We start from the raw sequence: 53,856 nt of genomic DNA, 5'->3' as shown, positions 1-53,856 counted from the left end.
GGCACCGCGGAGATTTCCGGCTTTGACCTGACGCTGCATGAATCGCGGCGGCGCACGCTCGAACATTCGCTCGGCGACCTTTTTCCGGGCAGCGGCGACATGCGGTCGGCGACCTTCTGGTGCGGGTTGCGGCCGATGACGCCGGACGGGCCGCCGCTGATCGGCCGCACCGAGTTTTCCAACCTCTATCTCAACACCGGCCACGGCACGCTCGGCTGGACGATGGCCTGCGGCTCGGCCAAGGTCCTGGCCGACATCATTTCCAGCCGGGTGCCGGACATCGATGTCCGCGATCTCGGATCGGAGCGATACCAGCGGTAGGATCGGAAGGATTCTTCACGCATTTGAGCGGAGGAACTTGCCGCGTGACTCGGGATCAGTCTCCAGCACACCTCGCCGCGTCAGAGAAAATATCGTCAGACGAACAGGCTCCGCTCCCGTTCCACCGCCCTGGTGATGAAGCTCGCGACGATCTGGACGCGGCGCAGCGGCCTGACCGATTCGTGATAGACCAGCCAGTAGGCGCGGCGAATGGGCGCGACGATGTCGACGGCCACCAGTTCCGGCATCGAGTGGGCGACAAAAGTGTGCAGGATGCCGATGCCGGCGCCGGAGCGCACCGCTTCGGCTTGGCCGAGCGCCGAGGAGATGGCGAAGCTCGTGCGCCAGTCGGCACTGAACTCGGCCGCATAGTCGAGCGAGGGGCTGACGATGAGGTCCGGCACATAGCCGATCAGCGTGTGTCGGCCAAGCTCGGCCGGCGTCTGCGGCAGGCCATGCGCGTCGGCATAGGCGCGGGACGCGAACAGGCCGAGCGTGTAATCGACCAGCTTTCCCGCCACCAGCCTGCCTTCGGTCGGTCGCTCCACGGTGATGGCGATGTCGGCCTCGCGCCTGGACAACGAGAAGGAACGCGGCACCGGCACCAACTGGATGGTGAGTTCGCGGTGAAGCGCCGTCAGTGCGCCGAGTCGTTTGGCCAGGAAGGCAACGCCGAAACCATCAGGCGCGCCGATGCGCACGGTGCCGGAGACGTCGTCGCCTTCGCCCGCCACGGTCGCGCGCGCGGCGATCATGTCGCCTTCCATGCGCTCGGCGATGTCGAGGAAACGCTCGCCCGCCGGCGTCAACTCGCTGCCGGTGGTCAGCCGGCGAAAGAGTTTTGTGCGCAGCGCATCCTCGAGCGCGGCGACGCGGCGCGAGACAGTGGCGTGGTTCAGCTCCAGCCGCTTGGCCGCGCCAAGTATCTGGCCGGCACGCGCCACCGCAAGAAAGATGCGGACGTCATCCCAGTTCATGAGGAGGGTCCGGATGACAATCGTCGACGTTGCGTTCCGTGGCACCCCCCTCTGTCCTGCCCTCCTTGCCAAAACTTGGCATCTCCCCCTCAAGGGGGGAGATTGGCAGCTCCGCTGACAGCTCTTCCTTAACAGCGTCGATGTTTGGCGAAGGCAAAGATGACAGCGCAATCTCCCCCCTAGAGGGGGAGATGTCCGGTAGGACAGAGGGGGGCGCGAAGGAACTCAACCTGTCATTCCTTGAGGTGGCACTATCATTTGCGGGAATTGATGCTCCTCAGTCAAGCGCACTCTATTTGCCGCACAACGGTTGCGTTTCCGCTCACGTTGCCATCGGCGGCGCAAAGGCGGACAATGCCGCATCACAAATACAGGGAGAGAAAACCATGATCGACTACGGTCATTTCATCGGCGGCAAGCGTGTCGCCGGGACCAGCGGCCGCAAGCAAGACCTCATGCAGCCGATGGACGGCACGGTGCGCGGCACCGTGGCGCTGGCTTCGCAGGCGGAGCTGCGCGCAGCCGTGGAGAACGCCAAGGCGGCGCAGCCCGGCTGGGCGGCGACCAATCCGCAGCGGCGCGTGCGCGTCCTGATGAAATTCCTCGAATTGGTCTCCCGGGAATATGATGCGCTGGCCGACATTCTGGCGCGCGAGCACGGCAAGACCATCGCTGACGCCAAGGGCGACATCCAGCGCGGCCTGGAAGTGGTCGAGGTCTGCATCGGCGCGCCGCACATGATGAAGGGCGAGTTCACCGACGGCGCCGGCCCCGGCATCGACGTCTATTCGATGCGCCAGCCGCTCGGCGTCGTTGCCGGCATCACGCCGTTCAATTTTCCGGCGATGATCCCGTTGTGGAAGATCGCGCCGGCTATCGCTTGCGGCAACGCCTTCATCCTGAAGCCTTCGGAGCGCGACCCGGGCGTGCCGATGCGCATCGCCGAACTGTTCATCGAGGCCGGCCTGCCAGCGGGCATTCTCAACGTCGTCAACGGCGACAAGGAGGCGGTCGACGCCATCCTCGACGATCCCGATATCAAGGCCATCGGCTTCGTCGGCTCGACGCCGATCGCCCAGTACATCTATTCGCGCGGCTGCGCGGCTGGCAAGCGCGTGCAGTGCTTCGGCGGCGCCAAGAACCACATGATCATCATGCCCGACGCCGACATGGACCAGACCGTCGACGCGCTGATCGGCGCCGGGTACGGCTCTGCCGGCGAGCGCTGCATGGCGATCTCGGTGGCTGTCCCGGTCGGCAACGATACCGCCAATCGGCTGATGGAAAAGTTGGTGCCGCGCGTCGAAAGCCTGAAGGTCGGCCCATCGACGGATTCGTCCGCCGATTTCGGCCCGCTGGTGACGGCGCAGGCGCTGGAACGGGTCAAGGGCTATGTCGACATCGGCGTCAGGGAAGGCGCCAAGCTGGTCGTCGACGGGCGCGGCTTTTCCATGCAGGGCTATGAGAACGGCTACTATATGGGCGGCTGCCTGTTCGACAACGTGACCGCCGATATGCGCATCTACAAGGAAGAGATTTTTGGGCCGGTGCTCTCGGTAGTGCGTGCGCCGACCTACGAGAACGCGATCAAGCTCGCCAACGATCACGAAATGGGCAACGGCGTCGCCATCTTCACCCGCGACGGCGATGCCGCCCGCGATTTCGCCTCGAGGGTCCAGGTCGGCATGGTCGGTATCAACGTGCCGATCCCGGTGCCGATCGCCTACTATACGTTCGGCGGCTGGAAAGCGTCTTCCTTCGGCGACCTCAACCAGCACGGACCGGACGCATTCCGGTTCTACACCAAGACCAAGACGGTGACCTCGCGCTGGCCGTCAGGTGTGAAGGACGGGGCCGAGTTCGTCATCCCGACGATGAATTAGCCAGTCGACAAACAGCTCCAGATTTTATGATTGAAGACGAAAAAGGCCCGGCCAGAAACCGGGCCTTTTTGCTGACCGGTCGCGGCCGCGTGTATGCCTGAACGCTAATGTGATGGAACCAGGCGGACAGCAGAAGCCTTAACTTGCAATCCTGCCGCAAAGGAGACGCGGCAGATCGACCAACGGCGCTGACGACAGCTTCGGGGGGTACGGCCGGCGCAAGGAGGTGTGAGATGACACGTCTCATGGTGTCGATACTTGGCGCGGCGGCTGCCGCGTTTTCCGCGGCCCCGGCAACAGCGGCCGAACAATGCGCGCCACGAGCCGACATGATCAAGGCGCTCGGCGAGAAGTTCCGGGAAAATCCAGCCGCGATCGGCGTCGTCAATCCGAATGTGATTGTTGAAGTCTTCGTTTCCGATCAGGGCACCTGGACCATTCTCGCCAGTGACACACGCGGTCAAAGCTGCGTGGTTTCGGTGGGTGAAGGCTGGGAGAGCGCGGTGAAGACAGCGGCGCTGCCAGGGACCTGAGCCGCCTAGCGGGTGGCAGCCGCCTTAGCATAGCCGCGCGCAGGCCGCGGTTCTCGGCGACGACCATGAAACGGATCCACAGGCGCCCCAGCGGGCGCCTGCTTGCGCTTTTTTGTTGCCGACACCATATATGGAACATAGTGGGAACATTTTGATTCGTCCCCGCTGATGACAGACCGGAACACGGAAAGGAACGACGCGATGATGATGACGTCGGGACCGGCCTGGATCGTTCCGGCAAAATGAGGGCTCTTCCTTTGCCGGGCGTGATGGCAAAGGAGATGCCCTATGGCGCGCAAATCGCTGTTGGTTGGGTTGAAAACCCTCATTCTTGCTGGCGCATTGGCGGTGGGTACGAACGCCGCAAGCGCCCAATACTGCGTTGAACATCGCGATCTCGTCGCCCACCTGAGCGAGCAGTTCCAGGAAAGACAGTTTGCTTTCGGGCTGATCGGTCAGATGGCGATTATGGAAGTCTATGTCGCCGACAGCGGAAGCTGGACGATCATCGTCACCGACGTCGCCGGCAGAAGCTGCATTGTCGCGGCCGGCGAACATTGGGAAAACGTGGTGATCCCGACCGACCAGGACGCCTGACGAATTGAGCGATGCTCAGCGCCTGTGGGCGGAACTCAAAGAGTCTGCCGAAGCTTGCTGCCGATCTCTATCGCGTAGCGGCCGCCGCGGCATGGCCGCGCAGCAGCGCCATCAGGCGCTTGGCATCCTTGGCGGCGGCGTCCTCGTCGCCGTCGAGGATCGAGCGGATCAGCGCGACATGGTGCTCGGCCGATTCGGCAAGCCCGGTATCGGCCTTGTAGCGGAACCAGAAGCGGCGGCTGTGGGTCTGCAACGGGGCCGCCAGCCGCGCGGCGAAGGGATTGTCGGCCGCCAGCGCCAGCGCCTCGTCGAGCGCCTTGTCGGCCTGAATGAAGGCCAGCACATTGCCCGATATCACCGCCCTCTGCATGGCCAGTGCCGCGTCGTGAAACAGGTCGGCCGCCTCGCGGGTGACGAAGCGGGCGGCCGAGCGGGCAAGAACCACCTCGACGCCACGTCGTGCATCGAGAACGCGCAACCAGTCGCCGGGATGCAGCGGGGCAATGGCGATGCCGGCACGCGGCCGGACATCCAGCAGTCCCTCCCACGCCAGCCGCTGGATCGCCTCGCGCACCGGCGTGCGGCCGAGCCCCAGCCTGTCGATCAGCGCGCCTTCGGTGATGAAGCTTGCAGGCGCCAGTTCGAGCGTCACGATCATGTGCTCGAGCACGCGGTAGGCTTTCGCCGCCACTGGCTCGAATGCCGGGCTTGTTTCATTGAATATCAAAGGCGAGCTCCTGATATATTTTTGGTATATCATAGCGAAATCCGTGTTGACAGTCCGTTTCCTAATAAATATACGACTGATATATCAGATGGAGCACCCGCTATGTGGACCGGAGTTTTCCCCGCCGTCACGACCAAATTCACTGAGGACGACCGCCTCGACCATGCCGAGATGGAACGCTGCTTTGCGCTGCAGATGGAGGCTGGCTGCGACGGCATCATCGTCTGCGGCTCGCTCGGCGAGGGGCCGATGCTCTCGCATGACGAGAAGATCGACGTGCTGAAGACCGCGCAGAAGATCGCCGGCGGCAAGCCGGTTCTGCTGACTGTCAACGAACCCGGCACCCGCGAGGCGGCGGCGATCGCGCGCCGCGCCGCCAGAGAGGGCGCCAACGGGCTGATGGTGGTGCCGAGCCCGATCTATCACACCAATGCGGAGGAGACGGTTGCCGCACTGCGCGCCGTCGCCGAGGCCGGCGACCTGCCGGTGATGATCTACTCCAACCGGCTTGCCTACCGCGTCGACGTCACCGTCGATCAGATGGAGGAACTGGCGAAGGACAAGCGCTTCGTCGCCATCAAGGAATCCTCCGACGACATCCGCCGCTCGACCGAAATCATCAACCGCTTCGGCGACCGCTACGATTTGTTCACCGGCGTCGACAATCTGGCGTTCGAGGCGCTGTCGGTCGGCGCCATCGGCTGGGTGGCGGGGCTGGTCACCGCGTTCCCGCGCGAGACGGTCGCGATCTACCAATTGATGAAGCAGGGCCGCCGCGAGGAGGCGCTGACAATCTACCGCTGGTTCCGGCCGCTGCTCGACCTCGACGTGTCGACCTATCTGGTGCAGAACATCAAGCTCGCCGAAGTCCTGGCGATCAACACCAACGACCGCGTGCGCATGCCGCGCCAGCCGCTGTCGGGCGAGCGCCGCAAGATGGTCGAGAAGATCGTCCGGGATGCGCTGGCGGCGCGGCCGGAGCTGCCGAGGTTTTGAGGCAGGCTCTCTTCTCCCCGTTTACGGGGAGAAGATGGCGGCAGCCAGATGAGGGGCAGCGCCCACGTGCAAGGAATTTCCAAGTCGGCAAAAGCGGGGCGCCGCCCCTCATCCGCCCTTCGGGCACCTTCTCCCCGTGAACGGGGAGAAGGTGAGGACATCGCCATTATCGGCGCCGGCATCATCGGCATCTGTGTCGCCGCCTATCTGGCCGAGGCGGGGCGAAACGTCACGATCTTCGATCGGACGGGGATCTGCGAGGAAACGAGTTCCGGCAATGCCGCCGCCTTGGCCTTTTCCGATGTGCTGCCGCTGGCCCACAAGGGCATGATCAGGCACTTGCCGAAATGGCTTGCCGATCCGCTCGGCCCGCTCAGCATCCCGCCGGCCTATCTGCCGAAGCTGCTGCCCTGGCTTATCCGCTTCTGGCGCGCCGGACGAAGCGACCGCTACGCGGGCAGCCTCGCGGCGCAGGCCGGGATGATGCGGCTCGCCGAGGCCGAATGGGCCGGGCTGTTGGCGCGCTCGGGCACCGGAAATATGCTGCGCGAGGACGGCTCGCTCGAACTTTACGAGAGCGAGGCCGAGTTCAAGGCGTCGCTGCCCGGCTGGGCGGCGAGGCAACGGTTCGGCATCGGCTTCAGCCATGTCGAGGGCGATGCGCTCGCCGCCTTGCAGCCGGGCCTGTCGCCGCGTTTCGTCAAGGGCACTTTCGTGCCGGGATGGAAGACCGTTACGGATCCGAAATTATTTGGCAAAGCGATCTGGGCCTATGCCGAAACCAAGGGCGCGCGTTTCGAAAAGGCTCGGATCGACCACGTCGGGGCGGGACAGGACGGCGCGACATTGACGCTGGCCGACGGCACGGTGCGGCAGGCAAAATGCCTCGTCATCGCCGCCGGCGCCTGGTCGCATCTCCTGGCGAAACATATCGGCGACCGCATCCCGCTCGAGACCGAGCGCGGCTACAACACGACGCTGCCGAAGACCGCCTTCGACGTGAAGCGGCAACTGATCTTCTCCGGCCACGGCTTCGTCGTCACGCCGCTTGAAACCGGCGTGCGCGTCGGCGGCGCGGTCGAGCTCGGCGGCATTGAGCGGCCGCCCAACTACGTCCGCTCGAAAGCGCTGCTCGACAAGGCACAGAAATTCCTGCCGGGGCTTGACCCGGCCGGCGGCCGCGAATGGATGGGATTGCGGCCATCGCTGCCGGATTCGCTGCCGGTGATCGGTGGCGCCAGGCGGGCCGGCACGATAGTCTATGCCTTCGGCCACGGCCATCTCGGCCTCACCCAGGCGGCTGCCACCGGACGCCTGGTTCGCGATCTCATTCTCGGCCAAAATCCGGTGTTTGATCTGTCTCCGTTTTCTCCGAACCGCTTCTGACGGGATCTAGAAATGGCGCGCCACTCCTTCTTCTGCATCGAAGGTCACACCTGCGGCAATCCGGTGCGGCTGGTCGCCGGGGGCGGACCGCTGCTCAACGGCGCGACGATGATGGAGCGGCGCGCGCATTTCCTGGCCGAATATGACTGGATCCGAACAGGGCTGATGTTCGAGCCGCGCGGCCATGACGTGATGTCCGGCTCGATCCTCTATCCGCCGACGCGGCCCGATTGCGATATCGCCATCCTGTTCATCGAAACCTCGGGCTGCCTGCCAATGTGCGGTCACGGCACCATCGGCACGGTGACGATGGCCATCGAGCACGGGCTGGTCAAGCCGAAGACACCGGGCTTGCTCAGGCTGGACACGCCGGCCGGCCTGGTCACCGCCGAGTACAGGCAGGTCGGCGAATATGTCGAGGAGGTGCGCATCACCAACGTGCCGTCCTTCGTCCATGCGGAGGGTCTGACTGTCGAATGTCCGCAGCTCGGCGAGATCAGCGTCGATGTCGCCTATGGCGGCAATTTCTACGCCATCATCGAGCCGCAGAAGACCTATCGCGACATGGCCGACCACTCTGCCGGCGACCTCATCGCCTGGAGCCCGGTGGTGCGGCAGCGGCTCAACGAAAAATACGCCTTCGTGCATCCCGAGAATCCCGGCATCGGCCGGCTGTCGCACATACTGTGGACGGGTGCGCCGACCGACAGCCAGGCGGATGCACGCAACGCCGTCTTCTACGGCGACAAGGCGATCGACCGCTCGCCTTGCGGCACCGGCACCTCGGCGCGGATGGCGCAGCTTCACGCCAAGGGCAAGCTTGGGACCGGCGACGAATTCGTCCACGAATCGATCATCGGCTCGCTGTTCAAGGGCAGGGTCGAGAAGGAAGTCACGGTGGCGGGCAAGCCGGCGATCGTCCCCTCGATCGGCGGCTGGGCGCGCATGACCGGATTGAACACGATCTTCATCGACGATCGCGATCCGTTCGCGCACGGATTCGTCGTCAAATAGAGAGAGAATCCTAACGCAGGGGAATCGAACAGAATGCAAGGATCGATTGCCCAGACGGCGCAACGATCCCGCTCATCAACTTATTTTTACGGCGATTCCTTCGAAGCAGCGTGCATTTTGACGACGAATCGCCAAAGACATTGCGTTAGGCCAATGATAGGGTCGGCGATAGTCCAGAGGCCGGGAAGGGAAGAACGGGCAATCCGATTGCGTGCTTCAAAATCACGCATGCCGATTAAAGAATGACGTTGCAATCCGGGCTCGAAACTTTACGACTAGGGGAAATACGAAAAGGAATGCGTCTGCATGGGCGACATTCCAGGGGAGCCACGACAGCATGCAGTATTTTGTCCAGCAGCTTATCAATGGGCTGACGCTGGGATCGATCTATGGACTGATCGCGATCGGCTACACGATGGTCTACGGCATCATCGGCATGATCAATTTCGCCCATGGCGACATCTTCATGGTCGGCGCCTTCGCCGCCCTCATCGTCTTCCTCATCCTCGGCGCGATGTTCTATTCGGTGCCGGTGGTGATCGCGCTGCTGGTCATGATGATCGTCGCGATGCTGTTGACCAGCCTGTACAACTGGACGATCGAAAAGGTAGCCTACCGGCCGTTGCGCGGGTCGTTCCGGCTGGCGCCGCTGATCACCGCGATCGGCATGTCGATCGCGCTGTCGAACTTCGTCCAGGTGACGCAGGGGCCGCGCAACAAGCCGATCCCGCCGATGGTGTCCAAGGTCTATAATATCGAGGGCGTCAGCGTGTCGCTGAAGCAAATCGTCATCGTCATCGTCACCGCGCTGCTGTTGGCGCTGTTCTGGTACCTGGTCAACAAGACCTCGCTGGGTCGAGCCCAAAGGGCTTGCGAGCAGGACCGCAAGATGGCGGCGTTGCTCGGCATCGACGTCGACCGCACCATCTCGATCACCTTCGTCATGGGTGCGGCCCTCGCCGCCGTCGCCGGCACGCTGTTTCTGATGTATTATGGCGTTATCGCCTTCTCCGACGGTTTCACGCCGGGCGTGAAGGCGTTCACCGCGGCCGTGCTCGGCGGCATCGGCTCGTTGCCCGGCGCCGTGCTCGGCGGGCTCATGATCGGCTTCATCGAAAGCATGTGGTCGGCTTATTTCTCGATCGACTACAAGGACGTCGCGGCCTTTTCCATCCTGGCGATCGTGCTGATCTTCCTGCCTTCCGGCATTCTCGGCCGGCCAGAAGTCGAAAAGGTCTGAGTTCATGGCGGTCACCACGTCTCCGGAGCGCGACATCGTCGCCACTCCCATGCAGCGCGCTACCCGCGAAGCGCTTTATGCCGGCGCCATCGCGCTCGGCCTGTTCGTGCTGTTCATCGGCCTGAGGACCGATCAGAACATCTCCAACGAGCTGATCCTTGTACAGCGCTGGTGGCTTCTTGCAGTCGTGGTCGTGCTGACCATGGCCGGCCGTTTTCTCTATGTCGCCTACGGACAGCCTTTCCTGGCAAATCAGAAGATCGTCGACGTCGCCACCGGCCTGCTGCCGCAGAGCATGGCGGCGCGGTTCTTCCGCCTGCCGTATTTCATCGCTGCCATCGTCACAGTGGCCGTGCTGGTTTTCCTTGCCGGCTCCCTTGACGGATTGCTGGGGCCCGGCCTGGCCGGTTATGCACGGTTCCTGAGAGCGCTGGCGACCATCTACGCCCTCGCCTCGGTGATGTTTTATTTCCGAACCTTCATTCATGCCCATTTCTCGGCGTTGGGCATAACCGCACTGGCGCTCTACCCGATCATCGTTGTGCTGGTGCTTGCTGTGTATGGAGGATCGGTGGCCGCCGGGTTCCAGGGTTCTCTGAAATGGGTCGACAATTACGGCATTCAGATCCTGATCTATGTCATGCTGGCCTGGGGGCTGAACATCGTCGTTGGCCTCGCCGGCCTGCTCGACCTTGGTTATGTCGCCTTCTATGCAGTCGGCGCCTATGCCTATGCGCTGCTCGGCACGCAATACGGCCTGTCGTTCTGGATCCTGCTGCCTGCCGCCGGCGCCATGGCCGCCTTCTGGGGGGTGCTGCTCGGCTTTCCGGTGCTGCGCCTGCGCGGCGACTACCTGGCGATCGTGACGCTGGCCTTCGGCGAGATCATTCGTCTCGTGCTGATCAATTGGCGTGAGGTTACCAACGGCTCGGCCGGTATCTCCGGCATTCCCAAGGTCACGTTTTTCGGACTGATGTCGTTCAACGTCTCGGATCCGAACTATATCGCCAAGGTCTTGGACATCGCCACGTCGAGCGCCTATTACAAGATCTTCCTCTACTACCTGATCCTCGGGCTCTGCCTGCTCACCGCCTTCGTCACCATAAGGCTCAGGCGCATGCCCGTCGGCCGCGCCTGGGAAGCGCTGCGCGAGGACGAGATCGCCTGCCGCTCGCTCGGCATCAACACCACCACCACCAAGCTCACCGCCTTTGCCACCGGCGCCATGTTCGGCGGCTTCGCCGGCTCGTTCTTCGCCGCGCGGCAAGGTTTCGTCAGCCCCGAATCCTTCATCTTCCTGGAATCGGCCATCATCCTCGCCATCGTCGTGCTCGGCGGGATGGGTTCGCTGGTTGGCATCGCCGTCGCCGCCATGGTGATGATCGGTGGCACCGAGGTGCTGCGCGAACTCGATTTCCTGAAGCAGGTCTTCGGTCCCGACTTCACGCCGGAACTCTACCGCATGCTGCTGTTCGGCATGGCCATGGTCATCGTCATGCTGTGGAAGCCGCGCGGCTTCGTCGGCAGTCGTGAACCGACAGCCTTTCTCAAGGAGAGCAGGGCTGTATCCGGCTCCTTCACCAAGGAGGGCCACGGCTGATGAGCGATGCGAACCCATCCGTGAACGATGCCATCCTGCAGGTCGAACATCTGTCGATGAAGTTCGGCGGTCTGGTCGCCATCGGCGACCTGTCCTTCCAGGCCAGGCGCGGCGAGATCACCGCGCTGATCGGGCCGAACGGCGCCGGCAAGACAACCGTGTTCAACTGCATCACCGGCTTCTACAAGCCGTCTGAGGGCATGCTCACGCTCAACCGGCGCGACGGCTCGAGCTATCTGCTCGAACGGCTGCCGAACCATGAGATTCCGGCGCGAGCCAAGGTGGCGCGCACCTTCCAGAACATCCGCCTGTTTTCCGGCATGACGCTGCTGGAGAACCTGCTGGTGGCGCAGCACAACAAGCTGATGAAGGCGTCCGGCTACACTGTCCTCGGCCTGTTTGGCTTCAGCGGCTACCGGACGGCGTCGGCCGAGTCGATCGATCTCGCCAGGCACTGGCTGGAAAAGGCCGACCTCGTCGATCGAGCCGACGATCCGGCCGGCGACTTGCCCTACGGCGCGCAGCGGCGCCTGGAGATCGCGCGGGCCATGTGCACGGGTCCGGAACTGCTCTGCCTCGACGAACCGGCGGCAGGGCTCAATCCGAAGGAATCAATGGCGCTCAACGCGCTCCTTATGGACATCAAGGACAACACCGGCACCTCGATCCTGCTGATCGAGCACGACATGGCGGTAGTCATGCAGATTTCCGACCATGTCGTGGTGCTCGAATACGGGCGCAAGATCTCGGACGGCAGTCCGCATGCGGTGCGAACCGACCCGCGTGTCATCGCCGCCTATCTTGGGGTCGAAGACGAGGACGTCGAGACGGTGCTGATCGAGGTCGGCGACGAAGACGTCATCGAGCAACTCGACACCGGCCCGGATTCGACGCACGGTCCGGACTCGTCGTCCTCGTATTTCGCCGGGCCAGTGATCGACACCGTCGGACACAGTGAGGGCGAACGCGTCACGGTGTCGAAGGGCGCGTCGAAAGCCGGGCAGGTCGATGCAAGGCCGGGCGCGGCGGCAAGGCCCGCATCGCCGGCCGAAGCCGACGCGAAATCCTCCGCGGCAAAGCCGGACGCCAAGGCTCCGGCAAAGCCCAAGACACCGGGCGACTCCAACCGGGGCGGAGGGAATGAATGATGGCCGGCACAACGCTGCTCGACATCAAGGGCGTCCAGACCTACTACGGCAACATCAGGGCGCTGAACGGCGTCGATGTCACCGTCAAGCAGGGCGAGATCGTGGCGCTGATCGGCGCCAATGGCGCCGGCAAGTCGACGCTGATGATGACCATTTTTGGTGCTCCACGGGCGCGGGCCGGCACCATCACCTTCGCCGGCACCGACATCACCCAGTTGCCGACCCATGAGATCGCGCGCATGCGCATCGCCCAGTCTCCGGAGGGCCGGCGCATCTTCCCGCGCATGACGGTGATGGAAAACCTGCAGATGGGCGCCAGCCTCGACAACCTCAACCACTACGACGAGGACGTCGAGAAGGTGTTCACGCTGTTTCCACGCCTGAAGGAACGCATTGCCCAGCGCGGCGGCACGCTGTCGGGCGGCGAGCAGCAGATGCTTTCGATCGGACGTGCGCTGATGGCGCGGCCGAAACTGCTCTTGCTCGACGAGCCGTCGCTAGGCCTGGCGCCGCTGATCGTCAAGCAGATATTCGACGCCATCCGCGAGTTGAACCGCACGCAGGGGCTGACCGTGTTCCTGGTCGAGCAGAACGCCTTCGGCGCGCTGAAGCTCGCCACGCGCGGCTATGTCATGGTCAACGGCAACGTGACGATGAGCGGCACCGGCAAGGAGCTGCTCGCCGATCCGGACGTGCGCGCCGCCTATCTCGAAGGCGGCCATCACTGAGTTCAGGAGTCTTCATCATGCAGGGCATTCTCTATGAGGAACCCTCGGTCTGGCAGTTCTTCTTCGTCACCTGCCTGCTTGGCGGCTGGGCGGCGTGGATGACGGGCAAGGCCTGCGCCCAGACATGGCGCAGCGTTGTCCAATTGTTCGCCTATTTGCTCGGCCTCGGTATAGCCGTAAGGTTCATCCATCACGCGCTGTTCGGCGGCACGATGTTTTCGCTGCACTACTACATCGTCGACACCATCGTCCTGATGATATTGGGCTTCATCGGCTATCAATACACGCGCACCAACCAGATGGTGACACAGTATAGCTGGCTCTACGAAAGAGCATCGCTTTTGAGTTGGAAACCAAAAGGTTGACGTTCATCATTAACGCCTTTTCGCGGATGAATCGGCGTGACAAGTGCCTGAAAATCGGCAAAGTACGCTTTCTGCGAGTAAAGGTGGGCATCGCATGAAAGCATCATCCACGCCCACTCTGTAAATGGGAGCGTTTTACATGAGAAAATCACTTTTGTCCGCCGTCGCCCTGACCGCGCTCGTCGCGTTCAGCGGAAGCGCGTGGGCTGACGTCCTGATCGGAGTTGCCGGTCCGATCACCGGCCCGAATGCCGCCTTCGGCGCGCAGCTGCAGAAGGGCGCCGAACAGGCTGTCGCCGACATCAATGCGGCCGGCGGCATCAACGGCGAGCAGGTCAAGCTCACGGTCGGCGACGACGTCTCCGATCCGAAGCAGGGGATTTCGGTCGCCAACAAGTTCGTCGGCGACGGCGTCAAGTTCGTGGTCGGCCACTTCAACTCGGGCGTTTCGATCCCGGCATCGGAAGTCTACGCGGAGAACGGCATCCTCGAGATCACGCCGGCCGCGACCAACCCGCAGTTCACCGAGCGCGGCCTGTGGAACACGTTCCGTACCTGCGGACGCGACGACCAGCAGGGCAGCATCGCCGGCGCCTATCTCGCGGAGAACTTCAAGGATGCCAAGATCGCGGTCGTCCACGACAAGACGACCTATGGTCAGGGCCTTGCCGACGAGACCAAGAAGGCGATGAACGCTGCCGGCGTGACGGAAGTCATGTATGAAGGCGTAAATATCGGCGACAAGGACTTCTCGGCGTTGATCGCCAAGATGAAACAAGCCGGCGTTTCCATCATCTATTGGGGTGGTCTGCACACCGAAGCCGGACTGATCATCCGCCAGGTGGCTGACCAGGGCCTCGAGGCCACGCTGGTTTCCGGCGACGGCATCGTGTCGAACGAACTGGCCTCAATCGCCGGTGACGCGGTTGCGGGCACGCTGAACACGTTCGGCCCGGATCCGCGTCTGATCCCGGCGAACAAGGAACTGGTCGAGAAGTTCCGCGCGCAGGGCTTCGAGCCGGAGGCCTACACGCTTTATTCCTACGCCGCCATGCAGGCGATCGTGGGAGCCGCCAAAGCCGCCAAGTCGAACGATCCGATGGAAGTTGCCAAGGCTCTCAAGGCCAACGGCCCGTTCAAGACCGTGCTGGGCGATCTTTCCTACGACGAGAAGGGCGATCCGACGCTGCCTGGCTACGTCATGTACGAATGGAAGAAGGGCGACGACGGCAAATACACCTACGTCCAGAAGATGTAAGCCTGTCGACGACGACGACAATTCCGGAATGCCCGGCGCCTCGCGCCGGGCATTTTTCGTGTGTGCCGTTTTACCTTTCGTCGGAGCACCCTTTGCGCATTCGAGGGAACGCGCGGCGCTCTACCCAATGAGTGGATTTAAATCGGTTTAATCGTCGCCGCCCGATTTTGTTTGCGCTGCAGCATTTTCGCGTTAATCATGGCGCAGTCCCCCTTCCGTCAGCGTCCGGAGCCTTGTCCTTGGCAATCACGAAGATCCTTGTCGCCAACCGGTCCGAAATCGCCATCCGCGTCTTCCGCGCGGCCAACGAACTCGGCCTCAAAACCGTGGCGATCTGGGCCGAGGAGGACAAGTACTCGCTGCACCGCTTCAAGGCGGATGAAAGCTATCAGGTCGGGCGCGGGCCGCATCTGACCAGGGATATGGGGCCGATCGAAAGCTATCTGTCGATAGAGGAAGTGATCCGCGTCGCCAGGCTTTCCGGCGCCGATGCCATCCATCCGGGCTATGGGCTGTTGTCGGAAAGCCCTGAATTCGCCGAAGCCTGTGTCAAGGCCGGCATTATTTTCATTGGACCCAAGCCGGATACGATGCGCAGGCTCGGCAACAAGGTCGCCGCACGCAACCTGGCGATCGAGGTCGGCGTGCCGGTAATTCCCGCCACCGATCCCTTGCCGGACGACATCGAGACGGTGAAGGCGCTCGCCAGGACGATCGGCTATCCGGTGATGCTGAAGGCGTCGTGGGGCGGCGGCGGCCGCGGCATGCGCGCCATCCGCTCGGAAGCCGATCTCGCCCGCGAGGTGACGGAGGGCAAGCGCGAAGCGAAAGCTGCCTTCGGCAAGGACGAGGTCTATCTCGAAAAGCTGATCGAGCGCGCCCGCCATGTTGAGGTGCAGGTGCTGGGCGACACACACGGCAACGCCGTGCACCTGTTCGAGCGCGATTGCTCGATCCAGCGCCGCAACCAGAAGGTGGTCGAGCGCGCGCCGGCGCCCTATCTCGAAATGTCGCAGCGCGAAGAGCTTTGCGGCTACGCGCTCAAGATCGCGCGCGAGACGAGCTATATCGGCGCCGGCACGGTCGAGTTCCTGCAGGATGCCGACAGTGGCAAATTCTACTTCATCGAGGTGAATCCGCGCATCCAGGTCGAGCACACGGTCACCGAACAGGTGACCGGCATCGACATCGTCAAGGCGCAGATCCACATCCTCGATGGCTTTGCCATCGGCACGCCGGAATCGGGCGTGCCGGCGCAGAAGGATATCAGGCTCAACGGCCACGCGCTGCAGTGCCGCATCACCACGGAAGATCCCGAACATAATTTCATCCCCGACTATGGCCGCATCACCGCCTATCGCGGCGCCACCGGTTTCGGCATCCGCCTCGATGGCGGCACCGCTTATTCGGGCGCGGTCATCACCCGCTTCTACGATCCGCTGCTGGAGAAGGTGACGGCCTGGGCGCCGACGCCGGCCGAGACCATCGCCCGCATGAACCGGGCGCTGCGCGAGTTCCGTATTCGCGGGGTGGCGACCAACCTCACCTTCCTCGAGGCGATCATCAATCACCCGAGTTTCGCCGAAAATTCCTATACGACCAAGTTCATAGATACGACACCGGAACTGTTCGCGAGCGTGAAGCGGCAGGATCGCGCGACCAAGCTGCTCAACTACCTGGCCGATGTCAGCGTCAACGGTCATCCCGAAACCCGCGGCCGGCCGCAGCCGAAGGCCGATGCGGCGGCGCCCATGGTGCCCTATCTCAACGGCAATGTGCCCGATGGCAGCAAGCAGAAGCTCGACGCGCTTGGGCCGGAGAAATTCGCGGCCTGGATGCGCGCATGCAAAGAAGTGCTGGTCACCGACACGACGATGCGCGACGGACACCAATCCCTGCTGGCGACGCGCGTGCGCACCTATGACATCGCCGGCATTGCCGGCACCTATGCGCGCGCACTGCCGCAGCTTTTGTCGCTCGAATGCTGGGGCGGGGCGACCTTCGACGTCGCCATGCGCTTCCTCACCGAAGACCCGTGGGAGCGGCTGGCGCTGGTGCGCGAGGCAGCGCCCAATCTGTTATTGCAGATGCTTTTGCGCGGCGCCAACGGCGTTGGCTACACCAACTATCCGGACAATGTCGTCCAGCATTTCGTCAAACAGGCAGCAAGTGGCGGCGTCGACCTGTTCCGAGTCTTTGACTGTTTGAACTGGGTCGACAACATGCGCGTCGCCATGGACGCTGTCGGCGCCGAAGGCAAGCTGATCGAAGCAGCGATCTGCTACACCGGCGACATACTCGACCCGGCCCGAGCCAAGTACGACCTCAAATACTACGTCGCGCTGGCCAGGGAGTTGCAGGCGGCTGGCGCCCATATCATCGCGGTCAAGGACATGGCCGGGCTCTTGAAGCCGAACGCCGCCCGCGCTCTGTTCAAGGCGCTGCGCGAGGCGACCGACCTGCCGATCCACTTTCATACGCACGACACGTCAGGCCTGTCGGCGGCGACGGTGCTGGCGGCGGTGGACAGCGGTGTCGACGCCATCGATGCGGCGATGGATGCCCTGTCCGGCAACACCTCGCAGCCTTGCCTGGGCTCCATCGTCGAGGCGCTGAAGGGCACCGAGCGGGATCCGGGCCTCGACCCGCAATGGATCAGGAACATCTCGTTCTACTGGGAGGCGGTGCGCAACCAGTATGCTGCCTTCGAAAGCGACCTGAAGGGGCCGGCCTCGGAAGTCTATTTGCACGAAATGCCGGGTGGGCAGTTCACCAACCTCAAGGAGCAGGCGCGCTCACTCGGGCTGGAAACGCGCTGGCACGAAGTGGCGCAGACCTATCACGACGTCAATCTGATGTTCGGTGACATCGTCAAGGTGACGCCGTCGTCCAAGGTCGTCGGCGACATGGCGCTGATGATGGTGAGCCAGGACCTGACGGTTGCCGATGTCGAAAATCCGGCCAGGGATATCGCCTTCCCCGACTCGGTCGTGTCGATGCTGCGCGGCGACCTCGGCCAGTCGCCCGGCGGCTGGCCGGAGGCGCTGCAGAAGAAGGTGCTGAAAGGCGACAAACCGATCACCGTGCGGCCCGGTTCGCTGCTGAAAGCAGCCAATCTCAAGGCCAGCCGCAAGGAGATCGAGGACAAGCTCGAGCGCAAGCTCAGCGAGTTCGAATTCGCCTCGTGGCTGATGTACCCGAAGGTCTTCTCCGACTTTACCGCAGCGCAGGAAACTTATGGGCCGGTCAGCGTGCTGCCGACGCCGACCTATTTCTACGGCATGAAGCCGGAGGACGAGATCTTTGTCGACATCGAGAAGGGCAAGACGCTGGTGGTGCGCTGCCTGGCCATAGGCGATGTCGACGAGAAGGGCATGGTCACCGTGTTCTTCGAGCTCAACGGCCAGCCGCGCCGGGTCAAAGTGCCGGATCGGGCGCATGGCGCTTCCGCCGCCAAGGCGCGGCGCAAGGCTGAGCCGGGCAACGAGGCGCATGTCGGCGCACCGATGCCGGGCGTCGTCTCGGCGCTCGCGGTTGCCGCCGGCCAGGCGGTCAAGGCCGGCGACGTGCTTTTGTCCATCGAGGCGATGAAGATGGAGACGGCATTGCATGCCGAGCGCGACGGCACAATCGCCGAAGTGCTGGTCAAGGCCGGCGATCAGATCGACGCCAAGGATTTGCTGATCGCCTTCGGATAAGGTGCGTTGATATTCAGGTGATGCCGGCCTGCAAACGCCAGCTTCCTGCGCTTGCTTTCAGCGCCGCGCGCCCCCGGGCGCGCAAAGGACGCTGTAGTATTTGATTTGCGCATGATCCTTTCCGCAACTCGATTCCGATTTCGGGGATCATGCGCGGGCTCACGTACTTTAAGTACGCTCCGCTCGGGTTCTCGGAAGCCGGCGTTCTCGACTCGGCCTGACCTGAATCTCAACACACCTTAGGTCCTGTCCACCCTTCATGCCGCATCGATAACAGCTTGACCGGTCGCCTCCGGTCGGGCATCGAACCGCTGCAAATTCGCCGCGACGGTTCGTGAGTCGCGGCATGGAAAACGACGCGGAGAAAAAATGGCCGACGACATCACCGAGACCAGCCAGACTGTTGCCGCCGGCCAGCTGCGAGCCTTCATCGAGCGCATCGAGCGGCTCGAGGAAGAGAAGAAGACGATCGCCGACGACATCAAGGAAGTGTTCGCCGAGGCCAAGGGCACCGGCTTCGACACCAAGGCGATGCGGTCGATCATCCGGCTGCGCAAGAAGGACCAGGCTGAGCGGCAAGAGGAGGAAACCATCCTCGATCTCTACAAAGCCGCACTCGGCATGGTGTAAGGCTGGTAACAGCCCTGGGCGCCGGTTGCGCCCGCAACGGGTCGAACCATGAGCGAATTCGACTATGGCGGCCGCCGCGCCTCTGAGTTCCGCCAACGCGGCTTCTGGACGCTGTTCGCGGAACGGCATCCGGAAGAAAGGCCTCTGATGGCGCGGCGCGGACCCTTGTTCTGGCAGCGCGGGCTGCCCGACTTCGCATTGGTCCTTTCCATGTATGTCGCGCCGGCGCAGAACCATGTCGGCGTCTTCTTCGGCCGCAACGAGAAGTTCGGTGCCACGCAAGCCTGGTCGCGGTTGAAGCCGTTCCAGCCGGCGATCGAAGACAGGTTGAAGCTCAGGCCGGAACAGAGCTGCGAGGGCCTCGGCATCAATTCGCTGTGGCGCGTGAACTGTTTTGCCGAGGACAATTGGCCGGCCATGGCCGACTGGCTGGTGACGGAAGCATCGCGCTTCGAGCGCGCTGTTTCCGAGGTGCTGGGCGGGGGTGGCGAAGCCGGACCGTGAATTCGCGTCGCAGTGGCTTTAGTTAGTTCGGCTTCGCCGTGTCGCGGCCAATCCGATCGAGATGCTGTTGCAGCGCCAGATGGTCGAGCGCATCCATCCGCAGATTGGTGAACAGCGAGATGCGGTTGTTGAGCATGCGATAGGCATCGGCAAAGGCAAGATGCAGTTCTGCTTCGGTGCCGTCTGCCTTGCCTGGGTCCGGTATCGACCAGAGCGCGGTCATCGGATGACCCGGCCAGATCGGACAGGATTCATTCGCGGTGCTGTCGCAAAGCGTGAAGATGAAATTCATTTCCGGCGCGTCGGGCTCGGCAAACTCGTCCCAGCCTTTCGAACGGGCGAAGTTCGTATCGTAGCCGAGGCTTTCGAGCAGCTGCAGTGCGTAGGGATTGACCTCGCCCTTCGGTTGCGAACCGGCGGAAAACGCCTTGAACCTGCCGCCACCGATCCGGCTGAGAATGGCTTCCGCCATGATCGATCGCGCCGAATTGGCGTTGCAAAGAAACAGCACGTTGTAGACATTATCGCTCATCTCAAGACCTCCCTTGGCAGGCGACTGGATGATGGGGGCGGCAGAGTCCGGCAAGGTGTCTTTGCCGAGACGCCGACAAGGGCGACGTAGAAAGGTTTCACGACCGTTTGATGACAATTTGTCAAATCATACGCTTGCGTGCCGATGATCGATTTGCGTTGACAGGCTTGCTGCTTTGGAAATCTCTGCGGCTGTCGAATGAGAGAAAGCCGTATCGATGAGTGCGCCGGAGACTTTCGAAGGCGAAGACGGCAAGGCAGGCCGTGCGGCGGGTTTCTTCCGCTCGCGCTGGCAAGGCACGGCCCCGCTAGACCGGCTGTTCTGGCGCGATCTTGTCCTTGTCGGCACGGCGATCAACATCGCCGTGTCGGTGCTGGCGCTGATCCTGCTCGGGCTGAAGCTGCCGCTCGCTCTCGTTCTGGCGGTGCATTTCGCGCCGGTGCCGTACAATTTCTTCCTGACTTTTGCGGTGTGGCGGACCGCCGAGAAAACCGGCGGCGTCAAGGCTTCGCTGATGACGCTGGGGGCCGTGCTGTGGCTGTTACTAGTGGTGGTGATCTGACGGGACAGTGCTGCCGTCAAAGGCCGGCGGAAGCCGTCCTTTGACAACGTTGAATTCCAGTCAGGCGGCCGGCTCGAATTTCAGCGCGACCCCGTTGATGCAATAGCGTAGGCCGGTCGGCGGCGGGCCGTCCTCGAAGACGTGGCCGAGATGGCTGCCGCAGCGGGCGCAGTGGCATTCGGTGCGGACCATGCCGTAGCTGCGGTCGACGGTCGTCTCGACCGAACCGGGCACCGGATCGTTGAAGCTTGGCCAGCCGGTGCCACTCTCGAACTTCAGCTTGGATTCGAACAAGGGCTGGTCGCAGCCGGCGCAGAAAAATGTGCCGGCGCGCTTCTCGTGGAGCAGGGCGCAGCTGCCCGGCCGCTCGGTGCTGTGGTTGCGCATCACCGCATATTGCTCCGGCGTCAGCTGGGCGCGCCATTCGGCATCAGTGCGGGTGACAGGGTAGATGTGACTATCCATTTTATGCCTCTTAGCTCATGCCGCTATTGGGCTGCTTCCCAAGTTCGCCTAAAATAGGCTTTTGTTACGGCGTTTGCCGATATTTCCAGTCCTGCCGCGAAGAATTCCTCAGGCGATCGCTGCGAGATACCGCGCAACAGACCTTGCAAATCCCGTCTTTGCATCGCCGATGACGTTCTGGTTCCACCATGCGCCATAGATATGGTCGAATGCGAAAGGCTCCAGTGCCGACGCGATGTGGAGTACCTTCGGCGCATTGAGCGGGATGTAGTTCGGGTAGCTGTACATGAAGCTGACATGGCGGCGGGTTGGCGTCACCTGCAAGATGTCACCGGCCAGGATGGCGTCGTCGCCGTCGCGCTTCCAGTGCAGCACCTGGCCACCGGCAAAGTGACCGCCGCAACGGATAAGTGTCAGCGAGGGGTTGAGGGCGCGCGTCTCGCCCTGCCAACTGACAACCGCCGGATGCGGCCGCATCATCCACTTGCGGTCATCGGCATGCAGATAGATCGGCACGCCGCCAAACGCCTCGCTCCACTCGACCATCGCCGAATAATAATGGCAGTGCGAAATGGCGATCGCGGCCAGACCGCCTCGTCGGTTGATTTCGGCCACCGCCTCGTCGCTGACCATCGAGATGCAGTCCCACAGCACATTGCCGTGCGGCGTCTGTGCCAGCAGCGCCCGCTGACCGATGGCGAAGCGCGGCTCGATGCCGAAGGCGAGCACGCCGGCGTCGTCCTTCATCACGATCCGATGCCCGGCGGCGAGCTCTTGCGGCGTGATCCAGGCCTGGCCCTCCCAGCGCACATATTGCCGCTCGTCCTCGCAGATCGGGCAATGTTGCGGCGGCGTCGCTGCCGCCGCGAACTGGACGCCACATTGCAGGCAGAGGAAACAGGTCGGCCGTCCTGTTTTGCGTGGATCCATTCAGTGCTTCCTTGAAAGCTGCTTCGTCGCGGCCTCGAGCCCGGCGAGCGTCAGCGGAAACATGCGGCCGCCAAAGATGTCGCGGATCATGGCGATCGAATGGGTAAAACCCCAGTGCTTTTCGCTTTCGGGGTTGAGCCATACCGCGTTCGGCCATTGCTGCAGCAGACGGCCGAGCCAGACGACGCCGGCCTCCGGATTCCAGTGCTCGACCGAGCCGCCGGGATGCGCGATCTCATAGAGGCTCATCGAGGCATCGCCGACGACGATCACCTTGTAGTCCGGACCGTATTTGTGGAGCAGGCCGAAAGTCGGAATCACCTCCGCATGGCGGCGGCGATTGTCCTTCCACACGCCCTCGTAGAGGCAGTTGTGGAAGTAAAAATATTCGAGCTGGCGGAATTCGGCGCGAGCGGCCGAAAACAGCTCCTCGACGCTTCTGATGTGATCGTCCATCGAGCCGCCGACATCGAAGAACATCAGCAGCTTCACAGCATTGCGCCGCTCGGGCCGCGTCTGTACGTCGAGATAGCCATGCTCGGCCGTGGCGTGGATGGTGCCGGGCAGGTCGAACTCTTCCTCGGCGCCTTCGCGCACCCAGCGACGCAAGCGCTTCAGCGCGATCTTGATGTTGCGGGTGCCGAGCTCGACGGCATCGTCGAAATTCCTGAATTCACGCTTGTCCCAGACTTTCACCGCACGGCGGTTGCGGCTCTCATGCTGGCCGATGCGAACGCCCTCGGGATTGTAGCCATAGGCGCCGAAGGGTGAGGTGCCGCCGGTGCCGATCCATTTCGACCCGCCCTGATGGCGGCCCTTCTGTTCCTCCAGCCGCTTTTTCAGCGTTTCCATCAGCTTTTCGAAACCGCCCAGAGCCTCGACCAGCTTTTTCTCCTCATCGGTCAGGTGCTTTTCGGCAAGCCGCCGCAGCCATTCCTCCGGGATGTTTTCGACGTCGACGGGGTTTTCGCCAGCCAGCGCTTCGACACCCCTAAAGATGTGCGAAAAGACCTGGTCAAAACGGTCGATGTGGCGCTCGTCCTTCACCAGTGCCGAGCGGGCGAGGTAGTAAAAACCCTCGACGTCATAGTCGACCAGCCCCGCCTCCAGCCCTTCCAGTAGCGACAGATATTCCCGGAGCGAAACCGGAACCCGCGCAGCCTTCAGTTCGAGGAAGAAGGGGATGAACATCGTGCGACTTTTATCTGTGCCCTTCGATCTTCTCGCGAGCGGCGCTGGCGATGAAGGTGGAACGCGTGAGGCCGCGCCGGCTCGCTTCGGCATCGATTGCCGCCAAGAGACCTGCGTCGAGCGACAGATTGGCTCGGACAGGCCGTCCGGAATCGATCAGCACGGGGATCATCACGGCAGATTCGCCGGCGGCGCTATCGATTTCGCCCAGTCGGAGCAGATCTGCCACCGTGCGCGCGCCGGGCAAGGGCAAGTGCTTCGCCATTCGTGCCTCAGCCCATTCGCGAACGGCGGAGGTCGCGTCGGCTATCGCCTCCTCGGGACTTGCGCCACCGCCGTGACATCCGGGAAGATCGGGGACCCGCACTCCCCAGACATCATCTGCGCCGTCAAGAATTCCGACATAGTGCGTCATCATTCCTCCTTAAATCCATCCGGCAAGCCGGGCGATCGACCGTTCATCACATCAGATCATATTCGATGAAGCCGGTCCTGCGCGCCACGTGGTCGTAGAGCTTGCGCGCGGTGGTGTTGGTCTCGTGCGTCATCCAGTAGACGTTCTTGACGCCGATCTTGCCGGCTTCCTGCTTGACCGCTTCGATCAGGGCGGCGCCGACGCCTTTGCCGCGCACATCCGGGTCGGCGAACAGGTCCTGCAGATAGCAGTCGTTTTTTTCGGACCAGCAGGAGCGATGGTAGAGGTAATGGGTGAGGCCGACCGCCTTGCCGTCGAGGGTGGCGATGAACCCCTTTGGTTCGAACTCCCCCGCCGTGAAAAGCCGCTTCCAGGTGACCGCGTAGACGTCTTCCGGCAGTTTGGTTTCGTAGAAGGCGAGGTAAGCAGTCCACAGACGCTGCCAGTCGGCGTGGTCGGATTGTGCCAGTGGGCGGACGGTGATCTCGGTCATTTCATTTCCTTCCGAAGCTTCGGGCCCAGGCTGCCCCGGTGCCCGGCCGGTGGCAACGGTCCAGCAAAGGGAAAGCGCTGTCCGATCCGCATGCCCGGCCCTGCGCTATGGCTTCGGGCGTTCGTCGCTCGCAAAGCCAATCGTTGGCTTTTCGTCGGCCTTTGGCCGACCGCTCCTCACCCCTGCCTTCTCGCCATAAAGGCCAGCCGCTCGAACAGATGCACGTCCTGTTCGTTCTTCAACAGCGCGCCGTGCAGCTTGGGCAGTGCGTTTTTCGGGTCGCCGCGCAAATCCTCGGGCGCGATATCGTCGGTCACGAGCAGGCGGATCCAGTCCAGTGCCTCGGAGGTCGACGGCTTCTTCTTCAGGCCCGGCACGTCGCGGATTTCGTAGAACTGGGTGAGTGCGGCGCGCACCAGGTTCTGCTTGATGCCGGGATAGTGCACGTCGACGATCCGATGCAGCGTCTCGACGTCGGGAAAGCGGATATAGTGGAAGAAGCAGCGGCGCAGGAAAGCGTCCGGCAGTTCCTTCTCGTTGTTGGAGGTGATGATGACGATCGGGCGCACAGCGGCGCGGATCGTTTCGCCGGTCTCGTAGACGAAGAACTCCATTCGATCGAGTTCCTGCAGCAAATCGTTGGGGAACTCGATGTCAGCCTTGTCGATCTCATCGATCAGAAGCACGACCTTCTTGGCCGTCGCGAAGGCATCCCACAGCTTGCCACGTCTGATATAATTGCTGATGTCGTTGAAGCGCTCGTCGCCGAGTTGGCTGTCGCGCAGCCGCGACACGGCGTCATACTCATAGAGGCCCTGCTGCGCCCTTGTCGTCGACTTGACATGCCATTCGATCAGCTCGAGGCCGAGCGCGGCCGCCACTTGCCTGGCCAGTTCGGTCTTGCCGGTGCCGGGCTCGCCCTTGACCAGCAATGGCCGCTCCAGCGCGATCGCCGCATTAACCGCCACCATCAGATCCTTGTCGGCGACATAGGCCGCCGTGCCTTCGAAACGCATTTTTGCTCCTCGGTTTTCATGGCAACCGTAAGGAGACAGCCCAGCCGATGCAAGGCGCAGCGGCGAGGGCGCGGTGAACCCATGTGCCGCGCAGCTCCCAGGCAGGACCTTGCGACGAATAAAGCCGCCGAACATGGCCGTCTCTCTGGCGCTTGGCCTGCCATCGGCCTATATTGGGCGTGACGGTCTGCGCTTCCCGGCAGGAGAACATTTTCCCCGGGGCCTTAATGATCCCTAGGGAGCTGTCCCTGGGAAGACCCGTGGGTTTTCTCATACGGCGCCCACCTACTTTGTAGGTTCCCGGGATCGCTCTCTCCACCGGTTGTGTGGATCGTCACTTGACGCAAAGGATCCACGCTTCGGTGGATCATGCGGTGGAAAACGTCGCTCCTAAAACTCCATCCAAATCTGACCTTTTCTATCGTCGGCGCATGACATCCTCGAAAGACCTGAAAAGACAGTTGCGACGCGAAGCACTCGGGCGCCGCGACGCGCTCGATCCGTTCTGGCGGGTGGAGGCAGCGCTCGAAATGGCCGAGACGGCGCGGGACAGCATTGCGATGGAGCCGGGCCAGATCGTCTCCGGCTTCTGGCCGATGCGCTCGGAAGTCGACGTCCGGCCGTTGATGTTCGCCTTGCGCGAAAAAGGTGCACGGCTTTGCCTGCCGGCGATTCTCGACAAGACCACCATCGTCTTTCGCGAACTGGTGCGCGGCGCGCCGATGATCGACATGGGGTTCGGCACCGTCGGGCCGCATGAGGAGGCCGAGGTGCTCGATCCCCAGGTGATGCTGGTGCCGCTCGCGGCTTTCGACGCGCGCGGCCACCGCATCGGCTATGGCGCCGGCTATTACGACCGTGCCATCGCGCGGCTGGTCGACAAGGGGCAGCCGCCGCGGCTGATCGGCATTGCTTTCGACTGCCAGCAGGTGGCGCTGGTGCCGGACGAGCCGCATGACGTGACCATTCCGGAAATACTCACCGAGAGCGGGTTGCGCCGGTTCGCGCCGAAATTGTAGATAAGTTCCTGGACGCATGGTCTTTTCCGGAAGTCATGCAGCTTTTTGCTTCGCTGACCTTCGGTTCGGGATCATGTTTAGATGAGACTTCTCTTCCTCGGCGATATGGTCGGCAAGACGGGACGCACGGCGGTGTGGGAACAACTGCCCGGCCTGATCTCGGATTTCAAACTCGACTTCGTCATCGTCAATGGCGAGAACGCCGCCGGCGGCTTCGGCATTACCGAAGAGATCTTTCGCGAGACGATCTCGGCGGGCGCCGACGTCGTCACAACCGGCAATCATGTCTGGGACCAGCGCGATGCGCTGGCTTTCGCGCCGCGCGAGGAACGCTTTCTGCGTCCGTCCAATTTCCCCAAGGGCACGCCGGGGCGGGGCTCGGGCGTCTACATCGCCAGGAACGGCGCGCGCGTTCTGGTCGCCAACATCATGGGCCGGGTGTTCATGCATCCTGAACTCGACGATCCGTTTCAGGCCGGCGAGCGCGAGCTTGCCGCCTGCCCGCTTGGCGAACAGGCCGATGCGGTGGTCATCGATTTCCATGCCGAGGCGACCTCTGAAAAAATGTGCTTTGCGCACTTCGTCGACGGCCGCGCCAGCCTGGTTGTCGGCACTCACACGCATCAGCCGACCGGCGACCACCATATCCTCAACGGCGGCACCGGCTATATCTCAGACGCCGGCATGTGCGGCGACTATGATTCTTCGCTCGGCATGGACAAGGAGGAGCCGCTCAACCGGTTTCTGTCGAAGGTGCCGAAAGGGCGCTTCGAGGCGGCGAGCGGCCCGGCGACATTGTGCGGCGTCGGCGTCGACATTTCGGATCGCAGCGGCCTGACCGAGCGGATTGCGCCGTTTCGCCGCGGGCCGCGGCTCGAAGAAACCGCGCCCTCGTTCTGGTCATGACATTGATGTAAGCGATTGTAGTACCTAATTGCCGGCCACGCCTGCTTCAGATCGTAAGAGGGGACGACCTCCATGCAGCTCATCGAATTCCTGGCGCCACATTTCGCCTTTGTCTCAGATCCGACTGCATGGGTCGCGTTGCTGACGCTGATCGTGCTGGAGGTCGTGCTCGGCATCGACAATCTGATCTTCATCTCGATCCTGACCAACAAATTGCCGGAGGCGCAGAGGGCCCGCGCCCGGCGAATTGGTATTTCGGCGGCGCTGATCATGCGGCTGGTGCTGCTTGCCACCATCTCGATCATCGTCCAGTTGACGGCGCCGGTATTCACCGCGTTCGGCCACGGGTTTTCCTGGCGCGATCTGATCCTGATCGCCGGCGGCCTGTTCCTCGTCTGGAAGGCGACCAAGGAGATCCACCACACGGTCGATCTCGAGGATCACCAGGACACGATGATGGGTGAGACGCTGCAGCTTTCGCTGGCCGGCGCCATCTTCCAGATCCTGCTGCTCGACCTCGTCTTTTCGATCGATTCGATCATCACCGCGGTCGGCATGACCGACGAGATCGCCATCATGTATATCGCCGTGATCGTGGCAGTCAGCGTGATGATGCTGGCGGCTGGACCGCTCGCCAATTTCATCGCCAAGAACCCCAGCATCGTCATGCTGGCGCTGAGCTTCCTGCTGATGATCGGCATGACGCTGATCGCCGACGGCATGGGCTTCCATGTGCCGAAGGGCTACATCTACGCCGCCATGGGCTTTTCCGCTCTTGTCGAGGGGCTCAACATGCTGGCGCGACGTCGGAGGAAGGCAAAGGCGGGCGCGGGGCACTGAGGTTGGCGGGGCGAAGCGACGGCGCGAAGGCCTGAGCTCTGCCTCAATTGTCGCGGCCATGCAGAACCTTTGAGACGTCGGAGGGACAGCACCCCCCTCTGTCCTGCCGGACATCTCCCCCTCAAGGAGGGAGATTGGCAGCTTTAGCGCTCCGCTCGTCCTGCAGCGTTGGAGATTGGCGAAAGCCTCAGCGACATCCGATCTCCCCCCTTGCGGGGGAGATGTCCGGCAGGACAGAGGGGGTGGGAAGGATCGCTGCAGAACGGCTTTTTGCACCCAGCGAATTAAGCGGTCGGCGTGCCCTTCGGATGACGGTCGCCGATCAGGCCAAGCGTCAAGCCTTGCTCCAACCAGGCCTTGGCGCCGGCGAGCACCAGCGCGAAGCCATCGGTCGAGCCGATCGCCTGCTTGACCTGTTCATCGGTGCTGCCGGCAAAACCGAAATTGCGAACCTCGACAAAGGTGCCGCCCTGCATCTCGGTAAAAGTCCAGACCACCGTGGTCGGCGGATCGCTCCATTGCATGACGATCTTTTCGTTCGTGACGAACTCGCTGACCGTGACCGGCGTCGAAACGCCATACATCCGCCACTCCCAGCGAACTTCCTTGCCGCTGTCCAACCTGCCGCTGCCGTGGGTGAACCAGAATTTCGTCGTGATCGTCGGATCGACGATGGCTTCGAATACTTCTGCGACCGGCCGCCGGATCAGCATGCCGGCTTCGGCGGTCGGTGTCTCACGGATGTCCATTTCGTCCTCCTTCCGAACCGGTCTCCGTCACCAGGCGTCGGGTTCGCGCACCAGGTGAATGATGTTGGCCGGATTGGTGATCCAGCCGCCACGAAAACCTTCGCCGAGCGCCTCGATGGCGTCGCAGCGCACAACACCGGCTTTGGCGAGATGATCGGCGGCGGCCGGAAAATCGTCGGTGAACAGTTCCAGCCAGATCTCGGCCTGGCTCAGCATCGGCGCTTCGTCGATCCACAGGCGATTGGGGCCGAGCTCGAAACCGATGGCCGGCGCCTTGGTCGTGAACGGTTTTAGGCCGACGACATCGCGGTAGAAGGCGATCGTCTCCTGGTGTTGGTGGGGCGGCACTTTCATGGCGATGTTGATGCCGCCGGTGATTTTCGCAGCCATTCTTTCCTCCGTCTTCTCAGATATTGTCTTCATTGGCGGGCTCGCCCTTCATCTCGCTGCGATAGTAGCCGTCGCGCAAATTGATGCCGTATTCGACATAGGCCTTCATGCAGGCCAGCATCTGCGACCAGCCCTCGCAATTGAGGTAGGACTTCTTCAGGCCGACCGCGTCCTCGTGCCAGCCGGCCTCGGCGATGGTGACGAAGGTGCCGCCGTCGTCCAGCGGCTCGAAATTCATCTCGATGCGCGTCTTGTAGGCCGGCTTGCCGTCGGCGTCGGTGGCGTCCCAGCGCAGCACGATGCGGTTGTCTTTCTCCACCTCGTCGACCTCGACCGGGACCTTGCCCCACCAGATGACCCTGGCGCCGGCCACCAGCGGGGCACTGGCGCCGCCGATGGTGGTGAAATAGCCGCTGAGCTTGTTCGGATTGACGACCGCATCGAAGACTTCGGCAACCGGTTTGCCGATGCGGCCCGAAACTCTGAATCCAAGAGACATATCCACAGCTCCTTCCTTGATCGGATCGATATTATGTTATAAAAATATAACATGTCAAGCAAGGTGCAGGATGACAATGTTTTCAAGGCGCTGGCGCATCCGCGCCGGCGCGCGCTGCTCGACGAGCTAAAGGACGCGCCGCGGACCACCGGCATGCTGTGCGATGCCTTTCCCGACATGGACCGCTGCACCGTCATGCTGCATCTGAAAGTGCTGGAGGAAGCCGACCTGGTGGTGGCGCGGCGCGAGGGGCGCGAACGCTGGAACCATCTCAATGCGCTGCCAATCAAGCAGATCCACGACCGCTGGATCAGCCAGTACGCCACGCATGCGATCAGCATTCTCGACCGGCTGAGATCCGATCTGGAGGAGTGAGCGTTCGCAGGAAAGCAGCTGGCGGTTACCTTGCCGCACCATCCTTACGGCGCGGCTGGACGAATTGAGCCGATTTATCTATAAGCCGGCCATTCCGAGATAGAGCGCCGTACGTCCATCCGGACGCAGCAGGGACGTTCTGAAATTTTGACTTCGAGCATTTTGGCAAAGGCGAGGTGACTACCTCGCTGCAGGATGCTCTGCCAAGAAGACGACAGGGGTGCCATGGCTGGCCATTCACAGTTCAAGAACATCATGCACCGCAAGGGCCGCCAGGACGCGGTGCGGTCGAAAATGTTTTCCAAGCTGGCGCGCGAAATAACCGTCGCCGCCAAGAGCGGCACGCCGGACCCGTCGATGAACCCGCGCCTGCGTCTTGCCGTGCAGAACGCCAAGGCGGTGTCGATGCCGAAAGACAACATCCAGCGCGCCATCAACAAGGCGTCGATGGGCGACGCCGAGACTTACGAAGCTGTGCGTTACGAAGGCTACGGGCCAGGTGGCGTCGCGCTCATCGTCGAGGCGCTGACCGACAACCGCAACCGCTCGGCGTCGAATGTGCGGGCCGCCTTCACCAAGGCCGGCGGGGCGATGGGGGAAACCGGCTCGGTGTCGTTCATGTGGGACCGTGTCGGCGAAATCTTCTATCCGGCATCGGTAGGCAGCGCGGAGAAGGTCATGGACGCGGCGATCGAGGCCGGGGCCGACGACGTCCAGTCGGACGAGGAAGGCCACACGATCTATTGCGCCTTCGAGAATCTTGGTGAGGTGTCGAAGGCGCTGGAAGGCGCGCTCGGCGAGGCTGAATCAGTGAAGCCGATCTGGAAGCCGCAGACCAACATTGCGGTCGATGAGGAGCGGGCACAGTCGCTGATGAAGTTGGTCGCCACGCTCGAGGACGATGACGACGTGCAGAGCGTCTACGCCAATTTCGAGGTCGACGACGAGACCATGGCGAAGCTCAGCGCGGCATGAGCACAGCTCAACCAGACATGAGCGGAGTTCAGTCCGAGATTTGAGCGGAGCTTAATCTGAGATATGAGCGGAACTCAATCTGACATGACCGAAAAGCCGTTGCCCCAGGTCCGCATCACCTATTGCGCGCAGTGCCACTGGCTGCTGCGGGCCGGCTGGATGGCGCAGGAGCTGCTGTCGACCTTCGCAACGGATCTGGGCGAGGTCACGCTGGTGCCCGGCACCGGCGGCATCTTCACCATTTCCTGCAACGAGACACTGGTCTGGGACCGCAAGCGCGACGGCGGCTTTCCCGATGCCGCAAGGCTCAAGCAACTGGTTCGCGACGTGATCGATCCGGACCGCGATCTCGGCCATGCCGACCGCAAGAGCGACAAGTCAAAAGATACCCCGTCAAAAGACCCTGCCTGACGCAAGGTCTTTAGATTTCTGCCCTCGTTCACCGCCACGCCACGATGAAGCAGGCCAGCGCGACGATGGCGGTGATGGTACGGACGTGGTTCCACATCACCCAGTCCCTGAGATAGGTGGCCCAAACGGCGGCGCCGTTGGCGCTTGCCGGATCGACGGCGGCCAGCGCGTTGTTGAGCGGCACGTTGAAGATCATCGTCACGATCAGGTTGCCGACGAGGTAGATCAGGGCGCCGGCGAGAAGCCACAACGAGCCCGGTTGGCCCCAGCCGATGACAGCGCCGACGACGAGGACGAGGCAGATCAGCCCGGTGCCGAAAAGCGCGGTCATGAACAGCGGCGTCACCGCAGTGATGTTGATCGAATTCATGGCGGCGATGCCGCCCGCGGCCGGCATGCGGGCGAGGCCCGGCATGACGAAGCTGGAAAAGGCGAAGAAGACACCAGCGACGACGCCCGAGCCGAGCGCGGCGATGAAGGTGAGGGTGGGAAGCAGTTTCATGATCATGTCAGTCACTCCAGATGCCCGTACCAGCGGTTTCGGTTGCATAGGCGGAAAAGTCCTTTGGGGCGCGGCCGAGCACGCGCTCGACGCCGTCGGTCAGCGCCTCGTTGCGACCGTCGAGCACCTCGGTGAACAGCTCGTTGAGCAGCCAGGCGAACTCGGCCGGCAACTCGTATCCGGCTACTGCGGCGGTGAACTCGGCATGCGAAATCCTGACAAAGCGGATGTCGCGGCCGGCCGCCTTGCCGATCTCGGCGACCGCGTCGGCGAAGCTCAGCAGACGCGGCCCGGTCAGCTCGTAAAGCTGGCCGACATGGCCTTGCCGGGTAAGCACCGTCACGGCGGCGTCGGCAATGTCGTCGGCGTCGACGAACGGCTCTCCGACAGTACCGACCGGCAAAGCCACCTCTCCGGCGAGCAGCGGATCGAGCAAAAAACTCTCGCTGAAGTTCTGGGAAAACCAGGCGCAGCGCAGGATCGTCCAGTCGGCGCCTGAGGCTTTCAGCATCTCTTCGGCACGTTGCGCTTCGATTTCGCCGCGCCCCGACAGCAGCACCAGCCGGCGCACACCGCTTGCCACGGCAAGGTTGGCGAAGGCGCCGACCGCTTCGGCCGCACCGGGCACCGCAAGATCGGGATAGTAGCTGATGTAGACGGCACCGACACCATCGAGCGCGGGTTCCCAGGTCGTATCGTCTTCCCAGTCGAAGGGCGGGGTGCCCGAGCGCGAGCCGATCCGTACCGGCAGGCCCTGCGCCGTCAGCCTGTCCGCGAGACGACGGCCGGTTTTGCCGGTGCCGCCGAGGATCAAAATCGGTTTTGCTGCTGTGTCGATCATGGCGATTTTCCTTTGCTCACAAATATGAGTAATCCTCACATTTGCAAAACGTGATAAACCCTCGTATTTTGTGAGTCAAGCCAATTTGTTGATCATTCGCCAGGAGACAGTGATGGAAGGCTCGACCGTATCGGGTTCACAGGATGGCCAGATCGCATCGCCGCGCCGGGCGCCCAGCCAGCAGCGCAGCCGCGAGCGGGTCGAGCGGATGCTGGCCGCCGCCTCTGCGCTGATCGCCGAGCAAGGCAGCGATGCCATGCGCATGGGCGAGGTGGCGGAACGGGCTGGCGTGTCGATCGGCTCGCTCTACCAGTTCTTCCCGGACAAGCGAGCGATCATCTGGGCGCTGGCCGAGCGCCACACCGCCGAAAGCCAGGCCTGCATCGCGGCAGCGCTTGCACCAGTTAGCGACGCCGAAGGGCTGCGGCGGGCATTTTTCGAGCTGGTGGATATCTATTACGGGCTATTCCTGGCCGAGCCGGTGATGCGCGACATCTGGTCGGGCACGCAGGCCGACAAGGCGCTGCGCGAACTCGAACTCGCCGACAGCCGGGCCAACGCCGAATTCCTCACCGCGGTGCTGAAGCGGCTGCGGCCTACCGCCGATCCGGCGGCGCTGGAAACGACGGCGTTTCTCATCTGGCAGATGGGCGAGGCCACCATGCGGCTGGCGATCTCGGTCGGGCGCCAAGAAGGCGACGACCTGGTCGCCGCCTACAAGCGGATGGCGCTGCGCGAACTGGTTGGCGAATAGAGCCGCATTCAACAAAAAACCCGCCACGAGGGCGGGTTCCCTTCGATCCGAAAAGGCTTGCGGCTTAGAGGCCGAAACCTTCGAAACGCTTCTTGAACTTCGACAGGCGGCCGCCACGGTCGAGCAGGGTCTGCTGGCCGCCGGTCCAGGCCGGATGGGTGGTCGGGTCGATGTCGAGGTTCATCGTATCGCCTTCCTTGCCCCAGGTCGAACGGGTCATGTATTCGGTGCCGTCGGTCATGACGACCTTGATGGTGTGGTAGTCGGGATGGATATCGGTCTTCATTGTGCTATTCCTGGTTCGCCGGCGCCGCTGACGGGCATAAAGCCTGCGTCGATGCGCCCCTTTTTAAAACTCGAAGCCGCAGCTATTGAGGAGCCACGGCTTTTAAAAACGATCGGCGAGCCTATACATCAGCCGGAATTGAATCACAAGGCCGCGGTAAGCGCATATTGAGGCGCATGCCCAGAAGGCGGCCAGAGGAAACGGTCATGGCGCATACAAGCGGCGATGCAGACGAGCGTAGGCGCTCGCTCAAGCCGCTGCGGCGCCTGTTCCCCTACATCGCCCGCTACCGGAAAATGGTCATTGGCGCGGTCGTCTCGCTGACCGTTGCTGCGGCGACGACGCTGGCGCTGCCGCTCGCCGTGCGGCGCATGATCGACCATGGCTTTTCCGCTTCCGATTCCATTTTCATCGCCGAGTATTTCGCCATGCTGGTGGTGATGGCTGCCTTGCTCGCCGCGGCGTCGGCCAGCCGCTACTATTTCGTCATCACGCTGGGCGAGCGCGTCGTCGCCGACATCCGCAGCGACGTGTTCCGCCATGTCACGACGCTGTCGCCATCCTTCTTCGACACCGCCCAGTCGGGCGAGATCGTCTCGCGGCTCGCCGCCGACACGACGCAGGTCAAGTCGGCGGTCGGCGCCACCGCGTCGGTAGCGCTCCGCAATGTCATTCTTGGGCTTGGCGCCGTGGCGATGATGGTCTTCACCAGCCCAAAACTGTCGGGCCTCGTCATCGCCGCCATTCCGGTGATCGTGCTGCCGCTGGTCGCCTTCGGCCGCTCGGTGCGGCGCAAATCACGGCTGGCGCAGGACACGCTGGCCGACGCCACGGCCTATGCCAGCGAGCAGATCGGCGCGGTGCGCACATTGCAGGCCTTCACCAATGAGAAGCAGGTCACCGGGCATTTTTCAGCTGCCGTGGAAGCCGCTTTCGCGGCGGCGCGGTCCTCGATCTTTGCGCGCTCCTTCCTCACCTTCTTCGCCATCTTCATGATCTTTTCCTCGGTGGTGGCGGTGCTGTGGTTCGGCTCGCGCGACGTGCTCGACGGCACGCTGTCGCCCGGCACGCTCGGTCAGTTCCTGCTCTATTCGGTGTTTGCCGCCGGCGCGCTCGGTGCGCTGTCGGAGGTGTGGGGCGAGCTTTCCCAGGCGGCGGGCGCTGCCGAACGGCTGACCGAGATCCTGGCCGAGAAGCCCGCAATCCAGGCCCCAGCGCATCCCAAACCGCTGCCGGCGACGGCAAGGGGCGCAATCAGTTTCGACGACGTGTCCTTCTCCTATCCGGCCGGGCCCGACCGCGCTGCCGTCAACGGCCTGAGTTTCCAGGTCAAGCCCGGCGAGACGGTGGCGATCGTCGGCCCGTCGGCCGCCGGCAAGAGCACCGTCTTTTCGCTGCTTTTGCGCTTTTACGACCCCGAGACCGGCAAGATCATGATCGATGGCGTCAATGTGCGCGAGGCCGACCCCGTCGCCATCCGAGAGCGCATCGCCATCGTGCCGCAGGACGTCACCATCTTCGCGGCCAGCGCGCGCGACAATATCGGCTTCGGCCGCCCGGACGCCAGCCAGGCCGAGATCGAGGCGGCGGCCAGGGATGCGCTTGCCGACGAGTTCATCCTAAAACTTGAGAACGGTTATGACAGCCAGGTCGGCGAGCGCGGCGTGACCTTGTCCGGCGGCCAGCGCCAGCGCGTGGCGATTGCCCGCGCCATCCTGCGCGATGCGCCGATCCTGCTGCTCGACGAGGCGACCTCGGCGCTCGACGCCGAAAGCGAGACGCTGGTGCAGACGGCGCTGGAACGGCTGATGCAGGATCGCACCACGATCGTCATCGCCCACCGGCTGGCGACGGTGCTGAAGGCCGACCGGATCCTGGTCATGGATGGCGGCTGCATCGTCGAGGAAGGCACCCACCAGAGCCTCGTCGCCAAGGGCGGCATCTATGCGCGGCTGGCCAAGCTGCAGTTCGAAACCGGGGCGAACGCTTTCAGGGGCGCTGCAGAGTAGTAGGACGACGCTGCCAAACGGCTTCGTCTTTTGCAAATGGCGCTGCTCGGCAGTGACGAAATTGCCGCGGCGTTCGATGAGCTTGAAGATATGTCAGGCGCCCTTCAGCACCTCCCATAGCGCTTGCGCAAATGCTCGGTGAAATGCGTGGCGTTGAGCTTCTCGCCGGTGGCGCGCTCGAGCAGCTCGGGCGTCGACCAGTGCGAGCCTTGCGACCAGATCCTTTGCCGGCGCCAGTCGTTGATCGCCGCGAAATTTCCCTTGGCGAGGTCTTCGTCGGCGGAGGGATGATCTCTGGTCAGGGCGGCCCATTGCTGCGCCGCCATCATCGCGCCCAGCGTATAAGACGGGAAATAGCCGAACGCAGCACCCGGCCAGTGCACGTCCTGCATCGGCCCGTCGGCCGGGTTGTCGATGGTCGACAGGCCGAGATAGTCGCGCATCTTGGCGTCCCAGGCCTCCGGCAGGTTGGCGGCCTCCAGCCGCCCCGAGACAAGCTCCTGCTCCAGCTCGTAGCGCAGGATGACGTGCAGCGGATAGGTCACCTCGTCGGCGTCGACGCGGATCAGGCCGCGCTCGACCCGGTGTACGTGCGGCAGGATGTCTTCGATCGACCACGCCTCGCCGAGGTGCTTTTCGACCACCGGCAGCGCCCAGCGCCAGAATTCGGGGTTGCGGCCGATCTGCTTCTCGACGAACAGGCTCTGGCTTTCATGCACAGCCATGCCGCGCGCCTTGCCGAGCGGCCAGTGCGCCCACGCCTGCGGCAGGTTCTGTTCGTAAAGCGCGTGGCCGGTCTCGTGCAGCACGCCCATCAGCGCCGACAGGAAATCGGAGGTCTTGTAGCGGGTGGTGATGCGCACGTCGCTCGGCACGCCGCCGCAGAACGGATGATGCGATACCGACAGCGAGCCGTGGGTGAGATCGAAGCCGACCGCCGCCATCATGGCGAGGCCAAGCTCGCGCTGCTTTTCGATCGCATAGCTGCCCGAAAGCGGCTTCAGCGGATGTTTCGCCAGCCGCTTTTCCTGCACGGCCAGTGCCTCCGGCACGAAATCCCTGAGAAAGGTCTTCAACTCGGCGAAGACCGGCGTGATGTCGGCGGCGCGGTTGCCGGGGTCGTACTGCTCCATCAGCGCGTCATAGGGATCAAGGCCGAGCACGTCGGCGCGAAGGGCTGCTTCCTCGCGCACCAGCGCGACGACGCCTTCGAGCGCCGGCAAGAACCCGGCCCAGTCGTTCTTTGCACGCAAGTCGCGCCACAGCTGCTCGGAGCGCATCCGGGCGGTGGTTTGGCGCTCGACGAATTCGACCGGCAAGCAGGTCAGGTTGGTGTATTGCCGCCGGAATTCCTTGACCGCTGCCTGCTGTTCTTCGTTCAGCGTTTCCTGTTCGGCCGCTGCGATCCAGTCGGCGATCTCCGGCGCTGTCGCTCTGGCGTGATGCATGCCGGCCAGCGCCGACATCGCCTCAGCACGCTTTTCGCCGCCGCCGACAGCCATGTGGGTCGCCTCGTCGGCGCCGAGAATGGCGAGCGCATGCTCCAGTGCTTCGAGCTTGTGGCCGAGGTCGTCGAGTTTTTGAACGGACATGGCGGGTTCCGCTGAATTTGAACGGCGGGAAAAGATACCAATGTGCTGATATTGGCAACCCCGAAAGGCCGTTGGCGATGGGCACATGGTTGCTGGCCAGGATGCACAGCGCAATGGGTCTTGCAGGAGCGGTGGCGTGCGTGATCAATGTCGCGAGGCGGCGGCGCGTCGCATCGGGGAGACGAAGCATGATCGCCAATGTGCTGGTCGGGTTGGTGGCGCTGATCCACCTTTACATCGTCTATCTGGAGATGGTGCTGTGGGACACGCCGCGCGGCCACAAGGCGTTCAAGCTGACGCCGGAATTCGCCAGCGCATCGAAAGTGCTTGCGGCCAACCAGGGGCTCTACAACGGCTTTCTCGCCGCCGGGCTGATCTGGGGGCTTTACCTCGGCGAGGCCGGTTTCCAGATCAAGGTGTTTTTCCTGCTCTGCGTCGCCATCGCCGGCCTCTACGGCGCGGCGACGGTCGGCAGGAAAATCCTCTACGTCCAAACCGTGCCCGCTGCAGTTGCTCTGACCGCAGTTTGGCTGGGCGCATAACCCCGAAATCGGACTCGATTTTTGGAAAAATCCCTGTGCGGATTGCTGCCCGGGGCTTCGGTGCGGAACGGATCTTGCGCAAAATCAACAGATCATGCGCAAGATCAAGGTGCGGCGCTGTAATGGATGATTTCAGCCTTTTGGATAGTTTGGGCCGTAGCCGTTCGGATAGTACCCGCATCGCCACCGCTGCCGATGAGGAAGGCGCTGCCGGTGGCAGCCCGCAGCCTTTGGCTCACATGATCGATCTGCGCCAGCATTTTATGATACTGCGTGGCCGGCATCGTTCCATCTCGCGCGGCCCTCTGCGCGGCCGATCAAGTTGAGCGACCTGCGTGCGCAAGCCACGCGCTTCGTCCAGCTTGATCCTGTTCGCCTGCATGGCGCCTCGGATACCGGTATCCACGCTCTCTATCTGGTTGATCAAAGCTGCCTCATGCGGGCCGGCGTCGGCGCCGGCAAACGGAACGGTGACGAGAAGTGCGGCGAGCGTTGCAGTCCTGAGGGTCCTGGGAGTGAAAGAGCGCATGTTGCGTCTCCTTTTACAGGGGAGGCGGCGATTGGGAGGACCACCTTCCGGCCGTGGGCCCTCGGTTCCGTCGGGTCGCGATGGACGCTTCCACCGCCGGCGGTTCTCGGCCCCGTGACATAGCTAGGAGCGATCCTCGGCAAAGTGCAATCAAAAAAAGGTAATCTTTTCAGGCCTTGCTGGCCTGCATCGCCGCCCTAAATGCGGCCGCCGCCTGGAGCCGGGGCGATCAGCGCTCGGTCAGTTTCAGCTCGATGCGGCGGTTCTTGTTGCGCGCGTCTTCGGTGTCGGCGGGGTCGAGCGGCTGGAATTCGCCGAAGCCGGCGGCAACCAGGCGGTTGGCCGGCACGCCGTTCTCGATCAGGAACTTCACCACCGAGGTCGAGCGCGCCGTCGACAATTCCCAATTGTCGCGGTAGCGGCCGGTGCCCGACAGCGGCTTGTCGTCGGTGTGGCCGTCGACGCGCAGCACCCAGTTGATCTCCGGCGGGATCTCCTTCTGCAGGTCGATGATGGCGTCGGCGAGCTTCTTCATCTCGTCCTTGCCGGCATCGTTGATCACTTCGGAGCCTGTCGGGAAAAGCACTTCCGACTGGAAGACGAAGCGGTCGCCGACGATGCGGATGTTCTCCCGGTCGGCGAGGATTTCGCGCAGGCGCCCGAAGAAGTCGGACCGGTAGCGGTTCAGTTCCTGCACACGTTGCGCCAACGCGACGTTCAGGCGGCGGCCGAGATCGGCGATCTTGGTGTTGGACTCGCGATCGCGCGCTTCCGACACGTTGAGCGCTTCTTCGAGCGCTCCGATCTGCCTGCGCAACGCCGAGATCTGCTGGTTGAGGATTTCAACCTGGCTCAGCGCCTGCTGGCTGATCTGGCGCTGGTTGTCGAGTTCGCCCGACAGCGCCGTGGCCCGCTGGTTGGCGGCGTCGCCGGCACCGGTGCCTTGCGCCAGCAATTGCTCGAGCCGGCTCTTTTCCGCCTCCGACGCCGACAGCGACGCCTGCAAATTGGCGAGCGAATCTTCCTTGTCCTGCGTTGTCGAACGCTCCAGCGCCAGAAGCTGGGTCAGTTCGTTGATCTGCGAATTGAGGCGGTTGAGCACCGTGTCCTTGCCAGAGATTTCGCGGCCGAGCAGGAACTGCGCCAGCACGAAGACGGTAAGCAGGAACATGATCGCGAGCAGCAACGTCGACAGCGCGTCGACGAAGCCCGGCCAGTAATCGATACGGCGATCGGCACGCCGGCTCCTGGCGAGAGCCATGCTAATGGACTCCAGTCTTCTTCAAGGCGTCGGCGATCTTCTCCAGAGTGTTGCGCATCGCCTTCTGCTCGTCCGACTGGGCCTCGACCCAGTCGCGCATGATCTGCTGCTCCGAGCGCATGTTCTTGACCAGACCCGAAATGCCGTCGGCAAGGTTGGCCATGGCGGTGGCGACACGCGGATTGGCGCCACCGCCGCTCTCTTGCATGCTGCGCAGTCTTTCCGACAGGACGCGGATCTCGTCGGAGGACTCGGCCCTGGACGGTTCGGCGACAACGATGTCGGAGGACAGGTCGGTGACCGAGGACAGCCAGTTTTCGAGCTCGGTGTAGAAGCGTGTCTGGGCGCGGCCAGCCTGCAGGTCGAGGAAGCCGAGCACCAGGGAACCGGACAGGCCGAACAGGGAGGACGAGAAGGCGGTGCCCATGCCGGCCAGCGGCGCGGAAAGCCCGGCCTTCAGAGATTCGAGCACGGCGGCGGCATCGCCAGTGCCGGGATCGAGCGAATCGATGGTTTCGCGGATCGAGCCGATCGTGTTGAGCAGGCCCCAGAAGGTGCCAAGCAGACCAAGGAACACCAGCAGCCCGACAAGATAGCGCGAGGTGTCGCGGCTTTCGTCGAGGCGGGTGGCGATCGAATCGAGCATGGTGCGCATTGAGCTGGTCGAGAAGGCGATCGTCGGCGAGCGGCCGATCATCGCCTTCATCGGCGCCAGCAGCACCGGTTCGGTGGTTTCGGAGCCGGCCCGAAAAGAGTTGACCCAGCGCACTTCGCGAAACAGCCGGCCGACCTGCGCGAAGGCCAGCAGGATGCCGACCGCAAGCACGCCGACGATCAGGCCGTTGAGACCGGGATTGGTGGCAAAGGCTGTCGAGATCTGACGGGTCAGGATGGCGGCGATGAAAGCGACGATCATCAGGAAGATGACCATGGTCAGGAGAAAGACCTGCGGGCTCGACAATTTGTGCGGATCGTACATCAGCACGTCGGAGCGCCTGCTCATGCCGAAGGATTTGAGTAAAGCCATCCGTGCCCCGTTTCCGATGCCGCCGCCGCCGCGAATTCACGTTTGACGGCGACTCTAAACGCAATTGTGACCAAATTGAATGGCGCTTGGCAATATTGCCAAGCGGACCATTGCGTTAGGGTCGGTTGATGACCAGGCAGTCGACCATGGCGGCAAGATGCAGGCCGGCGCCGGTGACGACAAAGCCGTGCCACAGCGCATTGTGGAAGCGCAGGCCCTTCCAGGCGAAGAAGATGACGCCGCAGGAATAGACGATGCCGCCGGCGACGATCAGCGCGATCGATGCCGTCGGCAATGTGTCGACGAGCGGCTCGACCAGAACGATGCTGCTCCAGCCGATGGCGAGATAGAAGACGATCGCCAGCCGGTTGAAGCGACCGGGAAGAAGCACTTTGATGGCGATGCCGATCGCTGCCGCGACCCAGACCAGGACGATCATCGAGATGGCCAGCGGCGAGCCGTCGAGCTGGGCGAGGAAAGGCGTGTAGGTCGCGGCGATGAGCAGGTAGATCGCGGCATGGTCGAAGCGCCGCAATATCCACTTGGCAGGCGACGACACCGGCCACAGATTATAGGCCAGCGACACCGACAGCACGGTGAGCAGCGAAATCACGTAGAAAGCGGCTGCGATATATTCGCCCGGACCGGTATGGAAGGCAGCCAGCGCCAGCAGCGTCGAGCCAGCAGCAATGGCGAGCACGATGCCCACCGCATGGACGATACCGTCAGCGATCATTTCGGCGCGCGAATAGTGCCAGCGTCCCATGAAGGGGATTTCGATCTGGGATTTCGGGCCGATATGCGTCATGAATGATCCTGCATCCCCTTATTTGGGCGGATGCCGGACAGCATTTCAAGCTTTCGTTGCGGTTTTGCGACTGCGGCGGTTCAGCGCGCCAAGTCCGGGTTCATGCTTTTTCGGGGATCAGCGGTCTAGCGCGGCGATACCGGCTTCCTGACGGTCTTCAACAGCGCACGCTGGATGGTCTCGTTGCCGGCGACGATCGAGCCGCCATCCAGCATGTTCTGCCCGCCGGCGAAGTCGGAGATGAAGCCGCCCGCCTCGCGGATCAGCAGGATGCCGGCGGCGACGTCCCAGGCCGACAGGCCGGTTTCCCAGAACCCGTCCATGCGGCCGGCAGCGACGTAGGCGAGATCGAGCGAGGCGGAGCCGAGGCGGCGCACGCCCGAAACTTCGGCCATCACGTTGCGCAGCTCGATCAGGAAATTGCCATGTTGGCCGCGGCCGAGATGCGGCACGCCGCAGCCGATCACCGTGTCGATCAGCTTGGTGCGGCCGGCAACCCGCAGCCGGCGGTCGTTCATGAATGCGCCGCCACCGCGCTCGGCGGTGTAGAGTTCGTCCATCGCCGGATTGTAGACGACACCGGCGACGATCTGGCCCTGGCGCTCCAGCGCGATCGAGATGGCGAAGAGCGGAATGCCGTGCAGGAAATTGGTGGTGCCGTCGAGCGGGTCGACGATCCAGCGGTGCTGGCTGTCATCGCCTTCGATCAGGCCGCGCTCCTCCATCAGGAAGGCATAGCCCGGCCGCGCCTTCGACAGCTCGGTGAAGAGGATTTCTTCTGCCTTGCGGTCGGCCTGGCTGACATAGTCGCCCGGCCCCTTCATCGAGACCTGCAGGTTCTGCACTTCGCCGAAATCCCGCGACAGCGAGCGGCCGGCCTTCATAGCGGCCTGGATCATGACATTGAGGATCGCGGAACGCGCCATTGCTCTTCTTCCTGCCGCTGCGCCTATTTGCCTTGAGGCATGATCTTATCCAAAAAGTCTGCAACGTTTTGGGATGATGCTATTTGCTTTGAGACATGATCTTGTCCAAAAAAGTCTGCAACTCTTTGGGATCATGCCTTAGTCGGCGCGGCGCACATAAGTGATTTCGTTGGTGTCGACGATGATACGCTCGCCCGAGCCGATGAAAGGCGGCACTAGCACGCGAATGCCGTTTTCCAACATCGCCGGCTTATAGGACGAGGCGGCGGTCTGGCCCTTCACCACCGGGTCGGCCTCGGTGATCGTCAGCGTCACCTGGTCGGGCAGCGAAATGCCGATCGGCCTTTCGTCATAGAGCTGGACCGTCACCATCATGCCGTCCTGCAGGAAGGCAGCGCGATCGCCGACGAAATCCTTTTGCAATTCAAGCTGCTCGTAGCTTTCGGTGTCCATGAACACCAGCGCTTCGCCCTGTTCGTAGAGGAAGGAGAAATCCTTCATCTCCAGTCGGATCTGCTCGACTGTCTCGGCCGAGCGGAAACGCTCATTGAGCTTGGTGCCGTTGATCAGGTTCTTCAGCTCGACCTGGTTGTAGGCGCCACCCTTGCCGGGCTTGACGGCGTTGGTTCTGACCGCCACCCACAGGCCGCCATCATGCTCGATGACATTGCCGGGACGGATTTCGTTGCCATTGATCTTGGCCATGATGATGTGATCCGGAATGAGATTTCGCGACGAAAGCGATTTGGCGCCTCCAAGACCACAAATCGCCAGGAGAGGCAAGCGATTGGGCACGAGGGGGAGTGGGCAAGAGGGGGGAGCGAGCAAGGGGTGGCATGAGAGGAGTGGGGGGCGGAGCCATTCCCTCGTCAGCATCCGCTGCCCGATATTCACTGTCCGCGACGCTTTACGGCAGGCGGTTGGCCTTCTGCAGCAACTGCTTGGTCTGGTCGTCGGTCAGGCCCTGCAGAAAATCGTCCATCTCCGGATCGATCAGCCCGGCGCGCCGTGCGACGACGTACCAGGCGCCGGCAAGGATCGGATCCGGATCGGTGCCGATGCCGCCCATGTAAAGCTTGGCGAGGCGGTTCTGGGCGGCGACATTGCCGCCCTCGGCGGCCTGTTTCATCCAGCCGAAGCCGGACTTCAGGTCGCGGGCGCCACCGCGTCCCTCGATCATCCAGGCAGCGAGATCGATCTGCGCCGTATCGTAGTTCTGCCTTGCTGCCTGCGCCAGCAGGCCGCGCGCCTGGGCATCGTCGCGCAGCTTGCCGCCGACGCCATTGGCATAGACCTGCGCCAACGCATATTGCGCGTCGGCAAGGCCGGTCGCGGCGGCGCGCTGATAATAGGACACGGCCTTTGCGATGCCGGCATCGCCGGGGTCCTGCCGCACCAGCAGCTGCGCGAAATTGAACTGCGCCAGACGGTTGCCGGCCTCGGCGGCGGCCTGCATCAGCGCGTAAGCCCCTTTCTCGTCCTTCTTGACGTAGCGGCCGTCGAGCAGCATCAGCGCATATTGGAACTGCGATTCCGGTATCCCCTGCTCGGCGGCAAGCGCGTACCACTTGGCCGCCTCCGCCGCGTCGACCGGCACGCCAAGGCCGCGCGACAATATCTCGGCGATCAACGTCTGCGCCGCCGGATCGCCGTTCTGGGCGCGAACCAGAGCGAGGTTGTAGGCCGTCTTGTAAAGGCCGCGCTGGAAGGCGCCATAGGCAGAATCCGACGGCTTTGCACCGAAGCGGTCGGGATTAATGGCGTCGGCCGACGGCAGCGGCGCCGTGGTGGCGGGCTGCGGCAGCGGCGTGGCGATCGGCTTGTCCGTGCTTGCAGCGGTGTCGGGCTTCGGTTGCGGCAATGGGACGGTTTCCGCCACGGCGACCTGCACCGTGAGCTGCGCAAGCAAAGCACCGAAAAGGATTGTCGGCGCGGGCACGTCAGTCCTGGAAACGCGGCGCGGTTTCGTCGAGCAGCGCGTTGGCGCTGGCGACTGCCATCTTTTGGTCGATGCCCTCGGCAAAGACGGCGCTGGACAGCGCCACGAATTCGGCGCCGGTGGCAGCCACCGCTTCCACCGAAGTGATGTCGGACCCGGCCATGACGATGCAAGGGATCTGGATCACATCCGCCCACCATTGCCCCAGCGACAGGTTGCGTGGGTGCGGCTCCGGCTTGTTGTCGTAGCCGAAGCGGCCGAAGAAGATGTAGTCGGGCCTGAGTTCGCCGAGTTCCAGCGCATCGTCGCGGGTCTTGGCGCCGCCGGTGCCGACCATCATTTTTGCCTGGAAACGCTCGATCGTCTCGGCGAGTTCGGCCTTGCCGGCCTCGACATGAAGGCCATCGGCCTGGACGCGGCCGGCGATGCGGGTGTCGCCGGCAATGATGACAGCGATGCCTGCCGCTTGCGCCGCCGGCACGATCTGTTCGGCGAAGGCCTGGAAGGAGGCTTCGTCCATGTCGTTTTCGGGCAGGATCAGCGAGGCGACGTCGCCGCCCTCGAACGCCGCGCCGATGTGCTCAGCTGGCACGCCGGGCGGCGCGATCAGCACGATGCGGCAGCGATTTGGAGGCGTTGCGTCGTTCATTGGTTTTTGACCCCGGTTTTCGCCTATGCCGGGCGAAGATGGTTGCATTGCGGCATAGAGCAAAGTGCCGGCCTTGAACAGGCGGGCGGCCAGGACCGTTGGCGCATGATTGTCGCACGGCGACGTTGTTGCCTCACTTGATTGCCTGGGTGCTCTCGGCTGGGGTCTTCGATTTCCACAGCGTCCAGCCAAGATTCATGCCGGCGGCGGCGACCAGGATGGCGGCGCCGCCGACCATCTGGGCCGGATGCAGGCTGTGGCCGAAGGCGACGACATCGACCAGGATCGCGACCACAGGGTAGATGAAGGACAGCGACCCCTGCAGATAGGTTGGCAGTTTCTGAATGGCGCCGTACATCAGGATGTACATCAGGCCCGTATGGACGACGCCAAGCGTCGCCAGCATGCTCCAGCTCCACACGTCGGCGGGAAGGTGGGAAAGGTTGGCGAAGGGTGCCAGGATGACGACGCCGACGCAGACCTGGATGAGGGCGATCAGGTGCGGCGACGTGCCTTTGAGCTTCTTGGTGACGATGGCGGCGACGGCCCAGAAGAAAGCCGCACCCAGCGCCATCGCGATGCCGATAAAATAATCCGTGCCGACATTACCTGTATTGGGGCCTGCATCGGAGCCGGCATCAGGCGAGCCTTGCACGATCAGCAGCATGCCGGCGAAGGCGATGCCAAGCCAGGCCAGCTTTGTCAGGGTCAGCCGCTCTGAGAAGAAGAGCGCGCCAAAGCCGACCAGCATGAAGGGCTGCGTGTTGTAAACAGCCGTGGCGATCGAGATCGAGGCGCGGGAAAACGAGCTGAACAGCAGCAGCCAGTTGATGACGATGGCCGCGCCGCCAAGGGCCGCAATCGCCACGATGCGCAGTGACAGCGTGCCGCGCAGCAGCCCCAGGGCAGCGCAGATGATCAGCAGCGTTATAGCGCCGAAGGCGCAGCGCCAGAAGACGACGTCCATGATGGGCTCGCCCGACATGACGACGAACCATCCGATCGTGCCGAGGATCACCATTGCGGCCGTCATTTCGACCGTGCCACGCATCGTGCTGTCCATGAATATTGCCTCTCGAAACGCTGATGGTTGATAATCCCATGCCACATCAGCGCTTTCAATAATTTGAGCCGGGTGATATGCCCGTTACACCTAATTAAATAAGGTTAAGACGGCCTTTTCCTTGGGAATGTAAAATGCTGGACGATCTGGACCGACGCCTTCTCGAAAGCCTGATCAAGGATTCGCGAACCTCATTGAAGGAACTGGCCCAGCAGGTAGGACTGTCATCGCCGAGTGTCGCGGAACGCCTGCGTCGGCTGGAGGATCGTGGCGTTATCAGGGCCTTCACCGTCGAAATCGATCCCCAAGCGCTCGGCTACACCTTGCAGGCGATCGTTCGCATCCGGCCCTTGCCGGGCAAGCTGCATATTGTCCAGAAGCTGATCGAGGAGATTCCGGAGTTTGGCGAATGCGACAAGGTGACGGGCGACGACTGCTTTGTTGCCCGGCTGTTCGTGCGCTCGATCGGCGACCTCGACAAGCTTCTCGACCGTATCGCCGACAAGGCCGAAACGAGCACAGCCATCATCAAGGGGCAGCCGATCCGCAGGCGCCCGCCGCCACTCGGCGCAACTGCCTCCTGAAAACCGTGACAGGCCTCAGCACGAACGACCACAGCGTCGTGTGCGCATTTGCTGTCGCGGCGCGAAAGTTTATCGGCTATTCCAGCGTCTACACGCTTTCCCTCCAACTGCTCCCCGACGATGTCAGGCTTGCTATTCGATCCATGGTTCTATGCCGCTGCCGTTCCAGCCGTCATCCTGGTTGGTCTGTCCAAGGGCGGCTTTGGCGGCGCGGTCGGTTTCGTCGGCGTGCCGCTGATGGCGCTGGCCATGCCGCCGGTGCAGGCAGCCGCCATCCTGCTGCCCATACTGTGCCTGATGGACGTCGTCTCGGTGTGGACATGGTGGGGGGTCTACGACCGCAAGATGCTTGCGGACATGATGCCGGGGGCAGTGATCGGCATCGGCCTCGGCTGGCTGACCGCGGCGCTGGTGACAGCGGAAATGGTGCGGCTGATCGTCGGCGCCGTGGCGATTATCTTCGTGCTTCGCTGGGTCTATCTACAGGTGCGGCACGGTGCGCGCCACTCGGCCGAGCCCAACCGCGCGGCTGCCGCACTCTGGGGGACGGTCGCCGGCTTCACCAGCTTCGTCGCCCATGTCGGCGGCCCGCCCTTTCAGGTCTATGCGCTGCCGATCCGGCTCGATCCGAAAGTGCTGTCGGGCACCGCCGCAATCTTCTTTGCCGCCACCAACGCGTTGAAGCTCATCCCCTATTTTGCGCTCGGACAGTTCGACACCACCAACCTGACCGCATCGGCGGTTCTGGTACCGCTGGCGCCGCTCTCGACCATCGCCGGCGCCTGGCTGGTGCGGCGGATGCGACCGGAGCTGTTCTACCCCTTCACCTATGCGACCGTAGCGGTCGTCGCGGTCAAGCTCCTGTGGGACGGGACCGCCGGCCTTTTCTAGATTGCCAGCCGGTTGGAAGCCGCCGGCAGCCGAGCCGTCAGCAGCGTTGTTTCGGAACGATGTTGCGCGGGAGACGGCTTTGTTCGGCGTCCTGTGAGACACGGCCGGAAGGGAACCGCTCGAGGATTGCGCAAGCGCGTCCCGCCGTTTTCGGCTATTGTGGCAGCGCCGGGGAAGGGTCGGGCGCGATGCGACATCGTCCAGAAACATTGCCGATGCTAATGCGCCGATGCCGGGGACCCGGTGGCGGGGCGACCGCCTGATCTCAACCCATTCCCATGACGGGAAAAGGCAAATCGGGGCACACAATGCAAAAGGTAGCACGAAACTTCTTCACGCTGGCCGTTGTCTACGCACTGGTCGGAATGGCGCTCGGCCTGCAGATGGCGATCAGCAAAGATCATGCGCAGATGCCAACCCACGCCCACATCATGGTGGCCGGATGGCTGATGTCGGCGGTGTTCGCCTTCTTCTACCATCTGTTTCCGGCAGTCGCGGAAAAGACGCTTGCCACCGTGCATTTCTGGTTGACGGCAATCAGTGGCACCGGCCTATTGATCGGCCTTTACATCATGCTTGCCGGCAACCCGGCGATCGAGCCGCTGGTGGCAACATCCTCGATGGGCTTTTACGCGGGGCTGCTGCTGTTCGCCTATATCGCGCTGCCGGTGGCGTGGAAGGCAGAGCGGCATGCTGAGACGCAAAAGGCCTGAGTCCAAAGGTCTAGGCCCCAAAAAGCCTGGAGTTGTTGTGCTGTTACGGCACAGCGGGCGACGCTTGTTCAAAAAATATCCACGCTGTTAAGGCTTCATTAAGCTTTACGGGCGTTTACTATGCGCATCCAGTGATCTGGATTCTTACCGAGTGGTTGGAGCCACTTTGTTTGACGCCTCCCTGTTAAACTCCTGAGAGCCGCCTTATCCGCGGCTCTTTTTTTTCGGCGATCCGGATTGCCGGTCGCCCGTGCCGCTGCGCCGCCGTTAACCGTTTGTTAAACATGTGCTTGCCTTCACCGGCGGCGAAGCGCATTTTCAAGCCTCGGTCATATAGGGTGCAGGCGTGACGGCGATGACGCCGATTCGGCCGGCTGTAAGGCAAGTGCAGGGCGTATCGATGAACGATCCTTCGATGGGAAGCGCGAAAACCATCAAGCTGGCGGAGCGCCGGGTTTTCTCCCAATCCTTCAAGCCGCTCTACCAGGAAGGCATGGGCCTGGTCGAGCAGGCGGCCGAATATCTGGACGGCAAGGGCCGGGCCGAGGCGAAGAAACTGTCCAGGCTGGCGGCGACGCTCTATGCGGCCGAGTCGATGCGACTGACCACGAGGCTGATGCAGGTCGCCTCATGGCTGCTTCTGCAGCGCGCCGCGAATTCCGGCGAGATGACTCGCGATCAGGTTGCTTCCGAAAAATCCAAGGTGCGTCTCGATACCGCTTCCGCCAACAACGATGCCGCAGGCTGGGTCGAGCTGCCCAAGGATTTTCTTGACCTCATCGACCGCTCGCTGCGCCTGCAGGCGCTGGTGCGTCGCATGGACGAGGAAATCTACGGCGGCGCCGTGGCCGAGGCCGCTCCATCCGGCCGCCGCATCAATCCGGTTTCCGATCAGATCACGCTGCTCAACACGGCTTTCGCCCGCGGCTGAGAGACTGCTCGATAATTCTCCGCTAAACGCCAGGAGCGTCCTTTTGTGGGCCAATCCTCAAATCGTGTTTGGGCCGAAATGGGGCCGCAAGCCGCCGGGCTGGTTTCGAGCATAATTGCGCAAACGCGCCATTTACGCGCTCACTAGTCCCCATACTGCCCAGTGGCAGCCTAGACAGGCACTAGATCTTGCATTGCCCGGTAGGATAGCCAAACCTTGTGCCCGAGTAGCGCGACCGGTCATCCGTTGAAGGCAAGATCAATAACGAAGTCCGGATAGACTCGTCGCAGGATGCGATCGACGCGATCAAAGCATTGCCGAGGCGACGAGCACGGGTAGAATTGACGCGGACAGCATCGAACATCTGCGGCGCTGTTTCAAACCTCTGGTCCAGCCCGCATAAGGGGGTGCAATGACCGAGCATCGAATCTATTCCATGAGCTTTGCCAGCGTCTATCCGCACTATGTCGCCAAAGCGGAAAAGAAAGGACGCACCAAAGCCGAGGTTGATGAGATCATCCGCTGGCTGACGGGCTACACCCAGAAGCGGCTGGACGCCCAGCTGGGGAAGAAAACCAGCCTGAAGGATTTCTTTGATCAGGCGCCTCAACTGAATCCTTCTCGGAATTTGATCACGGGGGTGATCTGTGGTGTCCGGGTGGAAGACATCGAAGACCCGCTGATGAAGGAAACCCGCTACCTCGACAAGCTGATCGATGAGCTTGCCAGGGGCAAGGCGATGGAGAAGATCTTGCGGAAATGACGCGATCGCACGATCGCATCGACCGCGATCCGTTTCAGATCGGATACCTGAAGAACGCCGTTGGCGAGGGTAGCGACGGCATCGACAATGATGGACACAGCGAATTCGACATCGACACAGGGCGGCTTCGGCCGGCCCGTTTGATGGCAACGGATGACGTTCAGGGCTCTGTAGCACGGCGGCGACGAGCCCGACACGATGTCGCAGGCGAATCCACGCGACGGGCACCAAGGGCCGTCCCGACTCTATGTTCCCTTCACGATCCTCGGCTTAATTGGTCGGCGGGATTGAGCCGCACTCTCAAGGCCCAAGGCCAGCCGCTTCTCGTCTTCGATGGCGCGATCGACTGCCTCGATTTCCTCTTGGAGCTCCTTTAGCTTGGCTCCGTAGCTGGAGCCGTCGCTGTCCCCGATCTGAAAGCCGCTTGCCCGCATTGCGTCGCGGGTATGGTGCACGTTACGGACTCCTTCGCGTCGAGTCGCGACCAGGATTTCCCTGAACTCTTCAAGACGTTCAACGTGATTGCGAGGCATTGCGTTCTCCTATTTCGTCGTCATCGGCGCTGACGGCGATTCAGCACGGTTACAGCTTACGGCCCAGAAGGTTTAGGCGACTCTAAGAGATACGCTCGACAAAACATGAATGCGAAAGCTCAAATTTGACCGTCTTGCAGTAAAGTGGAGCGCGGGAAATTGGCTTGGGACCCGACCGATCACCGACAGGTGCCAAACTCTTCGGCCGAGCGCGTCTGCTGCTCGGCGCTAGCTGGTTCTGCCCTCTTCCTGCACCCAGCCCTGACCGCTCGTGATGATAAGCATCTGGCCTGCCGGGCCAGACTGTCCGCGCGGCGGCCAGTGGATACGGCATCGCCTACGTCCCGGAGAACATCGTCGAGCAGCACATCGCACGTGGCAAGCTGGTTCAGCTTCTGGACGATTGGTCGCCGTTTTTTGAAGGCTATTTCCTCTACTATCCGAGCCGTCGTCAAAATCTTCCCGCGTTCAAAGTCATCGTCGATGCGCTACGACATCGGAATTGAAGCGAGGGGATCTAAACCGCGCGATTGGCTCACGCCCTATTAGGACGCAGCAGAACCTGTTTCTGGTTTGTTCACATTTCGCTGGCATCGCTGTCCGCCACGGGTAGACTTGGCGGATGGGGGAAACGATTCGCATCATCGGCATCGATCCGGGGCTGAGGCGCACCGGCTGGGGCATCGTCGAAAGCCTCGGCAACTCGCTGCGCTTCGTCGCCTCCGGCACCGTGCGTTCAGACGACAAGGCGGCGCTGGCGACACGGCTTTGCCAGTTGCATGACGGGCTTGCCGAGATCCTGCACGCCGCCATGCCGCACGAGGCGGCGGTCGAGCAGACATTCGTCAACAAGGATGCGGCCGCGACCCTGAAGCTCGGCCAGGCGCGCGGCATCGCCATGCTGGTGCCGGCGCTGGCCGGCCTGGTCGTTGCCGAATATGCGCCCAACGCCGTCAAGAAGGCGGTGATCGGCGTCGGCCATGGCGACAAGAAGCAGATCCACATGATGGTCAAGGTGCTGATGCCGAAGGCGACGTTCGACACCGACGATGCCGCCGACGCGCTGGCCATTGCCATCTGCCACGCGCATCATCGGCAGAGTGTTGTCTACAGGTTGGCGGCGCTGGCATGAAGGACCACACATGATCGGCAAGCTAAAAGGCACGCTGGACGAGATCGACGAGGATTTCTGCATCATCGATGTGCACGGCGTCGGCTATGTCGCCCACTGCTCGGCGCGCACGCTGGCCGCCTTGCCGGCCCCCGGCGAGGCGGTGGTGCTGTTCATCGAGACCTATGTCCGCGAAGACATGTTGAGGCTGTACGGTTTCCAGTCGGTTCTGGAGCGCCAATGGTTCCGGCTGCTGATGAGCAATGTGCAGGGCGTCGGCGCCAAGGTGGCGCTGGCTATTCTCTCGACGCTGGCGCCGGCCGATCTCGCCAATGCCATCGCGCTGCGTGATATTGCCATGGTCAGCCGCGCGCCCGGCGTCGGCAAGAAGGTGGCCGAGCGCATCGTCACCGAACTGAAGAACAAGGCGCCGGCCTTTGCAGGCGCTGCGTCCGGCACCATCGGCCTGAAGCAGGAGCTTGGCGAAGGCGTCGCGCCGGCGCCGATCACCGACGCCGTCTCGGCGCTGGTCAATCTCGGCTATTCGCGCGATACCGCCGCCAATGCGGTGGCGGCGGCGCTGAAAAGCGCCGGTGAGGACGCGGATGCGTCGAAGCTGATCCGCTTCGGGCTGAAGGAACTGGCGCGGTGAAATGGTTGCTGGAAAAATAAAATTCCGACTACTATGTAATTGGTAAGAATTTTCTCCAGGAGTAAGAATATGGGTGCGTATGCCAGTCTGACCTCCAAGGGGCAGCTCACGATTCCGAAGGACGTCCGGGACGCCTTGTCACTCAAGACAGGCGATACGATTGCCTGGACGGTCATGGATGGTGTTCTGATCGGAACGCCGCGCAATCTCGGATTTGCCGACCTCGCCGGATTCTTGGGAGATCCGCCTGGCGGTCCTGCTACGCTGGAGGAGATCGACGCCGCAGTGCGGGATGCGGTCGGCCGGCATGTTGTCGGAGATCGGTCAAACGACGGACAAGAGGGTGCCGCTTGACGTCGATCGGGATCGATACAAACGTTTTGCTTCGCATGGTTCTTAACGACGATCCGGAGCAGCGGGCGAAGGCGCTTGCGTTCGGCGGCGGCCTCAGTGCGGAAATGCCCGGTTTCGTAAGCTTGATCGTGCTGGTCGAATTCAGCTGGTCGTTGGCTTCGCGCTACAGGCAGCCAAAGGAACAGGTGTTGGCCGCGATCCAGCGGCTGCTCAAGATCAAGACGCTGGAGTTCGAAGATTTCGATGCTATCGTCATCGCGCTCGAGCGATCGAATTCGGTGCAGGTCGACTTTGCCGACGCGTTGATTTCCGAGCACAATCGGAAATTGGGTTGCTCGCACACAGTCACTTTCGATCAGCGTGCTGCCAAGGCCATTCCCGGCATGGAACTGCTCGCATGAGCGACACATACCATTTGAGGGTTTCTCCCATCATTCGATGTTCCTTCGAGGTGCCCGCATGAGCCTTTCGCCACGCCTCATTGCTCCCGACAAGCGCGGCGAGGACGCCGAGCAGACCTTGCGTCCGCAGACGCTCGGCGATTTTGTCGGCCAGGCGGCGGTGCGGGCCAATCTCAAAGTGTTCATCGAGGCCGCCAAGGGGCGCAGCGAGGCGCTCGACCATGTGCTGTTCGTCGGCCCGCCCGGCCTCGGCAAGACGACGCTGGCGCAGATCATGGCACGTGAGCTCGGCGTCAATTTCCGCTCGACCTCCGGCCCGGTCATCGCCAAGGCCGGCGATCTCGCAGCACTGCTCACCAATCTCGAAGACCGCGACGTGCTGTTCATCGACGAGATCCACCGGCTCAACCCGGCGGTCGAGGAAATCCTTTATCCGGCGATGGAGGATTTCCAGCTCGACCTGATCATCGGCGAAGGGCCGGCGGCGCGCTCGGTCAAGATCGATCTTGCCCGCTTCACCCTGGTCGCCGCCACCACCCGGCTCGGCCTATTGACCAATCCGCTGCGCGACCGTTTCGGCATTCCGGTCCGCCTCAATTTCTACTCGGTCGAGGAACTGGAACAGATCGTGCGGCGCGGCGCCCGCATTCTTGCCATGCCGCTCGGCGACGATGGCGCGCTGGAGATCGCGCGGCGCGCGCGCGGCACGCCGCGCATCGCCGGCCGGCTGTTACGCCGCGTGCGTGATTTTGCCTCCGTCGCCGGCGACGGTCACGTCGACCGCCAGATCGCCGACGAGGCGCTGACGCGGCTCGAGGTCGA

General features: G+C 62.7%; 61 protein-coding genes, 1 other RNA gene and 3 pseudogenes (2 of these 65 running past the window's edge). 39 read left to right on the top strand and 26 right to left on the bottom strand.

The window, feature by feature from the left end; translation table 11 throughout:
• Positions 1-321: the 3' portion of a D-amino acid dehydrogenase gene (locus AC0L2Z_RS15415; protein WP_473628602.1), read on the top strand. 936 nt of this gene lie to the left of the window's left edge; 321 of the gene's 1,257 nt are visible here — the last part of the coding sequence; the start codon falls outside the window, past its left edge; its stop codon occupies positions 319-321.
• A gap of 95 nt (positions 322-416) precedes the next feature.
• On the opposite strand, the gene AC0L2Z_RS15410 is transcribed toward AC0L2Z_RS15415, so the two are convergent.
• The gene (locus AC0L2Z_RS15410; protein ID WP_287224954.1) at positions 417-1,298 is read right to left on the bottom strand and encodes a LysR family transcriptional regulator; all 882 of its coding nucleotides are present in this window, start codon (positions 1,296-1,298) and stop codon (positions 417-419) included.
• 386 nt (positions 1,299-1,684) lie between these two features.
• Between AC0L2Z_RS15410 and AC0L2Z_RS15405 the strand changes: the two genes are divergently transcribed.
• The 3 genes from AC0L2Z_RS15405 (at position 1,685) to AC0L2Z_RS15395 (ending at position 4,311) form a co-directional block, all read left to right on the top strand.
• Positions 1,685-3,181 carry a CoA-acylating methylmalonate-semialdehyde dehydrogenase gene (locus AC0L2Z_RS15405; protein ID WP_128173581.1) on the top strand — a complete coding sequence of 499 codons (1,497 nt, stop codon included), beginning with the start codon at positions 1,685-1,687 and terminating at the stop codon, positions 3,179-3,181.
• Positions 3,182-3,414: 233 nt separating this feature from the next.
• Positions 3,415-3,714: a hypothetical protein gene (locus tag AC0L2Z_RS15400; RefSeq protein ID WP_473628600.1), complete on the top strand. Its 300-nt coding sequence runs from the start codon at positions 3,415-3,417 to the stop codon at positions 3,712-3,714.
• A 288-nt stretch (positions 3,715-4,002) separates the two neighbouring features.
• Complete coding sequence (locus AC0L2Z_RS15395) at positions 4,003-4,311, top strand: hypothetical protein (protein WP_128173580.1); 309 nt, start codon at positions 4,003-4,005, stop codon at positions 4,309-4,311.
• 67 nt (positions 4,312-4,378) lie between these two features.
• Here the strand turns inward: AC0L2Z_RS15395 and AC0L2Z_RS15390 are convergent, their stop codons facing one another.
• A complete protein-coding gene (locus AC0L2Z_RS15390) occupies positions 4,379-5,071 on the bottom strand; it encodes a GntR family transcriptional regulator (protein WP_084833754.1) in 693 nt (230 codons plus the stop codon).
• A gap of 69 nt (positions 5,072-5,140) precedes the next feature.
• On the opposite strand from AC0L2Z_RS15390, the gene AC0L2Z_RS15385 reads away from it, so the two are divergent.
• The 12 genes and pseudogenes from AC0L2Z_RS15385 (at position 5,141) to AC0L2Z_RS15330 (ending at position 19,605) form a co-directional block, all read left to right on the top strand.
• On the top strand, positions 5,141-6,034 hold the full coding sequence (locus AC0L2Z_RS15385; protein WP_128173579.1) for a dihydrodipicolinate synthase family protein: 894 nt from the start codon (positions 5,141-5,143) through the stop codon (positions 6,032-6,034).
• 48 nt (positions 6,035-6,082) lie between these two features.
• Positions 6,083-7,420, top strand: coding sequence for an NAD(P)/FAD-dependent oxidoreductase (locus tag AC0L2Z_RS15380; RefSeq protein WP_473628598.1), 1,338 nt, complete (start codon positions 6,083-6,085; stop codon positions 7,418-7,420).
• Between the two features lie 12 nt (positions 7,421-7,432).
• Positions 7,433-8,434, top strand: a complete 1,002-nt coding sequence (locus AC0L2Z_RS15375; RefSeq protein WP_473628596.1) for a 4-hydroxyproline epimerase — start codon at positions 7,433-7,435, stop codon at positions 8,432-8,434.
• A gap of 337 nt (positions 8,435-8,771) precedes the next feature.
• Complete coding sequence (locus tag AC0L2Z_RS15370; RefSeq protein WP_023800038.1) at positions 8,772-9,674, top strand: branched-chain amino acid ABC transporter permease; 903 nt, start codon at positions 8,772-8,774, stop codon at positions 9,672-9,674.
• A 106-nt stretch (positions 9,675-9,780) separates the two neighbouring features.
• Positions 9,781-11,274, top strand: a pseudogene (gene livM / locus AC0L2Z_RS15365) (high-affinity branched-chain amino acid ABC transporter permease LivM); the annotation flags it as partial.
• Positions 11,274-12,404, top strand: a pseudogene (locus tag AC0L2Z_RS15360) (ABC transporter ATP-binding protein); the annotation flags it as partial. The pseudogenes livM and AC0L2Z_RS15360, both read left to right, overlap by 1 nt.
• A 17-nt stretch (positions 12,405-12,421) precedes the next feature.
• A complete protein-coding gene (locus AC0L2Z_RS15355; protein WP_287218932.1) occupies positions 12,422-13,150 on the top strand; it encodes an ABC transporter ATP-binding protein in 729 nt (242 codons plus the stop codon).
• 17 nt (positions 13,151-13,167) lie between these two features.
• Entirely contained in the window at positions 13,168-13,515 is a 348-nt protein-coding gene (locus AC0L2Z_RS15350; protein WP_027152865.1) for a DUF6867 family protein, read from the top strand.
• A gap of 139 nt (positions 13,516-13,654) precedes the next feature.
• The gene (locus tag AC0L2Z_RS15345; protein ID WP_473628594.1) at positions 13,655-14,773 is read left to right on the top strand and encodes a branched-chain amino acid ABC transporter substrate-binding protein; all 1,119 of its coding nucleotides are present in this window, start codon (positions 13,655-13,657) and stop codon (positions 14,771-14,773) included.
• 239 nt (positions 14,774-15,012) lie between these two features.
• A complete protein-coding gene (gene pyc, locus AC0L2Z_RS15340) occupies positions 15,013-18,471 on the top strand; it encodes a pyruvate carboxylase (RefSeq protein ID WP_287260526.1) in 3,459 nt (1,152 codons plus the stop codon).
• 369 nt (positions 18,472-18,840) lie between these two features.
• The gene (locus AC0L2Z_RS15335; protein ID WP_023800031.1) at positions 18,841-19,101 is read left to right on the top strand and encodes a DUF2312 domain-containing protein; all 261 of its coding nucleotides are present in this window, start codon (positions 18,841-18,843) and stop codon (positions 19,099-19,101) included.
• 48 nt (positions 19,102-19,149) lie between these two features.
• Complete coding sequence (locus AC0L2Z_RS15330) at positions 19,150-19,605, top strand: hypothetical protein (protein ID WP_473628592.1); 456 nt, start codon at positions 19,150-19,152, stop codon at positions 19,603-19,605.
• Positions 19,606-19,627: 22 nt separating this feature from the next.
• Here the strand turns inward: AC0L2Z_RS15330 and AC0L2Z_RS15325 are convergent, their stop codons facing one another.
• Complete coding sequence (locus AC0L2Z_RS15325) at positions 19,628-20,137, bottom strand: arsenate reductase ArsC (protein ID WP_128170683.1); 510 nt, start codon at positions 20,135-20,137, stop codon at positions 19,628-19,630.
• 217 nt (positions 20,138-20,354) lie between these two features.
• Between AC0L2Z_RS15325 and AC0L2Z_RS15320 the strand changes: the two genes are divergently transcribed.
• The gene (locus AC0L2Z_RS15320; protein WP_023800028.1) at positions 20,355-20,699 is read left to right on the top strand and encodes a hypothetical protein; all 345 of its coding nucleotides are present in this window, start codon (positions 20,355-20,357) and stop codon (positions 20,697-20,699) included.
• Between the two features lie 60 nt (positions 20,700-20,759).
• Here the strand turns inward: AC0L2Z_RS15320 and msrB are convergent, their stop codons facing one another.
• From msrB to AC0L2Z_RS15290, 6 genes are all read right to left on the bottom strand, one after another.
• Positions 20,760-21,164 carry a peptide-methionine (R)-S-oxide reductase MsrB gene (gene msrB, locus AC0L2Z_RS15315; protein ID WP_473628590.1) on the bottom strand — a complete coding sequence of 135 codons (405 nt, stop codon included), beginning with the start codon at positions 21,162-21,164 and terminating at the stop codon, positions 20,760-20,762.
• A gap of 108 nt (positions 21,165-21,272) precedes the next feature.
• On the bottom strand, positions 21,273-22,094 hold the full coding sequence (locus AC0L2Z_RS15310) for an MBL fold metallo-hydrolase (RefSeq protein ID WP_473628588.1): 822 nt from the start codon (positions 22,092-22,094) through the stop codon (positions 21,273-21,275).
• Positions 22,095-23,285, bottom strand: a complete 1,191-nt coding sequence (locus tag AC0L2Z_RS15305) for a vWA domain-containing protein (protein ID WP_473628586.1) — start codon at positions 23,283-23,285, stop codon at positions 22,095-22,097.
• Positions 23,286-23,295: 10 nt separating this feature from the next.
• Positions 23,296-23,700, bottom strand: coding sequence for a type II toxin-antitoxin system HicB family antitoxin (locus AC0L2Z_RS15300; protein WP_473628584.1), 405 nt, complete (start codon positions 23,698-23,700; stop codon positions 23,296-23,298).
• 46 nt (positions 23,701-23,746) lie between these two features.
• Positions 23,747-24,193, bottom strand: coding sequence for a GNAT family N-acetyltransferase (locus tag AC0L2Z_RS15295; protein ID WP_473628582.1), 447 nt, complete (start codon positions 24,191-24,193; stop codon positions 23,747-23,749).
• Between the two features lie 176 nt (positions 24,194-24,369).
• Positions 24,370-25,209: an AAA family ATPase gene (locus AC0L2Z_RS15290; RefSeq protein WP_473628580.1), complete on the bottom strand. Its 840-nt coding sequence runs from the start codon at positions 25,207-25,209 to the stop codon at positions 24,370-24,372.
• Between the two features lie 181 nt (positions 25,210-25,390).
• Here AC0L2Z_RS15290 and ssrS point away from each other — a divergent pair.
• The 4 genes from ssrS to AC0L2Z_RS15270 all read left to right on the top strand — a co-directional run bounded on the left by ssrS (position 25,391) and on the right by AC0L2Z_RS15270 (position 27,974).
• Positions 25,391-25,546: non-coding RNA, 6S RNA (ssrS, locus tag AC0L2Z_RS15285), on the top strand.
• 94 nt (positions 25,547-25,640) lie between these two features.
• Positions 25,641-26,228 (top strand): 5-formyltetrahydrofolate cyclo-ligase, encoded by a 588-nt coding sequence (locus AC0L2Z_RS15280; protein WP_023800021.1) that lies wholly within the window; start codon positions 25,641-25,643, stop codon positions 26,226-26,228.
• 81 nt (positions 26,229-26,309) lie between these two features.
• Positions 26,310-27,134 (top strand): TIGR00282 family metallophosphoesterase, encoded by an 825-nt coding sequence (locus AC0L2Z_RS15275; protein ID WP_023800020.1) that lies wholly within the window; start codon positions 26,310-26,312, stop codon positions 27,132-27,134.
• A gap of 72 nt (positions 27,135-27,206) precedes the next feature.
• Positions 27,207-27,974 (top strand): TerC family protein, encoded by a 768-nt coding sequence (locus AC0L2Z_RS15270; RefSeq protein ID WP_031255296.1) that lies wholly within the window; start codon positions 27,207-27,209, stop codon positions 27,972-27,974.
• A gap of 284 nt (positions 27,975-28,258) precedes the next feature.
• Here the strand turns inward: AC0L2Z_RS15270 and AC0L2Z_RS15265 are convergent, their stop codons facing one another.
• The 3 genes from AC0L2Z_RS15265 to AC0L2Z_RS15255 are packed head-to-tail and all read right to left on the bottom strand — an operon-like array spanning position 28,259 to position 29,612.
• A complete protein-coding gene (locus AC0L2Z_RS15265; protein WP_023800018.1) occupies positions 28,259-28,723 on the bottom strand; it encodes an SRPBCC family protein in 465 nt (154 codons plus the stop codon).
• A gap of 27 nt (positions 28,724-28,750) precedes the next feature.
• Positions 28,751-29,113: a VOC family protein gene (locus AC0L2Z_RS15260; RefSeq protein WP_023800017.1), complete on the bottom strand. Its 363-nt coding sequence runs from the start codon at positions 29,111-29,113 to the stop codon at positions 28,751-28,753.
• Between the two features lie 16 nt (positions 29,114-29,129).
• The gene (locus tag AC0L2Z_RS15255; protein ID WP_128173565.1) at positions 29,130-29,612 is read right to left on the bottom strand and encodes an SRPBCC domain-containing protein; all 483 of its coding nucleotides are present in this window, start codon (positions 29,610-29,612) and stop codon (positions 29,130-29,132) included.
• Positions 29,613-29,663: 51 nt separating this feature from the next.
• Here AC0L2Z_RS15255 and AC0L2Z_RS15250 point away from each other — a divergent pair, with 51 nt between their 5' ends.
• The 3 genes from AC0L2Z_RS15250 to AC0L2Z_RS15240 all read left to right on the top strand — a co-directional run bounded on the left by AC0L2Z_RS15250 (position 29,664) and on the right by AC0L2Z_RS15240 (position 31,373).
• Positions 29,664-29,987 (top strand): ArsR/SmtB family transcription factor, encoded by a 324-nt coding sequence (locus tag AC0L2Z_RS15250; protein ID WP_473628578.1) that lies wholly within the window; start codon positions 29,664-29,666, stop codon positions 29,985-29,987.
• Between the two features lie 225 nt (positions 29,988-30,212).
• Entirely contained in the window at positions 30,213-30,962 is a 750-nt protein-coding gene (locus AC0L2Z_RS15245; RefSeq protein ID WP_023800014.1) for a YebC/PmpR family DNA-binding transcriptional regulator, read from the top strand.
• A gap of 84 nt (positions 30,963-31,046) precedes the next feature.
• Positions 31,047-31,373, top strand: a complete 327-nt coding sequence (locus tag AC0L2Z_RS15240) for an Rdx family protein (protein WP_023800013.1) — start codon at positions 31,047-31,049, stop codon at positions 31,371-31,373.
• Positions 31,374-31,401: 28 nt separating this feature from the next.
• Here AC0L2Z_RS15240 and AC0L2Z_RS15235 read toward each other — a convergent pair whose 3' ends face one another.
• Complete coding sequence (locus tag AC0L2Z_RS15235) at positions 31,402-31,881, bottom strand: anthrone oxygenase family protein (protein ID WP_473525171.1); 480 nt, start codon at positions 31,879-31,881, stop codon at positions 31,402-31,404.
• A gap of 1 nt (position 31,882) precedes the next feature.
• Complete coding sequence (locus AC0L2Z_RS15230; protein WP_473628576.1) at positions 31,883-32,716, bottom strand: Rossmann-fold NAD(P)-binding domain-containing protein; 834 nt, start codon at positions 32,714-32,716, stop codon at positions 31,883-31,885.
• 112 nt (positions 32,717-32,828) lie between these two features.
• On the opposite strand from AC0L2Z_RS15230, the gene AC0L2Z_RS15225 reads away from it, so the two are divergent.
• Positions 32,829-33,470, top strand: coding sequence for a TetR/AcrR family transcriptional regulator (locus AC0L2Z_RS15225; protein WP_473628574.1), 642 nt, complete (start codon positions 32,829-32,831; stop codon positions 33,468-33,470).
• A 64-nt stretch (positions 33,471-33,534) separates the two neighbouring features.
• Here AC0L2Z_RS15225 and rpmE read toward each other — a convergent pair whose 3' ends face one another.
• Positions 33,535-33,756 (bottom strand): 50S ribosomal protein L31, encoded by a 222-nt coding sequence (gene rpmE / locus AC0L2Z_RS15220; protein WP_006327661.1) that lies wholly within the window; start codon positions 33,754-33,756, stop codon positions 33,535-33,537.
• On the opposite strand from rpmE, the gene AC0L2Z_RS15215 reads away from it, so the two are divergent.
• Both AC0L2Z_RS15215 and AC0L2Z_RS15210 read left to right on the top strand, forming a co-directional pair.
• The gene (locus tag AC0L2Z_RS15215) at positions 33,739-33,927 is read left to right on the top strand and encodes a hypothetical protein (RefSeq protein WP_419695079.1); all 189 of its coding nucleotides are present in this window, start codon (positions 33,739-33,741) and stop codon (positions 33,925-33,927) included. The genes rpmE and AC0L2Z_RS15215 overlap by 18 nt on opposite strands.
• Before the next feature lie 35 nt (positions 33,928-33,962).
• On the top strand, positions 33,963-35,765 hold the full coding sequence (locus tag AC0L2Z_RS15210; RefSeq protein WP_473628572.1) for an ABC transporter transmembrane domain-containing protein: 1,803 nt from the start codon (positions 33,963-33,965) through the stop codon (positions 35,763-35,765).
• A gap of 104 nt (positions 35,766-35,869) precedes the next feature.
• Here AC0L2Z_RS15210 and AC0L2Z_RS15205 read toward each other — a convergent pair whose 3' ends face one another.
• A complete protein-coding gene (locus AC0L2Z_RS15205) occupies positions 35,870-37,357 on the bottom strand; it encodes a carboxypeptidase M32 (protein ID WP_473628570.1) in 1,488 nt (495 codons plus the stop codon).
• Positions 37,358-37,545: 188 nt separating this feature from the next.
• Here AC0L2Z_RS15205 and AC0L2Z_RS15200 point away from each other — a divergent pair, with 188 nt between their 5' ends.
• Positions 37,546-37,899 carry a DUF1304 domain-containing protein gene (locus tag AC0L2Z_RS15200; RefSeq protein WP_473628569.1) on the top strand — a complete coding sequence of 118 codons (354 nt, stop codon included), beginning with the start codon at positions 37,546-37,548 and terminating at the stop codon, positions 37,897-37,899.
• A 104-nt stretch (positions 37,900-38,003) separates the two neighbouring features.
• Here the strand turns inward: AC0L2Z_RS15200 and AC0L2Z_RS15195 are convergent, their stop codons facing one another.
• The 9 genes from AC0L2Z_RS15195 to AC0L2Z_RS15155 form a co-directional block, all read right to left on the bottom strand.
• Complete coding sequence (locus AC0L2Z_RS15195; RefSeq protein WP_473628567.1) at positions 38,004-38,183, bottom strand: hypothetical protein; 180 nt, start codon at positions 38,181-38,183, stop codon at positions 38,004-38,006.
• 474 nt (positions 38,184-38,657) lie between these two features.
• The gene (locus AC0L2Z_RS15190; protein WP_473628565.1) at positions 38,658-39,689 is read right to left on the bottom strand and encodes a peptidoglycan -binding protein; all 1,032 of its coding nucleotides are present in this window, start codon (positions 39,687-39,689) and stop codon (positions 38,658-38,660) included.
• Position 39,690: 1 nt separating this feature from the next.
• A complete protein-coding gene (locus tag AC0L2Z_RS15185) occupies positions 39,691-40,716 on the bottom strand; it encodes a MotA/TolQ/ExbB proton channel family protein (RefSeq protein ID WP_473628564.1) in 1,026 nt (341 codons plus the stop codon).
• Positions 40,717-40,831: 115 nt separating this feature from the next.
• The gene (trhA, locus tag AC0L2Z_RS15180) at positions 40,832-41,524 is read right to left on the bottom strand and encodes a PAQR family membrane homeostasis protein TrhA (protein ID WP_473628562.1); all 693 of its coding nucleotides are present in this window, start codon (positions 41,522-41,524) and stop codon (positions 40,832-40,834) included.
• A 125-nt stretch (positions 41,525-41,649) separates the two neighbouring features.
• Positions 41,650-42,450, bottom strand: a complete 801-nt coding sequence (locus AC0L2Z_RS15175; protein WP_473628560.1) for an inositol monophosphatase family protein — start codon at positions 42,448-42,450, stop codon at positions 41,650-41,652.
• A 138-nt stretch (positions 42,451-42,588) separates the two neighbouring features.
• Positions 42,589-43,155, bottom strand: a complete 567-nt coding sequence (gene efp / locus AC0L2Z_RS15170) for an elongation factor P (RefSeq protein WP_023800001.1) — start codon at positions 43,153-43,155, stop codon at positions 42,589-42,591.
• 202 nt (positions 43,156-43,357) lie between these two features.
• The gene (locus AC0L2Z_RS15165) at positions 43,358-44,329 is read right to left on the bottom strand and encodes a tetratricopeptide repeat protein (protein WP_473512278.1); all 972 of its coding nucleotides are present in this window, start codon (positions 44,327-44,329) and stop codon (positions 43,358-43,360) included.
• 61 nt (positions 44,330-44,390) lie between these two features.
• A complete protein-coding gene (locus tag AC0L2Z_RS15160; protein ID WP_473628558.1) occupies positions 44,391-45,038 on the bottom strand; it encodes a thiamine phosphate synthase in 648 nt (215 codons plus the stop codon).
• A 133-nt stretch (positions 45,039-45,171) separates the two neighbouring features.
• A complete protein-coding gene (locus AC0L2Z_RS15155; protein WP_473628557.1) occupies positions 45,172-46,101 on the bottom strand; it encodes a DMT family transporter in 930 nt (309 codons plus the stop codon).
• Positions 46,102-46,235: 134 nt separating this feature from the next.
• Here AC0L2Z_RS15155 and AC0L2Z_RS15150 point away from each other — a divergent pair, with 134 nt between their 5' ends.
• The 5 genes from AC0L2Z_RS15150 to AC0L2Z_RS15130 all read left to right on the top strand — a co-directional run bounded on the left by AC0L2Z_RS15150 (position 46,236) and on the right by AC0L2Z_RS15130 (position 49,983).
• Positions 46,236-46,685 carry an Lrp/AsnC family transcriptional regulator gene (locus AC0L2Z_RS15150; protein ID WP_473628556.1) on the top strand — a complete coding sequence of 150 codons (450 nt, stop codon included), beginning with the start codon at positions 46,236-46,238 and terminating at the stop codon, positions 46,683-46,685.
• Between the two features lie 120 nt (positions 46,686-46,805).
• The gene (locus AC0L2Z_RS15145) at positions 46,806-47,576 is read left to right on the top strand and encodes a sulfite exporter TauE/SafE family protein (RefSeq protein ID WP_473628554.1); all 771 of its coding nucleotides are present in this window, start codon (positions 46,806-46,808) and stop codon (positions 47,574-47,576) included.
• A gap of 308 nt (positions 47,577-47,884) precedes the next feature.
• Positions 47,885-48,289 (top strand): hypothetical protein, encoded by a 405-nt coding sequence (locus AC0L2Z_RS15140; protein WP_473628553.1) that lies wholly within the window; start codon positions 47,885-47,887, stop codon positions 48,287-48,289.
• 400 nt (positions 48,290-48,689) lie between these two features.
• Positions 48,690-49,220, top strand: a complete 531-nt coding sequence (rcdA, locus tag AC0L2Z_RS15135) for a protease adaptor protein RcdA (RefSeq protein ID WP_091593429.1) — start codon at positions 48,690-48,692, stop codon at positions 49,218-49,220.
• 412 nt (positions 49,221-49,632) lie between these two features.
• Complete coding sequence (locus tag AC0L2Z_RS15130) at positions 49,633-49,983, top strand: DUF2200 domain-containing protein (RefSeq protein WP_473628552.1); 351 nt, start codon at positions 49,633-49,635, stop codon at positions 49,981-49,983.
• Between the two features lie 245 nt (positions 49,984-50,228).
• On the opposite strand, the gene AC0L2Z_RS15125 is transcribed toward AC0L2Z_RS15130, so the two are convergent.
• Complete coding sequence (locus AC0L2Z_RS15125; RefSeq protein ID WP_473628550.1) at positions 50,229-50,516, bottom strand: hypothetical protein; 288 nt, start codon at positions 50,514-50,516, stop codon at positions 50,229-50,231.
• Positions 50,517-50,821: 305 nt separating this feature from the next.
• Between AC0L2Z_RS15125 and AC0L2Z_RS15120 the strand changes: the two are divergent.
• The 6 genes and pseudogenes from AC0L2Z_RS15120 to ruvB all read left to right on the top strand — a co-directional run.
• Positions 50,822-51,022, top strand: a pseudogene (locus AC0L2Z_RS15120) (LysR substrate-binding domain-containing protein); the annotation flags it as partial.
• 116 nt (positions 51,023-51,138) lie between these two features.
• Positions 51,139-51,648: a crossover junction endodeoxyribonuclease RuvC gene (gene ruvC / locus AC0L2Z_RS15115; protein ID WP_287319837.1), complete on the top strand. Its 510-nt coding sequence runs from the start codon at positions 51,139-51,141 to the stop codon at positions 51,646-51,648.
• Positions 51,649-51,658: 10 nt separating this feature from the next.
• Positions 51,659-52,279, top strand: coding sequence for a Holliday junction branch migration protein RuvA (gene ruvA / locus AC0L2Z_RS15110; protein WP_473628548.1), 621 nt, complete (start codon positions 51,659-51,661; stop codon positions 52,277-52,279).
• Positions 52,280-52,348: 69 nt separating this feature from the next.
• Complete coding sequence (locus tag AC0L2Z_RS15105) at positions 52,349-52,633, top strand: AbrB/MazE/SpoVT family DNA-binding domain-containing protein (protein WP_473628547.1); 285 nt, start codon at positions 52,349-52,351, stop codon at positions 52,631-52,633.
• The gene (locus tag AC0L2Z_RS15100) at positions 52,630-53,034 is read left to right on the top strand and encodes a PIN domain-containing protein (RefSeq protein WP_473628545.1); all 405 of its coding nucleotides are present in this window, start codon (positions 52,630-52,632) and stop codon (positions 53,032-53,034) included. The genes AC0L2Z_RS15105 and AC0L2Z_RS15100 overlap by 4 nt, the downstream gene beginning before the upstream one ends.
• 58 nt (positions 53,035-53,092) lie before the next feature.
• On the top strand, positions 53,093-53,856 hold the 5' portion of the coding sequence (gene ruvB / locus AC0L2Z_RS15095) for a Holliday junction branch migration DNA helicase RuvB (RefSeq protein WP_027152903.1). Its footprint extends 274 nt past the window's final position; the window shows 764 of its 1,038 coding nt (coding positions 1-764); the start codon lies at positions 53,093-53,095; the stop codon falls past the right edge of the window.

The sequence above is a fragment of the Mesorhizobium sp. WSM4850 genome, assembly GCF_055811735.1.
The sequence above is the reverse complement of the archived record's forward strand: the minus strand, read 5'-3'. Positions and strand labels throughout refer to the sequence as shown.

Coding starts and splice junctions, on each gene's coding strand:
- AC0L2Z_RS15245 (WP_023800014.1), top strand. CDS start 30,213: ATGGCTGGCCATTCACAGTTCAAGAACATCATGCACCGCAAGGGCCGC.
- AC0L2Z_RS15240 (WP_023800013.1), top strand. CDS start 31,047: ATGACCGAAAAGCCGTTGCCCCAGGTCCGCATCACCTATTGCGCGCAG.
- AC0L2Z_RS15320 (WP_023800028.1), top strand. CDS start 20,355: ATGAGTGCGCCGGAGACTTTCGAAGGCGAAGACGGCAAGGCAGGCCGT.
- AC0L2Z_RS15225 (WP_473628574.1), top strand. CDS start 32,829: ATGGAAGGCTCGACCGTATCGGGTTCACAGGATGGCCAGATCGCATCG.
- AC0L2Z_RS15160 (WP_473628558.1), bottom strand. CDS start 45,038: ATGAACGACGCAACGCCTCCAAATCGCTGCCGCATCGTGCTGATCGCG.
- AC0L2Z_RS15345 (WP_473628594.1), top strand. CDS start 13,655: ATGAGAAAATCACTTTTGTCCGCCGTCGCCCTGACCGCGCTCGTCGCG.
- AC0L2Z_RS15250 (WP_473628578.1), top strand. CDS start 29,664: ATGTCAAGCAAGGTGCAGGATGACAATGTTTTCAAGGCGCTGGCGCAT.
- AC0L2Z_RS15130 (WP_473628552.1), top strand. CDS start 49,633: ATGACCGAGCATCGAATCTATTCCATGAGCTTTGCCAGCGTCTATCCG.
- AC0L2Z_RS15195 (WP_473628567.1), bottom strand. CDS start 38,183: ATGCCGGCCACGCAGTATCATAAAATGCTGGCGCAGATCGATCATGTG.
- AC0L2Z_RS15255 (WP_128173565.1), bottom strand. CDS start 29,612: ATGTCTCTTGGATTCAGAGTTTCGGGCCGCATCGGCAAACCGGTTGCC.
- rpmE (WP_006327661.1), bottom strand. CDS start 33,756: ATGAAGACCGATATCCATCCCGACTACCACACCATCAAGGTCGTCATG.
- AC0L2Z_RS15265 (WP_023800018.1), bottom strand. CDS start 28,723: ATGGACATCCGTGAGACACCGACCGCCGAAGCCGGCATGCTGATCCGG.
- AC0L2Z_RS15215 (WP_419695079.1), top strand. CDS start 33,739: ATGGATATCGGTCTTCATTGTGCTATTCCTGGTTCGCCGGCGCCGCTG.
- ruvA (WP_473628548.1), top strand. CDS start 51,659: ATGATCGGCAAGCTAAAAGGCACGCTGGACGAGATCGACGAGGATTTC.
- ruvC (WP_287319837.1), top strand. CDS start 51,139: ATGGGGGAAACGATTCGCATCATCGGCATCGATCCGGGGCTGAGGCGC.
- AC0L2Z_RS15190 (WP_473628565.1), bottom strand. CDS start 39,689: ATGGCTCTCGCCAGGAGCCGGCGTGCCGATCGCCGTATCGATTACTGG.
- AC0L2Z_RS15145 (WP_473628554.1), top strand. CDS start 46,806: ATGTCAGGCTTGCTATTCGATCCATGGTTCTATGCCGCTGCCGTTCCA.
- AC0L2Z_RS15280 (WP_023800021.1), top strand. CDS start 25,641: ATGACATCCTCGAAAGACCTGAAAAGACAGTTGCGACGCGAAGCACTC.
- AC0L2Z_RS15125 (WP_473628550.1), bottom strand. CDS start 50,516: ATGCCTCGCAATCACGTTGAACGTCTTGAAGAGTTCAGGGAAATCCTG.
- msrB (WP_473628590.1), bottom strand. CDS start 21,164: ATGGATAGTCACATCTACCCTGTCACCCGCACTGATGCCGAATGGCGC.
- AC0L2Z_RS15350 (WP_027152865.1), top strand. CDS start 13,168: ATGCAGGGCATTCTCTATGAGGAACCCTCGGTCTGGCAGTTCTTCTTC.
- efp (WP_023800001.1), bottom strand. CDS start 43,155: ATGGCCAAGATCAATGGCAACGAAATCCGTCCCGGCAATGTCATCGAG.
- AC0L2Z_RS15185 (WP_473628564.1), bottom strand. CDS start 40,716: ATGGCTTTACTCAAATCCTTCGGCATGAGCAGGCGCTCCGACGTGCTG.
- AC0L2Z_RS15270 (WP_031255296.1), top strand. CDS start 27,207: ATGCAGCTCATCGAATTCCTGGCGCCACATTTCGCCTTTGTCTCAGAT.
- AC0L2Z_RS15260 (WP_023800017.1), bottom strand. CDS start 29,113: ATGGCTGCGAAAATCACCGGCGGCATCAACATCGCCATGAAAGTGCCG.
- AC0L2Z_RS15155 (WP_473628557.1), bottom strand. CDS start 46,101: ATGGACAGCACGATGCGTGGCACGGTCGAAATGACGGCCGCAATGGTG.
- AC0L2Z_RS15200 (WP_473628569.1), top strand. CDS start 37,546: ATGATCGCCAATGTGCTGGTCGGGTTGGTGGCGCTGATCCACCTTTAC.
- AC0L2Z_RS15305 (WP_473628586.1), bottom strand. CDS start 23,285: ATGTTCATCCCCTTCTTCCTCGAACTGAAGGCTGCGCGGGTTCCGGTT.
- AC0L2Z_RS15335 (WP_023800031.1), top strand. CDS start 18,841: ATGGCCGACGACATCACCGAGACCAGCCAGACTGTTGCCGCCGGCCAG.
- AC0L2Z_RS15380 (WP_473628598.1), top strand. CDS start 6,083: ATGAGGGGCAGCGCCCACGTGCAAGGAATTTCCAAGTCGGCAAAAGCG.
- AC0L2Z_RS15140 (WP_473628553.1), top strand. CDS start 47,885: ATGCAAAAGGTAGCACGAAACTTCTTCACGCTGGCCGTTGTCTACGCA.
- AC0L2Z_RS15290 (WP_473628580.1), bottom strand. CDS start 25,209: ATGCGTTTCGAAGGCACGGCGGCCTATGTCGCCGACAAGGATCTGATG.
- AC0L2Z_RS15375 (WP_473628596.1), top strand. CDS start 7,433: ATGGCGCGCCACTCCTTCTTCTGCATCGAAGGTCACACCTGCGGCAAT.
- AC0L2Z_RS15355 (WP_287218932.1), top strand. CDS start 12,422: ATGGCCGGCACAACGCTGCTCGACATCAAGGGCGTCCAGACCTACTAC.
- trhA (WP_473628562.1), bottom strand. CDS start 41,524: ATGACGCATATCGGCCCGAAATCCCAGATCGAAATCCCCTTCATGGGA.
- AC0L2Z_RS15330 (WP_473628592.1), top strand. CDS start 19,150: ATGAGCGAATTCGACTATGGCGGCCGCCGCGCCTCTGAGTTCCGCCAA.
- AC0L2Z_RS15295 (WP_473628582.1), bottom strand. CDS start 24,193: ATGACCGAGATCACCGTCCGCCCACTGGCACAATCCGACCACGCCGAC.
- AC0L2Z_RS15325 (WP_128170683.1), bottom strand. CDS start 20,137: ATGAGCGATAATGTCTACAACGTGCTGTTTCTTTGCAACGCCAATTCG.
- AC0L2Z_RS15205 (WP_473628570.1), bottom strand. CDS start 37,357: ATGTCCGTTCAAAAACTCGACGACCTCGGCCACAAGCTCGAAGCACTG.
- AC0L2Z_RS15105 (WP_473628547.1), top strand. CDS start 52,349: ATGGGTGCGTATGCCAGTCTGACCTCCAAGGGGCAGCTCACGATTCCG.
- AC0L2Z_RS15410 (WP_287224954.1), bottom strand. CDS start 1,298: ATGAACTGGGATGACGTCCGCATCTTTCTTGCGGTGGCGCGTGCCGGC.
- AC0L2Z_RS15275 (WP_023800020.1), top strand. CDS start 26,310: ATGAGACTTCTCTTCCTCGGCGATATGGTCGGCAAGACGGGACGCACG.
- AC0L2Z_RS15390 (WP_084833754.1), bottom strand. CDS start 5,071: ATGATATACCAAAAATATATCAGGAGCTCGCCTTTGATATTCAATGAA.
- AC0L2Z_RS15395 (WP_128173580.1), top strand. CDS start 4,003: ATGGCGCGCAAATCGCTGTTGGTTGGGTTGAAAACCCTCATTCTTGCT.
- AC0L2Z_RS15400 (WP_473628600.1), top strand. CDS start 3,415: ATGACACGTCTCATGGTGTCGATACTTGGCGCGGCGGCTGCCGCGTTT.
- AC0L2Z_RS15175 (WP_473628560.1), bottom strand. CDS start 42,450: ATGGCGCGTTCCGCGATCCTCAATGTCATGATCCAGGCCGCTATGAAG.
- AC0L2Z_RS15210 (WP_473628572.1), top strand. CDS start 33,963: ATGGCGCATACAAGCGGCGATGCAGACGAGCGTAGGCGCTCGCTCAAG.
- AC0L2Z_RS15370 (WP_023800038.1), top strand. CDS start 8,772: ATGCAGTATTTTGTCCAGCAGCTTATCAATGGGCTGACGCTGGGATCG.
- AC0L2Z_RS15235 (WP_473525171.1), bottom strand. CDS start 31,881: ATGATCATGAAACTGCTTCCCACCCTCACCTTCATCGCCGCGCTCGGC.
- AC0L2Z_RS15405 (WP_128173581.1), top strand. CDS start 1,685: ATGATCGACTACGGTCATTTCATCGGCGGCAAGCGTGTCGCCGGGACC.
- AC0L2Z_RS15230 (WP_473628576.1), bottom strand. CDS start 32,716: ATGATCGACACAGCAGCAAAACCGATTTTGATCCTCGGCGGCACCGGC.
- AC0L2Z_RS15385 (WP_128173579.1), top strand. CDS start 5,141: ATGTGGACCGGAGTTTTCCCCGCCGTCACGACCAAATTCACTGAGGAC.
- AC0L2Z_RS15150 (WP_473628556.1), top strand. CDS start 46,236: ATGCTGGACGATCTGGACCGACGCCTTCTCGAAAGCCTGATCAAGGAT.
- AC0L2Z_RS15310 (WP_473628588.1), bottom strand. CDS start 22,094: ATGGATCCACGCAAAACAGGACGGCCGACCTGTTTCCTCTGCCTGCAA.
- AC0L2Z_RS15300 (WP_473628584.1), bottom strand. CDS start 23,700: ATGACGCACTATGTCGGAATTCTTGACGGCGCAGATGATGTCTGGGGA.
- rcdA (WP_091593429.1), top strand. CDS start 48,690: ATGAACGATCCTTCGATGGGAAGCGCGAAAACCATCAAGCTGGCGGAG.